The sequence below is a fragment of the Acetatifactor aquisgranensis genome, assembly GCF_943193215.1.
Classification (GTDB): Bacteria; Bacillota; Clostridia; order Lachnospirales; family Lachnospiraceae; genus Acetatifactor; species Acetatifactor aquisgranensis.
In genome coordinates, this window is sequence record NZ_CALPDH010000027.1 from 1 (window position 1) to 57671 (window position 57671).

Here is a 57671-nt window from a genome sequence, read left to right on the forward strand (position 1 = left end):
CAGCTATTCATCAGATATGACTTTGTAACTTATTAACTGTATAGCTCTTGTGGCTATATCATCATTATACTAGGAGGGAAAGGAAATGATTAAAACAAAGAAAGGGTTTTTGCTGAGAAGATTGGGGAAGGAATACATGGTGGTACCTGTCGGCGAGGCCAGTAAAGATTTTAATGGCATGATCAGGCTGAACGAAACAGGGGCATTTTATTGGCAGGAATTGGAGAAAGGCATTACGAAAAACGAATTGGTAAGAAATATGCTGGAGCGATTTGAGGGCTTGGACGAAGAAACAGCCTGCAGGGATTTAAAGGAATTTCTTGCGATAGTGGAAGTAGCTCTGGAGTTTGACGATGACATACAGCACGATTGAACAGGAATTGGACGAGCAGGGGCATAGTCTGTTTCAGACAGTTGGGGACAGCATGGAACCGCTCCTGCATAACAGAAAAAGCACGGTTGTGATTGAAAAGGTGTCAGGGACGCTCAAAAAATATGATGTAGCGTTATACCGCCGCCCGGGAGGAGAGTATGTATTGCATCGCGTGCTGAAAGTCAGAAGCAGTGATTATCTCATTTGCGGAGACAACCGGACGTATAGAGAGCCTGTTCCGAAAGAATGGATTCTCGGGGTTATGACAGGTTTTTATCCCGATGAGAGTAGTTTGCTGATATCCTGCGAAGACCAGGAATACCGGAGATATCTGCAGACCCTTGGCAGACGTTACTGTATCTGTTGGACGAAGACCCTGCCGAGACGGATTCGCAATAAAATCATGCGATAGTAGATGTGTAATTATGAAGGAGGTTACATATTTATTATAAATATTAAGGAAGGAGGACGAACCAATGAAATATGTAAAAGCAGAAGCAGAGGTTGTGCTGTTTGATAACAGTGATGTTATCACAACAAGCGGTAATTCGCTTTGCATGGATGGTGTCAGCAAGTATCAGAATGATTCCAGAGAATGCGCGAGTACTAGTCACGTAAGTGGTGTGCCGGGTTGCGGTTATAGTGCCCAGTGGTTATAAGCCTTTCTTTTGGAGAAAGGTGAGGCCTATGGAATCAGGGTTATTCTAGAGTGAAGAATCCTGTATTGCGCAATCCATGTGAGTGTGGCAGCGTTTCCGCGATAGTTGGCGTGAATGCTGCCACACAAGCACGATAGTTTTAACTGTTAAGCAGTATAAAATATAAAGGATGGCAGTGGGATGTTTTACAAGCTAAGAAAGGGTTATGTCCTGCGAGGCTGGGATAAGATGGCATGGGTGGTGGTACATCGCCCTGAAAATAAGTACAGGACTCTCAGCACAGAGGAATTTCATACGCTTCTTCTCTGTGATGGCAGCGAAGACCTTGAGGCTGATTATGTTACTGATGAAATGAGGACAGCCCGGAAAAAATTGGAGGAAGAGGGAATCATCGAACCCTGTGGGCATGGTATATCTTTGGAGGATGACCAGAATTATCGTTATTACGACAATCGTTTCGTACAGTCGGTGTTCTGGTCAATTACCGGACGGTGCAATTATCGGTGCCGCCATTGCTACATGGATGCACCGGAAGGGGCTTTGGGTGAACTTTCCCATGAACAGGCGATTGCTTTCATAGATGAGATGGCGGAATGCGGCGTCTTATGTGTGGATATTACCGGAGGCGAACCTTTTGTCCGGAAGGATTTCTGGTTACTGGTTGACCGGATTCAATCCCATAAAATGACAGTCAGGCAGATATATACCAATGGCTGGCTGCTCAATGATTCGATTCTGGATGAATTCGAGAAGAGAAACCTCAAGCCGGAGATCAGTATCAGCTTTGACGGAGTAGGGTGGCATGACTGGATGCGTGGCGTAAAAGGGGCGGAGGAAGCAGCCTTGAGGGCGTTGAAGTTATGTAAAAGGCGCGGTTTCCCGATGAATGTGGAACTGTGTGTTCATAAAGGCAATCAGGAGACGCTTCGTGAAACGATGAGGATTCTTTCAGATATTGGCGTACCTGCGTTGAAGGTTGCCAATGTATCGCCGACTGATCTTTGGAGCTGCAACAGTGAGGGGAATGATTTGGATACCCGTGCATATACTGAGGCGATGATTCGTTACATCCCGCATTTTTTCGAAGATGGAATGCCAATGGATGTGATGTTGACCGGTGTAGTCTCTTTGCATAAAGGATCAAAGAATTATGAGGTGATACCAGTCAGACTCAGTGGAACAGAAGAATGTCTGAACCGTCTTCTGTGCGGCGCGGTGCGTTATGCCTGTTATATTACCCCGGAGGGGCGCCTGCTTCCCTGTATGCCGATGACTGCATGCGAAGAACAGGCAGAATTTCCGTTGATTCAGGATATTGGTCTGAAAAAAGGGCTCGGTAACAGCTTTTATATGAATATAGTGGACAGCCGGGTGAAAGATTTGCTTGCAAAGAATACCAAATGCGCTGCCTGTGAATTCAAGTATCGGTGCGGAGGCGGCTGCCGGGCTTTTGCGTTGGCACAGACCGGTGACCTGATGGGCTGTGACGGCAATCAATGTCTTCTCTGGAAAGAAGGCTATACAGAGCGAATCCGTGAAACTGCTGATACGGCGATAGCAAGATATTGCACCAACCAAGAAAGGTCATCATGAAGAACAGAAAACATGCGCAAACCCTTACATGGCTCAGCCAGGTGACAGGGAAGAAAAAAATATATATTTTTTATCTGGTACTGTTACAGGCGCTATTGGGGACAATGAGCGTTTTTTCCGCAATTCTTTTCCGCAACCTGATTGATGAGGCTGTGGCAAAGGAAAAAGCGGGATTCTTTCATGCAGTGATATGGGCAGCCGTCCTGATGGCAGGCCGGATGATGATAGGTTCGCTTGTACGTTTCTTATACGAATGGAGCCGTGCTGTCCTGGAAAATCAGTTTAAGCAGCGGCTCTTTTCCTGTTTGCTGCACAAAGAGTATGCAGCTGTCACAGCGATTCATTCCGGCGAGTGGATGAATCGCCTGACGTCCGATACGGCGGTAGTGACTAATGGTATAGTGGATATTGTGCCGAGCCTGACCGGGATGCTGACGAGAATGGTTGGAGCGCTGATTGCTATATTTATGTTAGAGCCGATGTTTGTGTACATTCTTATTCCGGGCGGCGGTCTGATTCTGCTGCTCACTTATGGTTTCCGCAAGGTGCTGAAGCGTCTGCATAAACAGATTCAGGAAACTGACGGCGCGGTGCGGGTATTTATGCAGGAGCGGCTGGGAAATCTTATGATTGTCCGAACCTTTGCCATGGAGAATGAGACAAAGGAGGCAGCCTCAGCCAAAATGCAGCAGCATAAAGCTGCCCGTATGCGGCGCAATAATCTGTCTAATTTATGCAATATTGGATTTGGTGTGGCGGCAAATGGTATATATCTGTTTGGTGCTGCGTATTGTGGCTATGGAATATTAAAGGGGACGATATCCTATGGCACTATGACAGCCGTGCTGCAGTTGGTTGGACAGGTTCAATCTCCTTTTGCCAGCCTTACCGGTTTTCTGCCGATGTATTATGCTATGATTGCCAGTGCAGAACGATTGATGGAGGCGGAAAATTATGCGGAGGACTGCGAAGAAAAGCCCGTAAAGGAACAGGATATCCTGGAGTTTTATCAGAAGGGATTAAAAAGTATCGGGTTACGGAATGCTGCTTTCACGTACCGGTCTCCAACTCATAAGGATGCTTCCGAAGAAGATGTCTCTGTGCCGTTGGTTCTAAAAGGCATCAATCTGGAAATCCGCAAAGGGGACTATGTGGCCTTTACCGGTCATTCCGGCTGTGGGAAAAGCACTATATTAAAACTTCTGATGTGTCTGTATCCGCTGGATTCCGGGAAGCGGTATATTGAAAGAAATGGAGTCTCGGACACTGGAATGACTGAGCAGCCTTTGACTGCCGGTTGGCGTGGCCTGTTTGCCTATGTGCCCCAGGGAAACCAATTGATGAGCGGTACGATTCGGGAGATTGTGGCATTTGGGGATGCAGAGAGGATGCAGCAGGAACGGCAGTTGATGCGGGCGTTGCGGGTAGCCTGTGCGGATGAGTTTGTAAGTGCGCTGAAAGATGGTCTGGACACGGTGTTAGGAGAGCGGGGAAACGGACTCTCGGAAGGGCAGATGCAAAGAATTGCCATAGCAAGAGCTGTGTTTTCGGAGCATCCCATTCTGATGTTAGATGAATCTACAAGTGCTTTGGATGAGGTGACGGAGCAGGAACTGTTGGCAAATCTGAAAGCTATGACGGATAAAACTGTATTGATAGTCACTCATCGGCCTGCCGTACTCCGGATTTGTGATAAACAGATTATCATGACAAAAGAGGGGGTAAGTGTTGTGGCGCCATGACATTGAAAGATGGCGTGCTGACAGAAAATGACAGATTCTGTTCCATGAAAGGAAAAGGAAGTCTCTTGCACTTATGGGCATAGTACAGTAAAATAGAATCATGTCAGGCAGACATTTTGGCAGGAAGAATCTGCGCTATTTATGCGAGGAGCACATGAACGCCAGCCATATATGTTTGACCAGAGCAGTATGGTAAATTCTGGCGTTATGTAGTATAGACTGAAAGAAAGAGGTATGAAAATATGTGTGGAATAGTAGGATTTACCGGGAACAGGCAGGCGGCCCCCATTCTTCTGGACGGACTGTCCAAGCTTGAGTACCGGGGATACGATTCGGCGGGCCTGGCGGTCCGCGATGAAGCGAACCAGGTGGAAATCATAAAGGCGAAAGGCCGTCTGCGCGCCCTGGCAGAAAAAACCAATAACGGCGCTGCCCTGGCAGGGACTTGCGGCATAGGCCATACCCGCTGGGCGACACATGGCGAACCCAGCGAAATCAACGCCCATCCCCACTGCAGCGATGACTATAATGTAGTGGGCGTCCACAATGGCATCATAGAAAATTATCAGGAACTGAAGGATAAGCTCCTGCGTAAAGGCTATACTTTCTACTCCGGAACGGACACAGAAGTGGCGGTCAAGCTGGTGGATTATTATTACAAAAAGTACGAGCATACGCCGGTGGACGCAATCAACCATGCGATGGTGCGTATCCGGGGCTCTTATGCGCTGGCCCTGATGTTTCGGGACTATCCGGAGGAAATCTATGCCGCGCGCAAAGACAGTCCCATGATTATCGGTGTCGCTGAGGGCGGAGCCTTTCTCGCCTCGGATGTCCCGGCAATCCTGAAGTACACCCGAAATGTCTATTACATCGGAAATATGGAGCTTGTCCGCCTGCAGAAAGGGGAGGCATCTTTCTACAATCTGGACGGAGATGAGATTGAGAAAGAGCTGGTTGAAATCAAATGGAATGCCGAAGCGGCAGAAAAGTCCGGTTTCGAGCATTTCATGATGAAAGAAATCCATGAGCAGCCGCGCGCCGTCAGGGATACTCTGAATTCGGTGATCAAAGAGGGAAAAATCGATTTGGCAGATACAGGCCTTACCGGGCAGGACATGGCGGAAATCAGCCAGATTTATATTGTGGCCTGCGGTTCGGCCTACCATGTGGGGGTAGCAGCGCAGTATGTGATTGAGGATTTGACGCAGATTCCGGTTCGCGTGGAACTGGCATCGGAATTCCGCTATCGCAGATTGCTCCTGCCGGAGAATGCCCTTGTGATTATCATAAGCCAGTCCGGCGAAACGGCAGACAGCCTTGCGGCGCTGCGGGAAGCGAAAGTTCGCGGAGCGAAGACACTGGCAATCGTCAATGTGGTAGGATCTACCATCGCCCGGGAGGCGGACCATGTGTTCTATACGCTGGCCGGGCCGGAGATTGCAGTGGCGACTACCAAGGCATACAGCACCCAGCTGGCTGCATCCTATATGCTTGCAATCGAGTTCGGCAGGGTGCGGGGCGTGCTTGACGAGGAAAAGTATGCTGCGCTGATTGCGGAGCTTCAGACTCTTCCGGGTAAAATCGAGAGACTGCTGGAGGACAAAGAGCGCATCCAATGGTTCGCGTCAAAACAGGCAGGCGCTAAGAACGCATTCTTCATCGGCCGGGGCATCGACTATGCCATCAGCCTGGAGGGCAGCTTAAAGATGAAGGAAATCAGCTATATCCATACAGGGGCATACGCAGCTGGAGAACTGAAGCACGGTACAATCAGCCTGATTGAGAATGGAACGCTGCTGATAGGAATCCTGACCCAGCAGGAACTGTATGAAAAGACCCTCAGCAACATGCTGGAGTGCAAGAGCCGCGGCGCCTATCTGATGGCTCTGACTACATACGGCAACTATAACATAGAGGACAGCGCAGATTTTGTCTGCTATATTCCCAGAACGGACGCTCATTTTTCTGCGAGTCTGGCGGTCATCCCGCTCCAGCTGCTTGGCTACTATGTCAGCGTGGCGAAAGGCCTGGATGTAGATAAGCCGCGCAATCTGGCGAAAAGTGTGACGGTAGAGTGATATCGTCAATCTGCATTCAGATGGACTGGCAGTGTTTTGATTGCGACACATCGTTCCGCAGTGCTTGGGATTTGTGATAAGCAGATCGCTATGGTGAAAGGGAGCTGTGCGACAGTGCATTAAAGAATGGGCAGAGGCGGAAAGGATTGAGATGGACAGAAGAAAATTTGGTAGGATACTTAAAACTGCAGCCATTATGGTGACAGCGGTTTTGGCTGCTTTGCTTGCATTCTTCTTTTGGACAGAGAATGAAGAGAAGAAAGAAATACAGGCTGCATATGAAGCCATGCAGAATGAGATACGCCCGCTGGAACTGGAAATCTATGGCTTGCAGCAGGAATTGAATGGTATAAAGGAAGAAGATGACAGGGAGACGAGGGGAATGGGCAGTATTGTTCTGCTGTTTACAGATTTGAGTGAAGGAATATATACAGATGCATATCCCCAGATGACAAAGTACGGATTTAAGGGTGTGCTGGCATTGGGGGAAGAGCAGGCGCCGGGAGAGGCAGGATGCCTGAATGAACAGCAGTTTCAGGAACTGCTTGCGGCAGGATGGGAATGCTGCCTGAAATGGGAAATGGGGATGAATGAGAAAAAATGGCCGGCTTACAGCCGGCGTCTGGTGCGGAGAGCAAAAATCGAAAGTCCGAAATCCGTTTATTTCCAGAAAGAGGCATATGATGGCGGACAAGATGATTTCCTTGCGGAACAGCATTTTTCCGTTGCAATTCACCATGGGGAAGGGGATATTCCACTGATTATCGCGGAAGCGGAGGAGGAACTCTGGCACTTTGGTGCAATGGCATGGAATGGAAACGATTCCTTATCCATGCTTGAGGAAACTATGGAGCAGCGGGGAAATTTGATATTTACCATAGGTTCAGATTCCCCGGAAGAGGAATATCAGAAAGATGTGTGCGAGGCCATGCTGGAAAGGATTCATGAGTATTGTGAAACCAATGACATACAGGTGATGACACTTTCCGGGGCAGCAGAGTACAGAGAAATGCTGGAAGAGAAGCAAAATGGCACCATGGAGACGGAAACTGGCAGGAAAAGAGCGGAACTGGAAGAGCAGATAGAAGAACTGAATCATGAAATTGATGACATTACAGAGAAATACAGGAAAGGCAAGTAGCATGTATGCTGAAAATCTATAGGAAAATAAACACGAGAAAAGGAGTCGAAACGAAATGGAGTTAATGGAACTTTTACGGTATGTAGTATCACAGAACGCCTCAGATGTATTCGTCAGCGCGGGCCTGCCCCTTTCCTATCGCAAGAACGGGGTGCTCTATCAGGTAAATGAGGACAGGCTGTCTCCCGAGGACACGGAGAAGCTTTTGGAGGACGTCTATAAAAATGCGGGAGAACGTAAAAGCGATATCCTGCAGAAAACGGGCGATGACGATTTCTCGTTTGCCATTCCCGGACTTTCCCGGTTCAGGGTCAGCGCGTACAGACAAAGAGGAACCTATTCGGCAGTAATCCGTATCATTTCGTTCCAACTGCCGGAGTACACTGCTCTCCACATACCGGAATATGTGCTCCGCCTGGGGGACAGTGAGAAAGGCATGGTGCTGGTGACGGGGCCTGCAGGAAGCGGGAAATCTACCACCCTGGCCTGTATCATCAACCGTATCAATCAGAACCAGCAGAAACATATCATCACGCTGGAGGATCCGCTGGAGTATCTCCATCGTCATGCCCGGAGCATCGTGAGCCAGAGGGAAATCAAGGTGGATACGGAAGACTATGCCACCGCTCTGCGTGCGGCTCTTCGCCAGAGCCCGGACGTGATTCTGCTGGGAGAGATGAATGATAATGAGACTATCCATGTGGCGTTCGGCGCAGCCGGAACAGGCCGCCTGCTGTTTTCCACGATGCACACTGTAGGCGCGGTCAATACGATGCGCAGCATCATTGACGGTTTTCCGGAGAACCAGCAGAAACAAATCAGCGTACAGCTTTCAACGGTACTTACGGCCATAGTCTCCCAGCAGTTGGTTCCTGCCGTGAACGGAGAGATGGTGCCTGTCATGGAGGTCATGACGGTGACTCCGGCTGTCCGTGCCCTGATTCGGGAGAATAAAATAGATCAGATTGACGCAATCCTTTATTCTTCTCTGCGGGACGATATGGTCTCCATTGACGGAAATCTGCTGTCATTGTATAAGCAGGGCATCATTGCCGGAGATACAGCCGTAAAGTATGCCTTGAACCCGGAACTGTTGGAAAAGAAGCTGTAGGAAAGGATGGTCATGCTATGCGCAGCAATCTGACGACGCTCTGCTACATAGAAAAGGAAGACAGCTACCTGATGCTCCATCGGGTAAAAAAGGAAGAAGAGCATTCCAAGAAAGAGGACATCAACAAGGACAAGTGGATAGGCGTAGGCGGCCATTTCGAGGCAGGGGAGTCCCCGGAGGAATGCCTGCTGCGGGAAGTGAGGGAGGAGACAGGGCTCGTGCTCACCTCCTGGAAACTTCGCGGCGTCGTCACTTTCAGCACGGACACCTATGCCACGGAGTACATGTTCCTCTACACGGCGGACGGCTACGAGGGCACGCTGCAGGAGTGCGATGAGGGCATCCTGGAGTGGGTGAGGAAGACGGAAGTCTGCGGACTTCCCATCTGGGAGGGAGACAGGATTTTCTTCCGCCTTTTGACGGAAGGCGCGGATTTCTTTTCGTTAAAGCTGACCTATCAGGGCGACAGGCTCATAGAGGCCGTACTGAACGGGCAGGCTTTGAAAGTTGCCGGAATATAGACTATAGACCTATGAACTGCTATGGGCCGAAAAAAGGGCATGAGGGATTGACAATGCCCTTTTTATATGATATAAGTGTATTAAGAATATTAATACGCTTATTGTGTATGATACGGTTGCATCCCCGGAGATGCCGGAACTTGAATTTTGCCGCAACGCACAGGGCATGCTGCGTCTAGTGCGCGACGCGTTGCGCAGGAAAGGAAGAGTGGATGATTTTGTTAGACTATCGGGACAAGCGCCCCATCTATGAACAGGTGGTGGAGAAGCTGGAGCATTTAATCGTGAGCGGCGGCCTGGAGCCCCTGACCAAGATGCCCAGTGTGCGCAGCCTTGCCATGGAGCTTTCCGTGAATCCGAACACAGTCCAGCGGGCCTATGCCCAGCTGGAACAGGAAGGCTATCTGTACACTGTGTCCGGCAGAGGCAGCTTTGTGACATCGGAGAGCGAATGGCGGGAGGGCAAACAGGCCAAGATGCTGCAGGAATGGGAGAATGTCACCCGCAAGGCCAGGGAAACAGGAATCGGGAAAGAACGCCTTTTGGCCGCCCTGGAGCGGATATATGACCTTGCAGGGGCATGACGCGGCAGGGACGGGAGAGGCCCCCGGGCCGGAACCGGCTCCGGCAGACTGAACCGGAGCAGACCATATTGAACAAGGAGACTTTACATGATTGAATTTCGGAATGTGACAAAGTATTTCGATGCCATAAAGGCCGTGGACAGTGTCAGCGCAGTGATTGAGGAGGGCCATGTGTTCGGGCTCATAGGCACCAACGGCGCGGGAAAATCCACCCTGATGCGCCTGATGAGCGGCGTGCTCTCCGCAGACCAGGGCAGCGTCACCGTGGACGGGGAGAAAGTCTTCGACAATCCCGTGGTGAAAGCCAGGATTTTCTATATTTCCGACGACCAGTATTTCTTTAAGAACGGCACGCCCGGAGACATGCTGCGGCTGTACCAGACCTATTACCCTGACTTTGACAGCGCCAAATGGAATGAACTGATGGCGAAATTCGGTCTGGACAAGGGCCGCAAGGTGAACACTTTTTCCAAGGGCATGAAGAAGCAGCTTTCCGTCATCTGCGGGGTGTGCGCGGGCACAAAATATCTGCTCTGCGACGAGACCTTTGACGGGCTGGATCCTGTCATGCGCCAGGCGGTGAAGGCGGTGTTCGTCAGAGAGATAGAGGAGAGGAAGCTGACCCCGGTCATCGCCTCCCACAACCTGAGGGAGCTGGAGGATATCTGTGAGTCCGTGGGGCTCCTGCACAGGGGCGGCATCCTCTTTGAAAGGGATCTGGACGAGATGAAGCTGAACATTCACAAGATACAGTGCATCATAAAGGAAGAGGAGATGCTTCGCCGTATAAGGAACGGGCTGGAAATCCTGACCATGGACAACAGGGGAGCGCTCTATACCTTTACGGTCAGGGGACAAAGACAGCAGGTAGATGGCTTCATGGAGGAGCTTTCTCCCATTTTCTACGAGATGCTGCCCCTGTCCCTGGAGGAGATATTCATCAGTGAAACGGAGGTGAAAGGTTATGACGTCAAAGCACTTCTTCTTTAAGGTCATGAGAGAAGACCTGCGGCATAAAATCTGGATGATAGCGCTGTCCGCTCTGGGCAGCTTTCTGATGCTGATGGTGATATGGCTGGTCTGGAGGAGCAATCGGGACGAGCTGGTGGAACTGGCAGCCCGGGGGGCTTTGCTTTATGGAGTGGACGGCAGAAAATACGGAATCGAAGAGACGGTTGCCTTTTTCAGGGAGGCCGTGAGCCTGACAGGAGGGTTCCTGACCGTGGTGGGAGCAATGATAACAGGGCTGTTCGGCTTCCGCTATGTGTTCCATAAAAATATGGTAGACGCCTACCACAGCCTGCCCGTAAAGCGCGGCACTCTGTTCGCGGCCCTTTATGTGAATGGATTCCTGATCTGGCTGGTGCCCTTTGTGATATTTTATCTGCCTACGGTGGCTTTGGCCGGCGGATTCATCGTAGAACTGGGCGGGACGGGGCAGGATATAGGACTTCTGGTTCGGACGGCATTCCTTACCATGGCGGTGCTGATAACGGTCTTTTTGCTGTTGTACGGCCTGGTGCTGACGGCCGTGATGCTCAGCGGCAACATCCTGAATACACTGGTCAGCATGGTGATTCTGGGCATCGGATTCATAAGCCTGTTTGGGATTGTATATGCCTTTTTCGGCGTGTACATGGAACGGTTCTGCGATGTGAGGGACTGGAGCGCCATAGTCCATACATCGCCGCTCATAGCCGCGCCGGGGCTTCTCTACTGGAGGGCAGAGCTGGATGGGGGACTGAGTGCTTTCTGCGGAAAGGTGGCAGTGGATTTCATCCTGGCTGCCGCTCTGGGCTGCTGCGCATGGCTCCTGTACAGGAAGAGGGCCTCGGAGCTTGCGGAGCAGGGAGTCAGGAACAGAGCCGGGGCGGCCCTGATGAAGATTCCGGCGGCAATCGTGGCCGGGATGTGCGGATGGCTGCTGTTCATGCTGCTCACAGACAACCAGACATCGGCCTGGGGCATTTTCGGGCTGCTGTTCGCGGGGATACTGTGCTTTGGGGTGCTGAACATCGTTTTCAGCATGGATTTCAAGGCCTTTTTCACCCATAAGCGCCAGATGGCAGCTGTCCTGGGGGTGACGATGCTGGTGTGCCTTGCTTTTCGTTACGACTGGTTCGGCTATGAGGACTATCTGCCGGGAAAAGAAAAAATCGCGGAAATCGCGGTCTATACAGGGCAATTCAGCAATCGGTATATCTGGGAGGCAATGGAGGACTCGCCGCTTTGGAAGATGCATTATCAGGATGTGGATGCCATCTATTCCTACCTGGAGCGCGTTACAGGGGAAGAGCCGCAGAGGGACTATGTGGGCATGACTACCAAAGTGACGCTGGAGAATGGCAGAAATTATTATAGACTGTACCGCGTAGGCAGTGAGGACAAGAATCTGCTCTGGCCGCTGCTGTCCAGCGAGGAATATCTGAAATGGGCATTCTGCATCAGCAATGAGATGATACAGGACTGTGAGGAGTTCGAGCTGCAGCGGGAGGGCAGGAGAGAAAAGTTTTTGACAAAGGAATGCACGCAGGAAGCTTTTTCCGGAATCATTGAGGCCTATAACCAGGATGTGCTGGAGAATCCGGAGGGTGCGTTCCTGGGGGAGGGAAAGCGGCTGGTGTGCATGAATTTTGATATAAGGAACAGCGAGGGCACAAGCGCTATCGTCAGGATAAGCGTATATGACACCATGGAGCGCACTGTGGCGGCCATGCGGGAGGCCGGCTTTGAGGAATGGGTGTCGGAGACTGATCCGGCGTCCATCGTCAGCATGGCCCTGAATTTTAACGGCAGTTACGGAAAAGAACTGACAAAAGAGGAGAAAATCGCCATGGCAAGAGAAGTTTATGGCGTATATGGGGACGGAGGCGCCGTGGAGGATGACGGGGAGATGTCCGCCGAAAGCGCGGAAACGAGAGCGGATACATTGGCAGAATGGGTGCCGGCAGTGGAGATTACGGACCGGGCGGAGATAGAGGAATTGTGCGCGCTGATGGATTATGCGGATTCCTGCCGCAGCGATCAGATGTTCCAGGAAGGTCATGCGGAGCTTAGTTACACGGACAGGGAGGGGAATACGTGGAGCTGCTATCTTCCCAAAGGGGTGCTCCCGGAGAAATATATCCTGAGATTCGGGGATTGTTAATAAAATATTGATGAAATGTTCATATCTTCCGGCAGCTTTATGTTGAATCTGATGGACAAATCTGGTACAATATAAGTTAGGGGTTTGACAGACAGCCATAGAAAGGTATGAATAACCGTGAAGATAATCGATAAAGTATTTGGCACTCACAGTGAAAGGGAGCTGAAGCGGATCGCGCCGCTGGTGAATCAGATTGAAGCTCTGCGGCCGCAGATGATGGAACTTTCCGATGAAGAGCTGAAAGCGAAGACGCCGGAATTTAAAAAGAGGCTGGCGGAGGGGGCCACGCTGGACGATTTGCTCCCCGAGGCCTATGCTACGGTGCGGGAGGCTGCCAGACGTGTGCTGAACATGGAGCATTTCAAAGTACAGCTTATCGGAGGCATCATCCTCCATCAGGGGCGTATTGCGGAGATGCGTACCGGCGAGGGCAAGACGCTGGTCATGACGCTCCCCTCCTACCTGAATGCTCTGGAGGGCAAGGGCGTCCATGTGGTGACGGTCAATGACTACCTGGTAAAGCGTGACTCGGAGTGGATGGGGCAGGTTCATGAGTTCCTGGGCCTTTCCGTGGGCATGATCTTGAACAGCATGACCAGCGAGGAGAGGCAGAAAGCCTATCAGTGCGATATCACCTATGTGACCAACAATGAGCTGGGCTTCGACTATCTGCGCGACAATATGGTCATCTACAAGGAACAGCTGGTGCTGAGGGGACTGCACTTCTGCATTATCGACGAGGTGGACTCCGTTCTCATCGATGAGGCCAGGACGCCGCTTATCATTTCGGGACAGAGCGGGAAGTCCACAGCCCTTTACGAGATGTGCGACCTGCTGGCCCGCCGGATGCAGAGAGGCGCGGATGTGCAGGAATTGACCAAGATGGACGCCATCATGGGCGTGGTGCAGGAGGAGAGCGGGGACTTCATCGTCAATGAGAAGGACAAGGTCATCAACCTCACCGAGGCCGGCGTGAAGAAAGTGGAGGATTTCTTCCATATCCAGAACTACGCGGATCCGGAGAATCTGGAAATCCAGCACAATATCATTCTGGCTCTGCGGGCGCACAACCTGATGTTCCGGGATCAGGACTATGTGGTGAAGGACGATCAGGTGCTGATTGTGGATCAGTTCACAGGCCGCATCATGCCGGGCCGCCGTTATTCGGACGGACTGCATCAGGCCATAGAGGCAAAGGAGCATGTGAAGGTGAAGCGGGAGAGCAAGACCCTGGCCACCATCACGTTCCAGAACTTCTTTAATTTATTTGAAAAGAAATGCGGCGCTACGGGTACCGCGCTCACGGAGGAGAAAGAGTTCCGGGAAATCTACGGCATGGACGTGGTGGAGATTCCCACCAATGTGCCCGTCATCCGTGCAGACCGGCAGGACGCTGTATACAAGACCAGACAGGAGAAGCTGGGAGCCATAGTGGAGGCAGTGGAAGAGGCCCACTCAAAAGGCCAGCCAGTGCTGGTGGGCACCATCACCATCGAGGCCAGTGAGGAACTGAGCAAGATGCTGACCAGGCGGGGCATCCAGCATAAAGTACTGAACGCCAAGTTCCATGAGATGGAGGCGGAAATCGTGGCGGATGCCGGTATCCACGGCGCGGTCACCATCGCCACCAACATGGCGGGCCGTGGTACGGATATCAAGCTGGACGAGGAGTCCAGGGCAGCCGGGGGCTTAAAGATTATCGGTACAGAGCGCCATGAGTCACGGCGTATCGATAACCAGCTGCGGGGACGTTCCGGCCGTCAGGGGGATCCCGGGGAATCTAAATTCTATATTTCCTTGCAGGATGATCTGATGCGGCTGTTCGGCTCGGAACGGCTGATTGGTATGTTCAACAGGCTGGGCGTGCCGGAGGGGCAGGAGATTGAGCACAGCGCTCTGACCAATGCCATCGAGTCCGCCCAGAAGAAGATAGAGAACAATAACTTCGGTATCCGTAAGAATCTGCTGGAGTATGACAGGGTCATGAGCGAGCAGAGGGAAATCATCTATGATGAGCGTCTCAGGGTGCTGAACGGCGAGAGCATGCGGGATTTCATCTACAAGATGATTACCGATATTGTGGAGAACTGCGTGGATATCAGCATCAATGACGATGCCGGGGTGGAGGAGTGGAACTTCGGCGAGCTGAATACATTGCTGCTTCCCACCATTCCCCTGGAGCCGGTCGCTGCTCAGAGAGTGGCTGCGCCTAAGAAGAACAGCTTAAAGCAGCAGCTCAAGGAGGAGGCTGTGAAGCTCTATGAGAGCAAGGAAGCGGAGTTCCCCAATGCGGAGGCCATTAGAGAACTGGAACGCGTCATCCTGCTGAAAGTCATAGACAGGAAGTGGATGGATCATATCGACGACATGGAGCAGCTTCGTCAGGGCATCGGCCTGCAGGCCTACGGTCAGCGCGATCCCTTAGTGGAGTACAAGATGAGCGGCTACGATATGTTTGATGAGATGACCCAGAACATCAAGGAGGAGACCGTCCGGCTGCTGTTCCATATCAAGGTAGAGCAGAAAGTGGAGCGCGAGCAGGTGGCGAAAGTCACCGGCACCAACAAGGACGATACCGTGGCAAAGGCGCCCGCGAAACGCGCCAACGCCAAGGTCTATCCCAACGATCCCTGCCCCTGCGGCAGCGGCAAGAAGTACAAGCAGTGCTGCGGGCGGAAGGCGTGAGACAATTCTTTTATGGAAATGCCAAAGACAGAATTAATGTACTAAAAGTCCGAATAGACGAATTTATAGAAAGAAGGTGACGTTAAGTGGTAGAATTAGATCAGATGAAGACAGAATTACAGTCCTACGAAACTCCATTAGCGGAAGTGAGGGATTCACTTTGACCTCGCTAACAAGGAAAAGCGGATCGAAGAGTTAGAGCGGGAGATGGAGGCCCCGGGCTTCTGGGATGACCCCGACAGCTCTAACAGGAAAATGAAAGATTTAAAAGAACTGAAGAATACCGTGGACGGCTGCAACAAGCTGTCCGGCCAGTACGAAGATATCCTGACCCTGATTGAGATGGGTTATGAGGAGAACGATGCCTCTTTGATTCCCGACATCCGAAGCGAACTGGACGAGTTCATCGCCGAATTTGAGGAGCTGCGCATAAGCACCCTCCTGTCCGGCGAGTACGATGCTGACAATGCCATCCTGAAGCTCAACGCGGGGGCGGGCGGCACCGAGAGCTGCGACTGGTGCAGCATGCTATACCGCATGTACACCAGATGGGCGGAGCGCAAGGGCTTTGCCGTGGAAGTGCTGGACTTCCTGGACGGGGACGAGGCGGGCATCAAGTCGGTGACTTTCCAGGTCAACGGCACCAATGCCTACGGTTATCTGAAGTCCGAGAAAGGCGTGCACAGGCTTGTGCGGATTTCCCCTTTCAATGCCCAGGGCAAGCGCCAGACCTCTTTCGTGTCCCTGGACGTGATGCCGGATATCGAAGAAGACCTGGACGTGGAAATCGACGAAAAGGATCTGCGCATCGACACCTACCGAAGCAGCGGCGCGGGCGGACAGCACATCAACAAGACATCCTCCGCCATCCGCATCACCCATATCCCCACGGGGACGGTGGTGCAGTGCCAGAACGAGCGCAGCCAGTTCCAGAACAAGGACAAGGCCATGCAGATGCTGAAAGCCAAGCTGTTCCTGTTAAAGCAGGAGGCAAATGTGGAGAAGCTTTCCGACATCCGCGGAGAGGTGAAAGACATCGGCTGGGGGAACCAGATTCGCTCCTATGTGCTCCAGCCCTACAAGCTGGTGAAAGATCTGCGGACGGACGTGGAGACCGGCAATACCGACGCGGTGCTGGACGGCGCGCTGGACATCTTCATCAATGGGTATCTGAAGTGGATCAATGTGTCCCGGAAACAGCAATAGAAAAATCATAGTCATGAAGAGAAAATGCCCGCCTTTTATGGCGGGCATTCGTAGTTTTCATCACGCTTTTTCGATGGGATTCATCAAATCAAGAAAGAAATAGGCGTAAGTCATCTGCATATAAGGCTCCAGCCACAGGAAACCGATGCCGAAGCTTAAGATACACAGCAGCATTAAAGGCAGGAAGCCCAGTTCCAGCAAGAAAAGCCGTTTCCGGTTCCCTTTCATGAGCCGCCAGCAAAGCTGCAGGGTCTCTTTTCCGGATTTCCCGGGGAAATCCAGCATCAGGAAGAAAGACATGGCGATACCTAAGGAAATGGGGATATAAATACACAGTCCCACCGCTGTGGCGAGCAGCGCGGGCAGCGCCCATTTGCCATCCCTGGTGTTCAGGAATTGCTGGGACAGATACTGGCCCGGTCCCAGGCAGACAGTATTGCACAGGGTGACAGCGGCGGAAATCACCAGGGCCTTTTTCGAATCATTCCTGAAACCGTAGAACAGATTCCTGGTGAAAGGCTGCTGCCCGCAGGCGATGTTCAGGAAATAAAGGGCGATTCCCGCGTTCATGACGCCCAGGAGGATATTGGCTGCCAGGAGAATCGCGTCGAACAGAAAGGACACGGTCCGGGCAGCCGTCACGGAGCCGCTTATGGCATAGACGGAATTCATGGTGCTGCCGGCGATGGAATTGATGAACAGCCGGGCCATCCAGGATATCACGAAGTTCAGGAACAGAATCAGTATGGCGCCGCCGTACTTGCCTTCCAGCCTGTCCTTCGCCGTGTTCTTCAGTTCATAATTTTTCTTGTACTGTTTCATGTGTCGAGCCTCATCTCCATAGGGGAAATCATGATTTTATGCTGCTTAACAGTTCTGGCGTTAAGTGATGGTATACATTCATACCGCATAATCCAGGTTCATGCCTGCATATTTGACCCTGTCCGCGCTCTTTAAGTCCTGCTGATAAGGATTGTCTTCATTATAATACTTTATCTGGGTATGGGTGGTGCCGCCGGGCACATAGGTGCGGCCGCATTCCGGACAGACCCCGGTGTGGATGGAGACAGAGGCGGAGACCACCTTGCCATCGTTCATGGCCGCTTTCTTGTAGGCGTTGGACACATGCTCCTGCTCGTGGGCCCGCACCGCGGAGGCGGCGCTTTCCGGGGAGATATGCTGCGCGGTCTTGAAAGAGACCATTTCATCGGAGCCGTCCTGGTATTTGCGGTTCTTGCAGGTCTGGCAATCCTCCGTGGGATCTTCTATGCCGTATTTGCCTTTCTTCTCTTCTGTCTTATCATTCGGCAGGTTCCTGCCGTCAATTACCATTTTCCCATGGCCGCCTGCCGCGCCGTTTACGCCGCCGTCCGGGAATCCGCTGCCCTGTCCCGCCCGGCAGCCTGCCCCTGCGCTGCCGTAAAAAGAAAAACCTGCATCGTTTATAGGTGATATCATCATATCAACCTCCTCCTGTCAATCATCAAAGGAATAACCGTAAGTTTCTTCCATAAATACATCGAAGTCCATGCCGTACAGCTGCTGCGACACAGCGTTGACCTGATTCCGGAAGGCTTCGTTCTCCATAAGGCTGGGCAGCATGACGAAAGAATAGACAATCATCGACACCGCAGAGACCAGCCCCACACAGGAGAGGGCAATGCCGGTGACGCACGTGGTGTTCATCTTCTTTTTCGTGCGGTGGGCCAGGACGGCAAAGAGGATGCCCAGAGCCCCCAGCGGCAGGGACAAAATAATCGTACAGCTGGTAGTCATGGCCAGAAGGCCGCATATGGCGGACGCGATGGAGAAAGTCTGCCCATAGGGTCTGTGGGTAGGCTGGTTGTAGTAGCTGCTGTTGGAAGCATTGCTGTTCCATCTGTCCTGCTGTCCATTGTTTCCGTTCCAGTTGTTGTCCATGAATCAGATTCCTTTCCACGGCCTTTGCGAATGCCGCATCAATAGTTTTATTATAACACAATGCCTTTCTTTTTCCACCATTTTTTGCAAAAAAGGGAAGTTTAAAATCATAACCTCCAGGTTTGGTTTGATGATGGCGCCCGGGGCGGAGAAGATATAAAATCAGGTTGTGAGAATGACAGATTCTGTATTTACTGAGGAGAGATGAGATATGGCAAAGCTGAAAGTTGATTTTGGGAGGAAAAAGGGAAGCATAAAGCCGGTGCATGGTGTGGGGCAGCCGCCTTTTTACGGAACGGATTTCGGGATGTTACATTATCTGACAGAAGCGGGCATCCCGTTTTCGCGACTGCACGATGTGGACGGGTTCCTTGGCGGCGGCCGATACGTGGATATTCCGAATCTGTTCCGGGATTTCGACGCGGATCCGGAGAATCCGGAGTCTTATGATTTTGCGTTTACGGATTTGCTGATTTCCGAACTGGTGAAAAGCGGGACGGAGCCTTTCTTCCGTCTGGGCGTTTCCATTGAGAATGATTGTCTGCTGAGGGCTTATCGGATTCATCCGCCAAAGGATTATCTGAAGTGGGCGAAGATCTGCGAAGGGGTGATCCGCCACTATACCGAGGGCTGGGCGGATGGTTTCCATTATAAAATCCGCTACTGGGAAATCTGGAATGAGCCGGACAATTATGAAGATATCATGGAAAATCAGATGTGGCGGGGCACGAAAGAAGAATATTATGAGCTGTACGGAGTGGCATCCAGGTATCTCAAGGAGAGATTCCCTCATTTCAAGATTGGCGGATACGCCAGCTGCGGCTTTTATGCGGCAAAGGATAGCGGGAAAGCGGTGAAAGCGGCAAACTCTTCCGGCAGGACAGAATATTTTCTGGAGTTCTTCGAAGGTTTCCTTGCATATGTGAAGGCCAACCGGTGCCCCCTGGACTTCTTTTCCTGGCACACTTACGACGATGTTCCGGCCACGCTGTTCTATGCGGAATATGCCAGGAGACGGCTGGATGAAGCCGGTTTTCCGGAAACGGAACACATCTGCAATGAGTGGAACTGTGAAGTGAATCAGCGCGGCACGGCGCGCCATGCCGCTGTGACTGCGGCCATGCTGCTGGGGATGCAGGACTCTTCTCTGGACAGCGCCATGTTCTATGACGCGCGCTTCGGAGTCGGAACCTACAGCGGGCTCTTCAATCCGCTGACAGCACAGCCCTTTCCGGCCTACTATGCTTTCAAGGGTTTCCACCAGCTGTACCTTTTGGGCAGCCAGGTGGCCGTGGATTGTGACATGGAGAATGTCTATGGGGCGGCCGCGCTGGGAGAGGAAAGGGGCTGCATCATGGTTTCCAATATCTCCGGGGAGGATGTGCCCCTGGTGCTGGAGATGGGGGATTATGGGGTGACAGGATGCAAAGTGACAGACCAGGAGCGCACATGGGAGGAATGCCCTCTGCCCGGTGTGCTGTCGAAGGATATGGTTCTGTGCATTACAGTTGCGCCCTGGCGCAGGGCGTGAAAGGGAGAGGAAGATGAGGGGAGCTGCTGTTATTACGGTGATTTTGCTTTGCAAAATCGTTCAATGCATCTATACGAAGCGGATGAGCATCGACATTCACGGGAGGACGCAGTTGATGACCAGCACGGCATACCAATATTTGCTGTGCATGCTGCTGGCAGCCATGCTCCTGCCCGCCGGCCATGGGGGACTGCTGTCCCCGGAGGCGGCCGGAATTTCCTTTGTGGGAGGAATCGCCCTTTTTGGCAGCACTCTGTGCAGCCTGATGGCGGTGAAGAACGGCACGATGCTGCTGGCCACGCTGTTTGGCTCGGCGGGCCTGGTGATTCCTTCCGTGGCAGGCATTTTCCTTTTTGGCGAACCGCTGAGCATCTGGCAGTGCCTTGGAATGGCAGGCCTGATTTATGCCGCGTATCTGCTGGTGGGCTGTTCCAGACAGATTTACAATGGCTTTTCCGCAAAGAGCCTGCTGTATCTGCTGGGAGCGTTTTTGTCCAATGGAATCGTCATGCTGACGCAGAAGTTCTATGCGCTTTCTGTGCCTGAGGGCGAAGTGTCCGTATTCTCGTTTCTGGCATTTGGAACGGCATTTCTCCTGCTGGGCATGGCCGGCTTTGCCGATATCCGCAGGACAGGCAGCCGGCTGAAAGAAATCATGCCGAAGCAGCTGCTGATATACGGCGCCCTATTGTCCGCGGTGCTGTTCCTGATCAACTATCTGGCCACGGAGGCTTCCGCAATCGTTCCCTCCGTCATCCTGTTCTCTCTGGTGAACGGAGGCAGCACTGTCATCTCGGCGCTGGTGGCGGCGATTCTGTACCGGGAACCTGTCAGCAGGAAGAGCGCCCTTGGCATTGTGGTCAGCATCGCGGCATTGATTGTCATAAATACATTTTAAGGAGGAAAACATTATGGATTATGCAAAAAAGGAAAGACGGGAGGCGTGGCTGCGGCACCCGGTATTGGGGGATCCGTCCTTTGACAACTTTGAGAAAATCGGGGAAACGGTGCACGTATCCGAGGCGCCCTATGAATGGGCGGTGAACGGCTCCATATTCCGGGATCCCAAGACGGGATTCTGGTACTATTATGCCGGATTGTATCCCTATGGCTATATGTGGTCTCCGAAAGCGCCCGGAGTACAGTCCCATTTCGTCACCTACCGCTCCATGGACAAGGGAGAGAACTGGGAGTGCCTGGGGCCTGGCTTTCCGGACTTTGACTGCCATTTTCCGGGACTGGAGGGCACACAGATGTGCTTTCCGGATGTGGTGATGGATTATGACAGGGAAACAGACCGGTACTGGCTGACCTATGACTGGGGAGCCAGATATATCGACCGGGATGAAGGATGGCTGGGAAAGGACGGCGGGGCTGCTCTGGCATGGGCAAAGCGTCCGGAAGGGCCGTTCCATAAGCTGAAGAGGCCTTTCTGGAGCAATACGCTGGGGAAAGACAACCGCCATCTGGGCCGCTTCGACAGAGGATATGCCTCGTCCGTGTTTAAGCGGAAACATGATTGGATAGCCTTTGTACTGCAGGATTCGGGAGATTACTTTGGATGGGCGCTGGCCTGCAGGACTGCTTTGGATCCGGAGGGAGAATGGTCTGTGCCCAGGCTCATCCTCTCCGGGGACAGGCCGGGGTATTATCCGGCCCTTATGGAGTTCTGCTTCTGTATGGCGCCGGGGGACGGCAAGGTGTACGCGCCTGCCACTTCGGTAGCCGGGAACCGCAATTATCAGGTGGTATTCGCAGCCGACCTGGAGCAGGCGGAGTACCCTTCGGCCTGGAGCATGATACAGGAGGGCAGCATCTGGCATGCCAGACCCTTGTCGGATGAGCGGGCAGGCATCTGGGGACAGACCATACAGGGATTCATAGAAGATGACAAATTTGTAGTCATGTATGCCTCCAAGGATGAGCGGGACTATGGGACGCTGTCCGTAGCGGCCATGCCGCTGGACAAGCCTTTCCGAGACGGCTTTGCCATATCAGGCCATGTGGGAAAATCCATTGCCCCGATTCTTGCCGCTTATAGTGACTATCGGCTGAGAATGGAGATGACTTTCACAGGGACAGTGGAGATATTCCTGCGCTTTGGCGGAATCCTGGGGCCGGATGGGCATAAATCCATGGCGGTGGCCTCTGAGGAGACTTTTTTCTCCTCTCTCAGCGTGGAGCTGGAAGAAAGAGGCGGATACAGGATTCTTGCCCGGGACGAAAAGGGGAAAACAGAGACATTTTCCTGCGGCACGCTTCCGGAGACACCGAAAGCCCTGGAAGTCATGTCTTATGGGGAAAGGCTTTCTGTCAAAGTGAATGGAGAGCCTGTATGGGAAGGCGAAAGCGGAGCGGAATGCAGACCTTTAGCTGTGTGCGCACATGAATATTCTGTTCTGTCCTGTTCCCGGTTCGAGGTGGAGGGGATTCCCTGCCGCTATACTTTGCGGTACAGCGCGGAGGATGCGCTGCTGGCCGCTATGCAGCACGGCTCCTGGCAGCCTGCCGGGGGAGCCGGGTTCATATCCGGCCGCGGCTACATCGGTTCCGGGGCGCAATGCGCGAAGTGGAATATCCGGGGAGACGGTTTTCGGGTATTTGCACCTAAAACGCCGGAACTTGGCAATATGGAAATCTGGGTGGACGGATTCTTATATGGAACGGCAGACTTATGCGCAGAACAGGCTGAGCCTTCAGGAAAAGTATACGAAGTACAGGGACTGCCCGGGGATGACCGTCATCTTGTGATGCTGAAAGGGTACGAGGGACAGTCCTTTGCGGTGGATATGATTGAAGTGGAGGGAGAGCCTTTTGGGGAGAAAAGGTCATAGGGACAGGCAAAGGTTCAAAATCGTAAGCTTCAGGTTTGAATTCACAATGGCTTCTTTGGCCCGAAAACAATAAAATAAATTCGTAACAGGTAACCAGATTAGGAGGATACAGGATGAAAAAAAGAATCACAGCAGTACTGTTAGGAATGGCCCTTTTGGCATCCGTCTTCACCGGATGCGGGAACCAGAACGATGCACAGGAGGGAGCTTCCTCCGGCGGGAATTCCGGCGGGCAGGAGGAGACAGGCAGCAGCACGGACGAGGGAACAGACGATACGCCGGATGCCGGCGCGGCAGCTGACGGCGAATTGGTAGAGATTGTATGGCTGTGGCCAGGGGACGCGCCAGAGGGATTACAGGAAGTGGAAGACGCACTGAATGCGATGATGGAAAGCGACATAGGCGTCCATGTGACACTGTATCCCTGCGCGGACTGGGCGAATCAGGTCACGCTGGATGTGTCCACCGGAACCCAGGTAGACATCTGCCTGACAGTGGGCGGAGGCGTCGGCGGCAAGGTGAAGGACGGCATCATACAGCCCATGGACGATATCATTGAGCAGTACGGCCCGGACATCATTGAGGACTGCGGAGACAGCATAAAGGGCGGCTATTATAACGGACTGCTCTACGGTGTGCCGAACGCGTGGCTTTTGGGCGATGGATACGGCTTTTATGCCAACGCTGATTTGCTGGAAGAGTACGGATATGGCCCCGGAGAACCGGGAAAGAGCTATTCCCTGGAGGAGCTGGAAGAAATGATGGTCACGGTAAAGGCGGGAGAGGGGGACAGCTTCTACCCGGCATCAATCAATGGCCTGAAAGATCTGACCATGCGCTCTTTCTTTGAATTCGACCTTTTGAGCGGCGGCAGCCCTTCCACAGGCGTCCTCATATTGCGTGACGGATTTGACAATACGACGATAGAAAATCTCTATGAGACAGAAGCCTACGAGGAGTATGCCAGACGGATGTACGACTGGGCGCAGAAAGGATACATCTCCAAGGATGCGGCCACCGATACAAGCAGCGCCCTGGATCATATCCCGGCAGGCGACGGATTGGGCATCTTTTACTGGCTGGATGAACAAAATTCGACTTATGACGAAACCATGTCCGCAATCCAGGTGAATACGTATACTTATAATATGATTCCCAAATATATCACCAGCGATGTCCTGGGAAACATTCTCTGGAGCATTCCTGTCACATCTGTGAATCCCCGGAAAGCTCTGGAAGCGTTGAATTATATTTACAAGCATGACGAAGCGGCATGGCTGCTCCAGTTTGGTATCGAAGGGCGGGACTATGAAGTGATAGAGGAAACCGAAATCGATGGCAAGAAACTGCGCCGTATCAAATATCTTTCCGATAATCCAAGCGCGCTTCCATATTATCAGGGTATGGGGGTATACGGCGACAGATTCTCATGGCCGGTTGTAGGGGAGACGCTGGACATTGATTATAACCAGAAGTGCAGGGAAAGCGATGCTGGAATTCCGGACAGCAGAAGGTCTTCCGCAATGGGTTATGTCTTTGTGAAAGACAGCGTATCCTCGGAAATCGCGGCTGTGGACGCGGTCAGGGAGCAATATGAGAAGAGCGTTGCCTACGGAACCGTAGATCCGGATGTGATTCTGCCGGAATTCAGGCAGGCGCTGAAAGATGCCGGAATCGACAAGATCATCGAAGAGAACCAGCGTCAGTTCGATGAATGGCTTTCAACGCAGAATTAAAAGGCGGTACAGGAAATAGTATAATTCATGTTGCGGGGGGATGCTATGGACAAGAGGAATGTTTGGGCATCCCTCCCTCTGTAAGATGACAGGAGGTTGTGTGATTGTGCGAAATGTGATGGTCCCTGCTGCCGGAGGCAGAAAACGCCGCAGGAACAGATGGCGGAGAATCCTTCCCTTTTATATCATGGTCCTGCCGGGCCTGCTCTATTTGCTCCTGAATAACTATATCCCCATGTTCGGCATCCTGATCGCCTTTAAGGATATGAATTTCCAGAAAGGGATACTGGGAAGCCCCTGGTGCGGATTCGATAATTTCAAATTCCTTTTTTCTTCCAGCGTAGGATGGGAAATATTGCGGAATACCGTAGGATACAATATTCTTTTCCACATTGTGGGAACGGCGCTTGCGATTTTCGTCGCCATCCTGATCAATGAGATATGCAGCCAGCGCATGAAAAAGCTGTATCAGAGCCTGCTTCTGCTTCCGTATCTGATTAGCTGGGTCATTGTAAGCTATCTGGTCTATGCCTATTTTGCGGCGGATACCGGACTGGTCAATAATTCCATCTTAAAGCCTCTGGGCTTTGACGCTGTAATCTGGTATCAGAAACCGGAATACTGGCCTTTCCTGCTGGTGTTCTTCAACGTGTGGAAAGGTATCGGATACAGCATGATCGTCTATCTGTCCAGCATCGTGGGCATCAGCTCCGATTATTTTGAGGCAGCCCGGATTGACGGCGCCAGCAAATGGAAGCAGGTGCGCTATGTCACTTTGCCTTTGCTGAAGCCTACCATCATTACGCTGTCTATTCTGGCGGTCGGAGGCATCTTCCGCTCGGACTTCGGCCTCTTCTATCAGGTGCCGAGGAATAGCGGCATTCTTTACCCGGTGACCAGAACACTGGATGTATATGTGTACCAGGCGCTGCTGGAGAATGCTGATTACGGGATGTCCAGCGCGGCCAGCGTGTATCAGTCCGTGGTAGGCTTTGTCATGATTCTTTTGACCAATGCGGTCATCAGAAAGTACGAGGCGGATTCCGCGCTGTTCTAGAACCGCCAAAAGATTGATTCACCTGCGCGGAGCATATGCGCGGGCATGGAGGAGTGTGTAAGGATGAAAACAAAGGAATTTATCATAACGCAGACGCTGGCGCATTTCGTGTGCGGGCTGCTGTCGCTTCTGGCCGTTCTGCCCTTTATCCTGCTGTTCATCGCTTCCTTTACGGAGGAAGCGTGGGCCGTGACCAACGGCTATTCCTATTTTCCGGGGGAGTGGAGCCTGGAAGCCTATAAATATATTATCGTCAAATGGGGAATGATAGGACGTTCCTATCTGATGTCGCTGGCGGTTACGGCAGTGGGAGTGGCTCTGAGCCTTGTGATGACGACGCTTTTTGCTTATGCCACCAGTCAGACAGGGATTCCCGGAATGCGGATTATAAGCTTCATATTGCTGTTCACCATGCTTTTCAGCGGCGGACTGGTTTCGTATTATTATAGTTTTGTGAAATTCTATCATCTCAAGGATACATTCTGGGCCCAGGTAGTGCCGGGACTGATGGGGGCATTCAATGTCATTCTGGTGCGGAATTATTTTAAGAGCAGCATCCCTTACAGCCTGATAGAGGCTGCCAGATTGGACGGGGCCAGCGAGTTCGGCATTTACTTCCGAATCGTCATGCCCCTGAGCCAGCCTATCATCGCCACCATCGGCATGCTGGTGGGCCTGGGATACTGGAACAACTGGACCAATGGCTTCTACTTTCTGACCGGACGTAACGGCAGCAAATACTATACTCTGCAGAATGTCCTGAACAATCTGAATACCAATATTGAACTGTTGAAAAAATCCACTTCTGAGATTAATATGGGAAAGGTATTCTTTCCCGGCAACACAGTCCGCATGGCCATCGCAGTCATAGGTGTGGTGCCCGTCATGGCTCTGTACCCTTTTTTCCAGAAGTACTTCGTGAAAGGGATAACTCTGGGAGGCGTAAAGGAATAAACAGAATTGAAAGATAATATCGGAACCAAATTAAGCAAATTCTCAAGCAAAATAACCACAAAGCTGCTGTTTGTGATACTGTTTCTGGTGGTGCCGGTGAATGTGCTTGCAGTGATATTGAACAATTATGTCATCAAAAGCATGCGGGAGACCATAGATCAGTCGACAAACAGTGTGATTGAAAGCTATATCACGTTTCTGGACAATCGGATGGCCATAGCCAACTATCTGCTGCGGACCATGAAATACGAGAATGAGAGCGGCGTCGCCATGCTGAAAGAATCAGATGAGGAGTATTACAAATTATATCGGACCCGGTTCTACTGGGAGATTCAGAAGCTGATCGACTACACCGAGGGCATGGACACCTATTTCTACATTGTGAGGGACAGGGAAGATATCCTGATATGGAATGGGGAAGATGCGAAAGCGGAAAAGAGGCATCTCCAAAAGGAGTGGGAGAAAGGGTGGCATCTGAATCAGATTGGGGAGATGGAAGCTTTGTGCCTGTGGGCCGAGGTGAAAGAGGTCATCTATGGAGGCTGGATCGATTTGGATCAGATCCGCGGACAGATGGAGGAGGATATCCAGTATGAAAGCAGCTATATCACCTTTACCGAAGTCCCGGGAGAAGAAGACAAGGGCTGGATATGCGTGACCGGAAGAAGCAAAAACACGGACTTCTATGTGAATGTGTACCTGAAGGAAAGTGAAATCACGGGAAAAATCCTGGCTGCAAATGCCTATCTGATCGCGGGAACAGTCATCACTATGGCCGCGTTCTTTTTCGTACTATATCTGGCGGTATACCGTCTGCTCATAGATCCCCTGAATGTGCTGAATGCCGCGCTTGAAAAGGTGGAGGAGGGGGATCTGGATTACAGAATCGCGAAAGAAGCCTCTTCTGCGGAATACGAATATTCCTTTCTGCAGTTCAACCGCATGACAGAGCATATACGGACACTGAAAATCGAAAGTTACGAAAAAGAGCTGGAAAAGAAGCGGATGGAACTGGAGAATCTGCAGCTGCAGATACGCCCGCATTTCCTGCTGAATATCTTCCAGCTGCTGTATGCGCTGGCTAAGCGGCACGAGAACGGGGCGATTCAGGACATCATTCTCTATCTGTCGGAATATTTCCGCCATCTGTTCCGCAGCGGCAGAAACCTGGAACTGTTCGGGCGGGAACAGAAGCTGATAGAGAGTTATATCGATATGGCAAGGATCAATTTCCCTGACAGCATCGAAATCGAATATGACTATGACCCGGAGATCCGGTTTGTGCGGCTGCCGCCGCTGCTGCTCCACAATTTTGTGGAGAAGAGAAGCTCTACATTGAGTATGGGAAATATTCTCTGAAGGAAAAAGAGCAGAAAAACAGCGAAAGCACGGGAACAAGGCAGGATCCGGGCCGGATAGCGGAAGAGGTTGCGGGGTATGTCATCCGCAATCTTTCTGATTTTGAACTGAACGTGGAAAGCATCGCGAATCGTTTTCATTTCCATCCGGTGTATCTGAACCGGATTTTCCGGAAAGCCAAAAGCATCTCCATCAGCCAGTTTATCATCAATGAGCGCATGAAAATGGCGGCGATCCTGTTGAAAGAGGGGAAGTACACGGCCAATGAGGTGTCTGAAATGGTGGGCTATGCCCATTACACCAATTTTTACAATATGTTCCGGAAAACCTATAAGATATCGGTTCTGCAGTATATGGAAAAGTATCTGTAAGTTGCTGCGCCGCTCTTGCAGTTTCCCTTTATTTCCAGTATAATAAAGTGGCTGTTGGAAACGAGTGAAAGAAAGGCAAGGTTCGCAATGGATATTTTTCAGACAATCAAAGAAGAACTGAAGGTGGAGAAGTGGCAGGTGGAGGCCGCGGTGAAGCTCATAGACGAGGGCTGCACCATCCCCTTTATTTCCCGATACAGGAAAGAGGCCACAGGCTCCCTGAACGATGAGCAGCTCCGCAGCCTGGACGAGAGGCTTACCTATCTGCGCAATCTGGAGGAGAAGAAAGAGCAGGTCATAGGCAGCATCGAAGAGCAGGGGAAGCTGACGGAGGAGCTGCGGGAGAAGATTCTGGCGGCCCAGACTCTGGTAGTGGTGGAAGACCTCTACCGCCCCTACCGTCCCAAGAGGAAGACAAGAGCCAGCGTGGCCAAGGCCAAGGGACTGGACGGGCTGGCGGACTACATACTGGCCCAGCAGGCAGCGGAGCCTGTAGAGAAAGAAGCCGCAAAATATGTCACCGGGGAGGACGCGGAGGAAGAAAAGCGCGTAAAGACAGTCCAGGAGGCCATCCAGGGCGCAAAGGACATCATCGCGGAGGCCATTTCCGACAATGCGGACTACCGCAGCTATATCCGGGAGACCACCGTGGAGGAAGGCGTCGTCGTAAGTTCCGCCAAGGACGAGAAAGCCGCAAGCGTATACGAGATGTACTACGATTTCGAGGAGCCTGTGCGGAAAATGGCCGGTCACAGAGTGCTGGCGCTGAACCGCGGAGAGGCGGAAAAGGTATTGACTGTGAAAGTCAATGCGCCCGAAGAGCGCATTCTGCGGTATCTGGCAAAGCAGACCATCACTTCGGAGAATCCATACACCTCTCCGTTGCTCACGGAAGTCATTGAAGACAGCTATGAGCGGCTGATCGCTCCCGCCATCGAGCGGGAGATCCGTAATGACCTGACCGAAAAGGCAGAGGACGGCGCCATTGCTGTGTTCGGCAAGAATCTGGAGCAGCTGCTCCTGCAGCCACCTGTCGCAGGAAAGGTGGTGCTGGGCTGGGATCCCGCTTTCCGCACCGGCTGTAAGCTGGCGGTGGTGGATCCCACCGGCAAGGTGCTGGATACGAAAGTGATATATCCCACCGCTCCCCAGAATAAGGTGGAGGAGTCCAAGCGGGAGCTGAAGAAGCTGATTGCCAGGTACCATGTGGACCTGATATCCGTGGGCAACGGCACGGCTTCCAGGGAATCCGAGCAGATTATCGTGGATTTGCTGAAAGAGCTGGATCGGCCGGTGCAGTATGTCATCGTAAACGAAGCCGGCGCCAGCGTGTATTCCGCCAGCAAGCTGGCCACAGAGGAATTCCCGAACTTTGACGTGGGCCAGAGAAGCGCGGCATCCATCGCCCGCAGGCTCCAGGATCCTCTGGCGGAGCTGGTAAAAATCGATCCCAAATCCATCGGCGTGGGGCAATACCAGCATGATATGAATCAGAAAAAGCTCAGCGATGCCCTGAGCGGCGTGGTGGAGGACAGCGTGAATAAGGTAGGGGTGGACTTGAATACGGCTTCCGCCTCTCTGCTGGAATATATATCCGGAATCAACAAGACAATTGCGCGGAATATCGTAGACTATCGGGAATCCAACGGGCGTTTCACCAACAGGAGGCAGCTCCTGAAAGTGGCCAAGCTGGGGCCGAAAGCCTTTGAGCAGTGCGCGGGATTCATGCGCATCCTGGACGGCGACAATCCGCTGGATGCCACCAGCGTCCACCCGGAGTCCTATGAGGCCACGAAGAAGCTCCTGGACAAGCTGGGGCTGACCATGGAGGATGTCCGGCAGATGCAGAAGAAAGCGGCTGAGCGAGGGAACGCCGCTTCCCCGGACGGGAACAAGGCTGCGGCGGAGGGGAAGACCTCCGGAAAGGCTGCACAGACAGGGGCTGCCGGTCAGAAGAAGCAGAAAGGGAATATCCGCATCTCCAACACCAATACCGCCATGGGCAGGGCATTGGCGGCTGCCATGGGCGGTGCGGTTCCGCAGGCGGCAGGCTCCGACACGGAAGCGGGCAGGAAACAGGGCGCGGCACAGTCCGGACAGAAAGCGGCCGGTGCGGAAGCCGGTTCCAATCTGGCCAGGCGCATCCGCGACAAGAAGCAGATGGCCGAAGAACTGGGCATCGGCGAGATTACGCTGACGGATATCCTGAAAGAGCTGGAGAAGCCCGCCCGCGATCCCAGGGACGATATGCCCAAGCCTATCCTGCGCAGTGATGTGCTGGATATGAAGGACTTGAAGCCGGGCATGATTCTCAAAGGGACGGTGCGCAATGTCATCGACTTCGGCGTATTCGTGGACATAGGCGTCCATCAGGACGGACTGGTGCACATCTCCCAGATTACCAACCGCTTCATCAAGCATCCTTTAGAGGCGGTCAGCGTGGGCGATATCGTGGAGGTGCAGGTGCTGGAGGTGGACCAGGCCAGGAAACGCATCAGTTTGACTATGAAAGTCAATCAGGAGAAACAGGGATAGGTAGTTTTTTGACAGACATGACAGCGAAAAGCCCTTGGGCGGGATTGCCCGAGGGCTTTTTTTGACGAATGGAAAATGTCGCAGAGGACCCCGCTCCGCGACATTTTCATGTCTTTACGTTAGCATATTCATCTTCCCCTGTCAAGTGACGATTATGTTCTGAATTAGCCTCTCTTTTCTTTAAATATACTAGTCAAAACACTTGACCATTTTGTACACTTTAGACAGGGCTGAGCATGGCCCAATCGAAAGAGGAGGTGCCTGTATCATGGCAAGAGGAGAAAATGTGTTCCGCAGAAAGGACGGGCGGTATGAGGCCCGGTATATCAAGGGGAGACGGGCGGACGGAAAGCCGGTCTATGGCTTCTGCTACGGCAGGACATATGAGGAAGCCAAGGGAAAGGCAGACAGGGCAAGGGAAGAGATGGCATCGGCAAAAAGGCCGGACCACAGCCAGAGTCCGGATGTGGCCTGCTTCTGCGACAGCTGGCTGTCCGCCAACAGTGCCCGGCTGAAGCCCTCCAGCGCCGCGAAATACCGCATGGACATGGAGAATCACATCAAGCCCTATTTTGAAGGCAAGCTGCCCTGCGAAGTGCGGCCGGAAGAAATCGAAGGATTCACCAGGATGCTGTTGAACGGGAAAGGGCTGTCGCCCAAGACAGTCCGCAGCATATTGACCCTGCTCCGCTCTGTCCTTTCCTATATGAGAAAGCAGTCAGGGGAGAACCTGCCGGAGCTGGAAATCGCGTATCCGAAAGAAAGCAGAAAAAATGCGCGGGTGCTGGACAAAAAGGAGGAGGCCATGCTGGCGATGCTCCTGGCACAGGAAATGGACTCCTGCAAGTTCGGAGTCTATCTGGCGCTGCGCACAGGTATGCGGATCGGGGAGGTCTGTGCCCTGCGGTGGAGGGACATCTCCTTTGAATCCGCTGCCATCTCCGTCTGCCAGACTGTTCTGCGGCTCCCGCAGAAGCAGACGGATTCCGAGACTTTCCGGAAAGACGGATTCAGAACCGCGCTGGTGGTGGGCCCCCCGAAAAGCGAGAGCTCTCTGCGCGTCATCCCCCTGATGCCGGACATTGCCGCCCTGTGCGAACGGTTCCGGCCGGAGGATCCCGAGGCATTTCTCCTGACCGGGACGGCCAGGTGTATGGATCCCAGAAAGCTTCAGCGGCGTCTGAAGCGGTATCTGGAGGAATGCGGCATCCCGGAGGCCCATTTCCATACTCTGCGGCACACCTTTGCCACGCGCTGCGTGGAGGCGGGCTTCGATGTCAAGACCCTGAGCGATATTCTGGGACATTCCAACATCGGAATCACCATGAACCTCTACGTCCATCCCGATCTCGACCTGAAGCGCGAGAATATGAGCCGGCTCAAGCCCATGATTTCCCTGTAGACAGCATATACTGACTGATTTGGTCAATGAAAAAGCAATGCCAGACTGACTGACCGGCAGTCAGGGAGGCAGTCGTTTCCGCAGTCGATTCGGGGACAACAGTTTTCCCGGGCCAGGTCTGTAAGCTATTTCATCACTTTCCCTCCTACAATGTCGCAGAGCGGGGTCATTTGCGTCATTTTGGTGGGATTTTTTTGTCTCCAAAATGGGAAAAGGACGCTGTGTGATGTGGAGGATGCGAAAAGAGGGGATATTTTTTGAGTGCGATTCAGATAGGATACAGGGTGGGCAGGCTGACTGTGGAAGAGCCCACAGCGGAGAAAAAGGCCGGATATACCGTCTGGAAATGCCGCTGCGACTGCGGCGGGGAGATTGCGCTGGACACCCGCTGCCTGCAGCGGGGCACAGTGCGGGACTGCGGCTGCAGTACGGTGGTGCGTCCCGGGCAGCGTGACATATCGGGACTGCGATTCGGGAAGCTGGTGGCCCTGCGGCCCACCAAGAGGCGGGGCGGCAATGGGGACACTGTCTGGCTGTGCCGCTGCGACTGCGGCAACGAGGTGACTGCGGAGCTTGGCAGGCTGACCGGAGGCTGCCGGAAAAGCTGCGGCTGCCTGGCCCATCCGCCTCTGAAGGATTTTCAGGGAAAGCGCTTCGGGAAACTGACCGTGGTGGAATATGCAGGCAAGGAAAAAGGGATGCACAGATGGAGATGTGCCTGCGACTGCGGGAAAGAGACCGTAGTAGGGCAGAGCCTGCTCCAGACGGGCAAGACCAGAAGCTGTGGCTGTCTTCAGGCCGCTACCTACCGGGACAACCTGAAACTGATGGAGGGGACTTCCCTCACCATGCTGCAGGCCGTGAAGAGCGGACGGCTGCTCAAATCCAACACCAGCGGATACAACGGCGTGTACTATGACAAGAGGAGAAACCTGTGGGTGGCCCAGATTACGTTCCAGGGCAGGACGAAGTACCTGGGCTCTTTTGTGTGCCTGGAGGATGCAGTAAGGGCCAGGCGCGAGGGCGAACGAATATATGACGAATTTCTGGAACAAGTAGAAAAGAGCAGGACTGGAACGACTGTTTGAAAGGAGCATATTTGCACATGGATAAAGAAGACGAACATGTGATAAAATTTGAGCTGCTTGGGACGTTCTCCTGCGGCAGTACGGAAGAGGCGCGAGCCAAAAACAGCGCACTTATCGGCAGAACCGGCAGAAAAGTGCTGTCCTTTCTGCAGTATCTGATTGTGAACCACACAAGGCACATTTCCTCCGACGAGCTCATCCGGCAGTTCTGGACAGAAAACAGCAGCAATCCGGCTAATTCCCTGAAGAACATGATATTCAAAATCAGGAGCCTGTTGAAGGAGATATGTCCGGGACAGGAGAACCTTCTCGTGACGAGACAGGGCTGCTATACCTGGAACTCGGCTGCCGGTCTGCGGTTGGATGTGGAGGAGTTCTCGCAGCTTTGCCAAAAGGCAAGAGGGCTATCGGGAGAAGAGTATATGGAGACGCTCCTGAAAGCCATGTCCCTGTACAGGGGAGGATTTCTGTCTGGCAACGATGATGACTGGACAGTCCCTCTGCGGCGCTATTACCAGATACTGTATTTGGACGCCTGCAAGCTTTTGCTGCCGCTGCTCCAGAAAAAGCAGCGCTGGACGGAGATGATAGGCATTTGCGAGCAGGCCGCCGAGGAGGATTTCAGTGAGGACATCTTTATGGTCTGTCAGATGCAGGCCTTGATTTCCATGGGGCATCCGGAGAGGGCACTGGAGGTTTATGAGGATTTCCGCAAGACCCTGTGGGAGGAACTCGGAGTGGAGCCTGCGGAACAGGTGGAGCAGGCCTATCTGCTGGCCAAAGGCATGTGCCAGAACCGCATGCACGACCGCGATATCCTGGCTCTCGTGACGGAGGGCGGGGAGGAGGAAGGCAGCGCGTTCCTCTGCACATTCTCCGTATTCCGCAGCATCGTGGCCCTGGAACGGCGGCATTTGGCGCGTTCCGGAAGCGAGTCCTCCATTGTGATTGTCCGACTGGACAGTGGAGCGGTGCCTGCCACGGATGCCAGGCGCCTGGAGCGCGTCTTTCTGGAGGGGCTGCGGACGGCAGACCCGGTGGCCAGACTGGACGCGGCATCCTATATCCTCCTGCTGACCGGGGCCAGCGTGGAGAACGCTCAGGCTGCTGTCAGCAGGATGGATCGCATGTTCCATAAGACCTATACTCATTCCAGAGCGAACATCTCTTACAAGATATTCGCTCTGCGGTCCGTGTCTGCGAAATGGAGGAGCAAAAAGCAGTGATAAAAAAGGAGTCCCCTGGAAATCGCTGTCGGAGATTTGGAAGAAATAACCGGCAGATAACCTCAGGCTTTTATAGTGGCCATATGAGGGAAAGGAAGAGGTGGCTGCGATATGAAGCTTAGTAATAAGATGCTTCCCTGCCAGAGCCGGGAGGCGGTAGTGACAGTACTGTCCTACCACAATGGCATAATAGAGGGCTACCTGCAGCATCCAAGGCTGGATAAAAGAGAAAAGGTATGCAGCCTGTCGCAGATAGTGCTGCTCCTGAACAGCCTGCTGGATTTGGAGGACTCTCTGGGCAGCCCGCTGCCCCTGGTGCATCGGGACTGTGACTGCCTGGAGAGCATCGCTGTCTTCAGGGTACAGATACTCTTCCGGGAGCATTATACCTGGCAGGGGAGACTGGTCTGGCAGGATAAAGCGAAAGAAACCGTATTCCACAGCTGCATAGAGCTGATGCAGCTGATTGATGAGATTCTGGGAGAATGAAAGGGAGGATGAGGCATATGAAACTCCATAATCACATGAAAACAGGCAGGAAGATCCGGCGATGCCTGAGCGTGCTGCTCGTGCTGTGCATTTTGTTCACCAGCGGCTCGCCGAACCTGGCCTCTGCGGCGGACACAGAAGGGCACCGGCACGATGAGAGCTGTTATGAGGACAGATTGGTCTGCGAGAAAGAGGAGCATACAGCGGATTGCTATGAAGAAAGGCAGACGCTTATCTGCATGAATCAGGGAGAGGACGGCCATGTACATGATGACGGCTGCTATGAGACGGAGCGCGTGCTGCTCTGCGATTTGGAGGAGCATGTGTCGGAACGCTATGAAAGGGTGCTGGTGTGCGGCAAGGCCGATGGGAACATGGTAAGCGATACTGCCGCGCCTGTGGGCCGGCCTGATATGGAGACAGATGTCAGTATGGAATCTTCTGCCGGGGAAGCAGATTCGGCTCTGGAAGAGGACTCTGGCTCAGAGGGGGATTCCGGTGCGGAAGAGGGCTCCGGCCAGGCTCCGGAAGAGAATCCTGAGCCGGAGGAAAAGCCTGGCCAGGCTCCGGAAGAAGATTCCGGCATGGATTCCGATGACGGTAGTGAGCTGCCAGACCTTTCCGGGGCAGACGCGAATCAGCCGCCTGAAACGGACGAGTGGAAGCTGATTTGTGACAAGGAGCATGCCCACACTGAGGATTGTTACCAGAAGCTGTATTGCGGAATGATAGAACATACACATACCGGAGAATGCTATGACGAGAATGATGCTGCAATATGTGAAATGGAAGAGCATGAACACGCGGATTTATGTCTTCTTCCTATAGAAGACCAGCAGAAAATCGAGGCGCTCAATGAACAGATTGCCGCCCTGCCTGGCCTGGAAGCATTGGAAGAAATGCGGACGGGATATGAGGCCGGGGAAGTATCTGCGGACGAATATGCCGCTTTCCTTGCCGGGCTGAAGGCACAGGCGGATACTGCGTATGAAGCGTATATGGCTTTGGACGAAGAGCTGCGCCGGTACGTAGCAGGCACAGAAAGCCTGCTGGAATTGATGGCAGCTCTGGAGACGGCAGCGGACGGACAGGATAAAGAGGACGAAGCGGAAGCGTTCGAAGGAGAATACAGAGACGACAAAGTGATAGTCAATGTGACGGCAGAACCGGGTGTCATTCCGAAAGGAGCCGAATTGTCCGTCAGGGAAGTGGCGCAGCAGGATACAGAGGCAATCGGAAGGAATCTTGCGTCAGACCAGGCCGGAACGGCGGAAGCAGAGGAGCTGAATGGAAAATATGAAGAAGTCCGGAAAGAACTGGAGGCTTCTGTGGCAGAGGATGACACAAAAGAAATAGCAGGTTTCCTGGCATATGACATCAGTTTTCTGGCGACGGACGAAAACGGGGAGAAGAAAGAAATCGAACCTGAAGGAAACGTATCCGTGAGCATGGACTTCGTGGAGGCGTACCTTCCGGAAGGGCTTGCGGAAGGCGAAGAGGTACAGATAGACAGCATCGATGTAGTCCATATGAAAGAAGTCATCGATGTGGACACCGGCGAGGCTGTTCTAAAGGCTGAAGTGCTGGAAAGCGCGGAAGTCGTTGCCACCGATGACGCGGAACTGGAGAAAGCGGAGTTTGTCGTTGACAGCTTTTCGATTTTCACGATTTCCTGGACGGCCATGAGCGTCAGGGATGTGGCGGAAGCAGGCAATCCCATGTTTAAGATTACGTGGACGACCATGAGTGTATATAATTCATCGGAGCCTGCCAAGCCGTCAACCCCGGTGACATTGGAGCTGGGCGCATTCTGCGTAGACGCCGCCGGACGGCAGTTGGATCTGGGCGGGAAAGCGATCGGCGATATAACGATAACGGGAGCGGAAAGCAATAATAGTAATCGAGGACAATTGAGTTTAGCGGCATTGGCACCTTACTTTTCAGAGTATACCCTGGATAAGATTGTGCTGGGCGATTCCGGCACTCAGGAAATGAGCGGCAATCAGATAGGAACAATACTTGCCTTAAATAATAAGGACGCTGCCGGCAACTGGGAGAAAGTGTTACGCTGGAAGCCGGGAAACTGGGCTGGGGGAGTATGGAATGAGAATTCGGATGCAAAAAATAACAAGTGGGATTGGGGAATCAGGACCATATACTTCGTATATAAGCAAATCGAGCCGCCGTCGATTCCCACGGATCCGGAGACGGAGAAAGTGCCAGAACATGAAAAATACATCAAATATAATGGCAAGAACGACTATACCCTGACATTGAATGTCACCGGAGAGAAAGAGGTGCAGGATATAGACATCCTGCTGATAGTAGACACTTCGCACAGCATGATAAACTTAAGCGGCGTCAGTGATGAAGGACAGAGATACAATATTGTCAATAATGCTTTGCAGAAGCTGAACGAAGACCTAAAAGGCGTCGCGGCAGATAACGATCAGCTGAATATCAATGTGGGAATCGTGACCTTCGATGGCGGAGCAGGAGGAGGACGTGACAGGGAGACCAATGGGCTGGCGGATGTAAGAGACTGGTATTATCTGGGAAGTGACAACACGCCGGACGCACGGGTGGAAGCACAGTGGAAAACCATATCCGGAACAGACGGATTTGACTTTCAGCTGACGCGGAATATGATTGAAGAGAGAAAGGGGAGCACGAACTGGCAGGCAGCATTTCGGACCAGCCAGGAAATGCTGGCGAACCGTCCCGCATCGAGTCGGAAATATGTGATATTTTTGACAGACGGAGATCCTACGACCAGGTATGCCTCAGGCAGCAGTACGATTACGGTAGGCTCCGGATGCGCCACGCATAATTTAAATGAGGGGAAATACGGCGATCCCTATGATTACAACTTTGACGCTGCCGTAAATGAATGGCAGATGTCGCCGGCATTACAGTCGGCAGCTCAGGTTTTCGTCATAGCTGTGCTTGACGAAGGGAAAGTACAGTCAGATGAAGCCACCGGAGCGATTGACACAATATGCGGTAATCTGGCTGCGTCCATTGGGGCGACAAAGTACTCCGGACAGAATCCGGACAAATTGAATGAAATATTCGGTGATATCGTAAATCAGATTCAATACTCGTCTTTTAAGGATGTGGAAATTCATGACACGTTAAGCGAATACGTGGAATTTCTGGAAGAGACACCTACATTTACGGTGACTTATCATTCCGAAGCGGAGCCTGAACCGAAGCCTTTGGTGGATGAAAATGGCGCTCCATTATATAAAGTGGAATATGACACAGAGGCAAAGACCGTTGTGCTGAAAGTATTGAATGGCGGCGAACTGGAGGATGGGGTCACATACAGCATCAGCTTCCGCGTGAAACCTACGGAAAAAGCGGTGAGGGAGTATATCCAATCAGGATATCCGCATGAGGGAGAACCTTCCACCGATGCGCCGGACAACGACACGAGTTCAGAGAAACCGGGATTTCACTCCAACTGTGAAGAAAGGGCAAAGGTATATTATAACTACAATGAAAACGGCGTAAAGACGACGACTTATCTGCAGCCCGTCGTACAGGTAGATCATTCCGGGGATGACGAGATAGGAATCACGAAAGAAATGGGCGCCGCAGATCAGAACGGATACCCGATTACCATTCAGATAAAGTGCGGGAAGATTGAGAACAACATACTTGCAGGCTCCACAGGGGCCGGCTGGACAGTGACCGATGACATGGCGCCGTATACACATTTCATTTCTTTTAAAGAGTGTACGCTGAATGGCCATCAGCTGACCCTGGCACAGGACGGAAGCCTTGTGACAGAGGATGAAAAGGGAACATTGACTACAGTAGCGACTTACTGGCCGGGAAGAGATGTGGATGTGTCGGAAGAGGATACGCCGGAAATGCTGTCAATGGCATCAAGAGGAATCATAGGCTCGGGAATGGAGCCTTCCCCGGAAGGGGATGCCACAGGGAGGATAATCTGGTATCTGAACCCTGAACTGGCGGATGTGGTGATTGACGGGGATGGAAATGGCTACTGCAGCTATTCGCTGACTTACTATGTGCACTTTTCGGACAGCGGGGAGACAGAAGTCAGGAACACCAATTCCACGACTTATATCGAGATACCGGGTGACAACGATAGCAGCAAGTATCTGTATCCTGAGAAGATGCCGTTTTTCGTGAATATCGTCGGCAATAAGAAGAGCGCGGTCAATGATGGAGATTCCATGCAGGGAGCTGTATTCAGCGTATATCGGGACGCGGAAAAGACGAGGCCCATTGCTCAGAATGTAAGAGCAGAGGCGGATGGACACTTTGCGTTCCAGCTGGGCCAGAGCGATTTCGTCAGCACGGATCTTCAGGATGGCCGGATAACGGTATACCTGGAAGAGACAGAGGCTCCGGCGGGATACGAACGGGACGAAGCGCTGCATCCTCTTACAGTGCAGGTGGCGGATATCACATATTTACCAGCAGACGGGCAGGAGAAAGCGAATCCCGGAATATGGGATATGCTGGGTGACCAAAAGTGGGGTTCTGTCGCCGCGGACAGCGTGGCCATGGATGTGCTGCATGACCCTCACGGAATCAGCCCGGATTTTCTGGATATCACTTCCGATTCCGGGAAAATCCGACTGGAATACTACAACACGAAGCCCTGGAAACTGCTGAAGACGAGTGCATCGAACCATGACAACGTTTTGGCGGGAGCGGAATTCGCCCTGTACAGGATATCGGAAGACGGCGGCGAACCAGTGCTGGCCTACACAGGAATCTCTGATGCCGGCGGATATATAGACAGCTGGAAATCATTGGAAAGCGGAGAGCAGGTGTCGTCAGCGCTCCTGGCCGCAGGTGATTATGAGCTGCGGGAGACGAAGGCTCCCGGCGGGTATGCGGTAAGCGAAGAAATCTGGCTTGTTAAGGTTTCGCAGCAGGGAAAGGTCAGCATTTCCGTGAAAGGCGGGGCATCGGTACCCGGAGAGGACGGAAGCTATCCTTTTAGAGATGAAGTCCTGTACAGCCTTCCATCCACAGGAGGCATTGGAATCTATTGGTATCTGGTCAGCGGTACGCTGCTGATGCTGGCATCGGTGCTGACCTTATATAGATGCAAAAGAAAGAGCGAGGGGGAGGTGTTGCGGAATTGAGAGAATGAGGTTCTTCTGTACCATCATTTCTTTTGAGGAACGGACGGACAGGAGCGGCACAGCTGCAGCGAAACGTGCCTCTCCTGAGCCGGAGGCCTGATTCGTCAGGCAGAGCAAGGGTAACCGAAACAAAACGCAAAATGCAAAGCAGAAAGGAAAAAGTATGAAAAAGATGAAGAAGTTTTTAGCCATGCTGCTGGCTGCAGTCATGGTCATGGGGATGTCGGTGACGGCATTGGCGACGGAAGAGGGGGAAGAGGCTCCGGATGCGAACTCAAGTCCCGCGGCAGCAAGCACCCAAACCAATGTAGTGAACGGGTATCCTTCAGAGGATGACCATACTACAGTGACGATTACAGGGCTGGAAGGCCTTCAGGACGGTACTGTAGTGACCTTGTATAAGATTGCCGAGGCCCTCTATGCTGGCAACGGCTTTGACCGTTATGAGTTTGCGGAGGGTACAGGTGTAACAGTGGAAAATGCACAAGCTGGCCTTACGGCTACACAGATTACTGCAATCGTGAACGGCTTGAAAGCAGCCCCTGCGACTGTGACGCCATACAAAACATATACCACGGCTGGTGGGACAACGCAAGGAACGATAAATACTGCTGAGAAGACTTATACATGTGATGTAGAAGCCGGCGTTTATATCGCCATTGTCACAGGCGCTAAGAATGCAATCTATAATCCGATTCTTTTGACCGCCACATATGATGCAGAGGGAAAACTGGCAGGCGGCACCATAGATGCGGGAAGCAAGTATCTGTTTGGCTCTACGGCAGTTGCGAAGAGCATGACGCCCGACATTGACAAGACGGTAACAGGCGGAGAGGCTGATAAGATGAAAAACGGCTCTGAGGAAGAGGACGTCATCACAGCGTCTTTAGGCACCAGGCTGACATATACCCTGACTCCGACTATGCCGGAATACCCGGTCAATTCCGTAAATAAAGCGCTTTTCATATCAGATAGCATGAGCAAAGGATTAACTTTCCTGCCGGATACGCTGAAAGTCACAGTGAACGGAACGGAATATAAGGCGGATGCTGCCGGATGGTTGAAAAAGGCGGATACCGACAGCCAGGATGCTTCCATCGGAAAAATCAAGATTACACCAGCGACAGAGAACAGTGGCGCCAAGTTCGTCATCAACCTGAAATACGAAAAGCTGAGAACTGGAAATGAGGATGGCTCGGTTTATACGCCTGTAGTGACCTATGATGCGGTAATCAATGAAAACGCGGTTTATAAAAATGATAATGAGGCTTCCCTGGTATATTCCACAGATCCCAGTACCACACCTGAGTGGGATGAGAATACCGTGACTCCTCCTACAGGGGAAGGATATGACCATCAGGAAGATACGGAAACAGTTTACACCTATGAGCTGGCATTCCATAAGATTGGTGTGGATACGGATGCTGACAAGCTGAAAGATGCGGTTTTTGGAATCTATTCCGATGCAGAATGTACAGAACTTGTCGATGTGGTAAAGACAAATGCGGAAGGATACGCGGTATCCAGCCAGGTTGGAAAGGGAGATTACTATATCAAAGAGATTCAGGCGCCTGCAGGATATAGCCTCAATGACAGGGTATATAAGGTGACAGCGCAGTGGAGCACTTCAGAGACGACATTTATTGTAACGGATGTAAAAAGAGTATATACGGCTAATGTTTCCGAGGCAATCAGCTCGGTTCAGGTCGGCTGGCTGAGCGCTGAAAATGTATTCTATGGAATGGATATAACGGATACGACAGGCTTGACCGCAGCCTATATTAAGAGCGAGACAATGACGACAGACACGAATAAGGGAACAGTGGAGAACGAAGGGAAAGGGACAGTGACCGAGATAGTCGAAATCGGTGAAGATGGTACAGAAAAGCCAGTGACCGATATCCCCAATACTAAACTTGCCTCCCTTCCTTCCACCGGCGGCATCGGTACCACGATTTTCACCATCGGCGGATGTGCCGTCATGATCATCGCTGCAGCCCTTTTCTTCGCTACACGCAGAAAGGCTGAGAAATAAGCGATAGTTAGCATGTCTGTGCCATAGGCGGATCACAGCCGCCTGAAAGCATCAATTTTGCCAGAAAATCTGTAATGCCGGGGCGGCATGCCCGTCCCGGCACAATGAAACTTTCCGCGGGAGAGCTGCGCAGGAGCAGAACCGGAGAGGTCAACCATAGTCCCGGTACAACCGGGAAAATACAACAACAAGGAGAGCCCGGATGAAGAACATGCTGACTAAGTTCATATTTTCACTGCTGTTCCTGGCCGGTCTGTCCCTGTTGCTGTATCCTTTTGTCTCCAATAAATGGAACGACTACCGCCAGGGAGAACTGATTTCCGTTTATGAAGAGACGGTATCCCGGCAAAGCATGACGGGAGCTATCGACTACGAGAAAGAATGGGAGAGGGCGGAGCAGTACAATGATTCGCTGAAGCCATATATCCTCCCGGATTCTTTCGCCGCTGCGGCAGACACAGAGGAGCCGGACGGGGAATATATGGCCTGCCTGAACCTGACAGGAGATGGCATGATGGGATATGTGGAGGTGCCGAAAATAGGTGTAAAGCTTCCTGTCTATCACACGACAGATGCCTCCGTGCTTCAGGTGGCGGCAGGCCATCTGGCGGGGAGCTCTCTTCCGGTGGGAGGGGCTGGGAATCATGCGGTCATCTCCGCTCACAGAGGACTGCCCAGTGCGGCATTGTTCACGGATTTGGATCAGCTGCAGGAGGGAGATGTATTTTTTCTGTATATTCTGGATGAGGCGCTCTGTTATCAGGTGGATCGGATATCTGTGGTAGAGCCTGAGGACACGGCTGATCTGATGGCTGTGGACGACATGGATTTGGTGACGCTGCTGACATGTACGCCTTATGGCGTGAACAGCCATCGGCTGTTGGTCAGGGGGGAGCGTGTTGACTACGAAGAGCTGGAGGATCAGGTGATGAACCTGGCACATTTTTCCGGGCCCAGCCTGCGCACGAACTATGGGCTCTGGGCGGTGATAGGGCTGGCAGTGACAGGTATGTTCATTTTTGCTATGTATCTCTATGACGAGAGACGGAAAAAGGTTCCCGGGAAAGGCGCTATGAAATCAAGAAAGGCTTCTAAGCCGGAGACAGCGAAAGAATCCGGGCATATGCAGGACCGGGAGAGCCAGGCGGGGAATGGGGCAGCAAAGAGTATTGACACCGAAGCACCGGAAAATCCGGCGGTGAAGGAATGGCGTGACGATTGGCCGGAAGGGGAACCGGAGGGCTGGCGCGATGACTGGCCGGAGGAGAGAAATGAAACGGAAACTGATTAACCTACTGTTCGCACTGATATTCCTGATAGGCTTCGGCATTTTCGCATACCCGGCTGTGTCTGACCAATGGAATGCCTATAGACAGAGCAAACTGATATCCACCTACGAAGAGGTGATGTCAGAACTGGAGCCGGAGGACTACAGCAGAGAATGGGGAACGGCCCGCGCGTTCAACGACGCCATCGCTCAGAACGATTTCACCGGCGATGCTTTCGGCAGCGGAGATACAGACATAGAGGACACGGAATATTGGAAAGTCCTGAACGCTGCAGAAAACGGAGTCATGGGCTATCTGTCCATCCCCAAGATAGATGTCCGCCTGTCCGTTTACCATGGCACCGCAGACGATATCCTCCAGACCGGCATCGGACATGTGAGCGGCACGAAGCTGCCCATAGGCGGGGATGGCACCCACAGTGTGCTGGCGGCCCACAGAGGCCTGCCCAGCGCGAAGCTGTTCACGGATTTAGATCAGATGGAGCCGGGAGACCGGTTCTACATCCACATATTAGATGAAGTGTTCGCCTATGAGGTGGATCAGATTCTACCTATGATAGACAAGGATGACCTGGACACTCTCACCGGCGCCATGCAGGTAGTACCGGGAGAGGATTATGTGACGCTGCTGACCTGTACGCCCTATGGCGTCAACTCCCACAGACTGCTGGTCAGAGGGAGCCGCACGGCATACAACGGCGAGGAAGAAGCGGAGGAGAAGACCCCGGTGGGGAATATGGTAGAGTCCGTCCAGAGCTACTATATGCTCTATCTGGTACTGATACTGGCCATGATTCTATTGATGGGCATCTTCATCATGGCAGGAAAAGGAGCAGGAAAGAAGAAAGACTCGAAACGAGGGAGGGATGAACATGCGCGTGATAAAAAGGAAGGGAAATAGGATTCTGACGGCCATCGGCGCGGCGTGTCTGGCTCTGACAGCCATCCTGTGCAATGTGCCCCGGGCGCAGGCTGCCGTACAGGTGGACATGGCGCAGACAGGCACTTTGGCCCTGAAGCTGCCGGAGGACGAAGGTTCCGCGGACATGGTCATGGACATGGCGCGAATCAAAGGGGCTGACGGCACAGCCAACGGAGAACTGGACGTACATGCATGGAAAGTGGCGGATATGCTGGAGACCGGCAGATATGAGCTTTCGGGCGAGTTCGAAGGGCTGGGCATAGAGGGCGACGCATGGAGGGAGATGTCCCTATCGGAGGAGGGCTGGAAGAATCTGGCCGCAGCCGCGATGGACCTGGTCTATGAGCCGGACGAGGACGGGAAGCCTGTAGGCGAGCCTAAGATACCTGCCGCATATGACAAGGCGGTTCATGTGGCTGAGGACGGGACCATAGCGGAACCGGAGACGTTGGCCGGGATGGAACTGGGACTGTATCTTGTGACGGTGGATACAGCCAAGAGCCCTAAATATACGTATACGTTCACGCCCATGATAGTGTCACTGCCCTGGTCCTTGTACCAATACGAGGGTGCTTCCGGGGATGATGCCTGGCAGTATGCGAGGGAGGCGTTTTTAAAGCCTGCGCAGGAGCCCCGCTACGGCAGTATAAGGATTATCAAGGAACTGACAGACTACAATGCCTCTCAGGGCGATGTGACATTCGTATTCGATGTGGTTGCCAGGGAAAGCGGAGAGGAAGACACAGAAATCGTCTACAGCAATGTAGTCTCCCTGACTTTCTCGGAAGTGGGCGTCAAAGAAGCCGTCCTGGAGCACATTCCGGCGGAGTCAGTGGTGACTGTCACGGAGGTATACAGCGGCGCAAACTGTGAACTGACAGTGTCCGACGATGAGAGCAAAACGGTGATAGCGGACGGTGAAGACGGAAATCCGGTGACATTCTATTTTGAAAATCGTTATGACGAGGATGCCAGGAGCGGTTACGGCATAGAGAACCGGTTCCGCTATGACACAGAGCGGAATACTTACCAATGGACCACGGACCGGCCCGGTATCGGGGGCGGGACAGCGGACGGAGACAAAGCAGAGGCCGGAGAGTAGGAGGTGGCAGGAATGAAACGGACTAGGAAGACAATAGGTACGGCTGCCATTGCGCTGGCGCTTGTGGCAGGGGCTTCCGCCGGCAGCGCGAAAGCCTATTTCACCACATTCGCTGCGGCGAAGGGCGGCCATCAGATTACGGTGGACACAAAGTCCCAGATTACGGAGCAGTTCTCCGACTGGACGAAGCATATCCGGCTGGCCAACACGGGAACGGCAGAGTGCTATGTCCGGGTGAAAGTATTTGCCGGCAGCACCTATCAGGTGGAATATGCCGGAAGCGCAGGATGGCATGACGGCGGTGACGGATACTGGTATTATGATGAAATCCTCCCGGTGGGAGGAAGCACGGGACAGCTGGATGTGAAGATTACGCTGCCCACTGTGACGGTGGAGAATCCGGCCATGGAGACTCCGCCGCCATATACAGAGGATTTCAATGTAGTAGTGATTCAGGAATGTACGGCGGTATTGTATACAGAGGACGGCGCTCCCTATGCGGACTGGGATGCCAGGCTGGTTACCAATGGAGACAGCTATGGATGGGAAGGAGACGAGGCAGATGAGTGACAAGAGGAAGAAAAGAAAACCCGGCTTCGTTTCCGGGACAGCAGTCCTGTTTGCGCTGGCCATAGCGCTGCTGTCTTTCAGCGCCATAGGCAGTACCCGCGCGGCGCTGACCTTCTACTCGGAGACTTACACTGCCCAGATTGACGTCCAGAGCATCGGCGTGTCCCTGCTGGAAAATGGCAAGATAGTGGGCTACCGGGACTATACCCATGCGGATAATATATGGAACCAGGCATCCGGCGAGCTGCTGGTCCTTCCTGAGGGCGAGGAGTGGCAGATAGGGAAGACCTACCCGGAAGCTTTAAGCGTCAGGAACAGCGGCTCCATTGACGAGTATGTGCGGGTGAAGGTGTACAAATACTGGGTGGATAAGGATGGGAACAAGCTCACGCATCTGTCGCCTGCCATGATAGACCTGCATCTGACGAACGACCATTGGATTGTGGACGACAGGGCGACTACCGCCAGGATGGGGGAAGGCGACCCCAGGGACGGCGAGACGATTGTGCTGTACTATGACAGCCCGCTGCCGGCAGCCGGTGAGGGCGGGGTCTTCCATGAGACGGAAGCCTTCATAGATTCCGTGACCATAAAGAGCGATGTGGTGACGAAGGTGACGGAGACGCGCTCCACGGATGCCGACGGATGGACGACGGTCCGCACGGTCTATGACTATGACGGAGCCTCTTTTGTGGTGGAGGCCGAGGTGGACGCGGTACAGACCCACAATGCCCGGGATGCCATCAAGAGCGCATGGGGCGTGGATGTGGAAGTGGCCGGGGACGGGACATTGCGGCTGAGATGAGAAAGATTGGCTGCCGCCCGGACGAAGCCCGGAACTGAATAGGCGGCCGGGATAGAAGATAGATGCCTGCGCGGCAGGCGGATGGGAGTTGACAGGATGAAGAAGAAATGGATGGGACTGTTGCTTGCCTGTTCCATGGTACTGGGGGACAGCGCGATGGTTCGCGCGGAGGATTATAAGGGAGAAGCGGGCTGGGCGGTAGATTTCACAGGCAGCAGGATGGAGAGCAATTTCAATACCTCCGACATCAATGACGCCATATATGACCTGCAGCCGGGAGACAGCATCGACATTACGGTGGCCTTGAAGAACACGGCGGGGAAGGAAGCCGACTGGTGGATGGCCAACAAGGTGCTGCAGTCCCTGGAGGACAGCCAGAAGGTGGCGTCCAGCGGCGGCTATACCTATGTCCTGACCTACCAGCCTCCCCGGGGGAATCTGGAGACGCTCTACAGCAGCGACACGGTAGGAGGCGAGCGGACGGAAGACATCGACGTGGGCGAAGGCCTGCACGAGGCGACGGAGTCTCTGAGCGAATATTTCTATCTGGACACCCTGGGGGTCGGGGAGCAGGGAATCATCTCCCTGAAGGTGGTTCTGGATGGGGAGACCCAGGGGAACACGTATCAGGACACGCTGGCCAATCTGACGCTGAACTTCGCGGTGGAGGAGCGCAGGACCCCGGTGCCTGTAAATGATGAAAATGACCCGGAGGAGCCGACATCTGTAAGACGGCCTCCGAAGACCAGCGATGACAGCAGCCTGATGCTGTATGTGGGGATTTCGCTAAGCTCCGGCCTGGCGCTTCTGATTCTTGCGTTATACAGCCTGTATCAGTCCAAAAAGAAAGAGAGGGGGGAGCGGAAAGATGAAGAAAGCAATTAGATTTTTTTCTGTTCTGTCGGCCGTTTTCCTGATGCTCTCTGCCTCGATGGCCTGTCTGGCAGCGGAGATGAGCGGCTATACCTATACCGTGACCATCAGCGCGGGGAATCAGGGAAGCTTAAGTACGGCGGACGGCATATCCATATCCGTGGAAGGCGGAGGGGACTATGCCATCAATCTGGAGGACGGCGGGAAGCTGGTGAGGATTACGGGGCTGACGGCAGCCAACCATGTCCGTTTCCTGAACAGCGCCGCGTCCGTGGCGGAGGACAGCAAGTATTATGTCAAGGGCATCCGCATGGGAGGCCGTGACGACAGTCTGAATCTGGCCTACTTCCAGGTGGAGCGGGATCAGGACTATGTGGTGGCATACGGAATCCGGGGCAATATGGTACAGTATACCGTCAATTATGAGGATGCGGCAGGGAACCGGCTGTATCCGCCGCAGATTTATTACGGAAATGTTGGCGACAGGCCTGTAATCGCCTATCTGTATGTGGAGGGATACCAGCCCCAGGCTTATAACCTGACCAGGACTCTGCAGAGCGATGCTGGCAAGAATGTGTTCACGTTCGTATATACGCCTATTGCGACGACTGCTCCGGGGCCTGCAGGCGGAGGCGCTGCAGGAGGCGCACCGGGCGGTGAGGCGCCTGGAGACGCAGCAGTGCCTGGAGCCGGGGCAGCTCCCGCAGGAGGCGGTGCGGCGGCACCTGGCGGCGATGCCGGGATAGCGCCTGTGGAGGATGAGGTTCCCCCGGAGGATTTGGACGATGACGATATGCCTTTGGCAGGAAATGAGACCGAGCCCGGTGAGCCGGAAGATGTCATCGATTTGGATGAGGAGGATATGCCTCTGGCAAATTTCGAGTCCGGGAACGACGGCACGGTGGCCCGGGCCAATGGCAGGCTGCTGAAGTATATGTGGTTTGCCGTGGGAATCGGGCTGGTGGCTGTCATCGCGCTGGTGGCAGGCGCATATACGTATCGGAAAATGAAGAAAGCTGAAAGCGTAAAATCCGAGAAGAAAGACTGAGGTGCGCAGATTTGGGACACAGGCGGGATGCACGGAAAGGGACGGGGAGTTGGGACATAAGATATGCAGGCTTTTGGCCGTGTTGATACTGACAGCTGTGGTGGCAGTCTGCATCCCGATGACTGTGCCGCGGCTGATGGGGTATGAAGTGTATGTGGTAGTAAGCGGGAGCATGGAGCCTGCGATTCCCATTGGCAGCGCCCTCTATGTGGAGGCGGCAGCGCCGGAGGAAGTCGCGCCCGGGGACGTGATAGCCTTTTATGACGGGGGCGCTGTCATCACCCACCGGGTAGTGGAGAATCATATAGTGGAAGGGGAGTTTATCACCAAAGGGGATGCCAATGCAAAGAACGATATGACGCCGGTGCCCTATGGAGCCCTGATCGGACGGATGTCCCGGTCGGTTCCCTGCCTCGGAAATGTCATGGCTGTCTGTTCCGGGACGAATGGGAAGATATACCTGGCCTGCGGAGTAGCAGGCGCTGTAATGCTGCTGTGGGTGGGGAATTTGCTGGGAAACGTCAGGAACGGAAAGTTGAGAGGTTGATTGGCCTGTGGCCGGTCAGCCTCTTTGCAGTATATTGAGGAAGAGACATGAAAAAGTCGCAGATGATTGTGCTCTGCGACAAAAGTCAAAAAAATAGAATAGATTACTCAAATTATACAGGAGTTTCTCTTTTTTTGCAACTCAAAATTGGCCTTGACTGAAACGAGACTGCTGCGCCGGCAGTCACTTCCAGCAGTCAGCAGGTTTATCTGTTTCGCTTTCAGCTTATTATAAATGTATTCCATCGGCCGGGAACAGCCCAAAAACGCAGAGCACAATCATCTGCGTTTTTTGACTGCTTTCTTTATATGGAAACCGGGCACAAAGCGGAAAGTTCTCTGCGGGATGGGAAGAGGTGAATACAGATGGAAACGATTCGGACAGGATATAAAACAGGCCGGCTCACCGTGGAAGAGCCTACTGAGCAGCGCAAAGGAGGCTATGTGGTCTGGAGATGCCGCTGTGACTGCGGCGGAGAGATTCTTCTGGACACACGCTGCCTGAAGCGGGGTACCGTGACGGACTGCGGATGTGCAGCGAAAGTCCGTCCGGGCCAGTGCGACATATCAGGAAGACGGTTCGGGAAGCTGACTGCCATACAGCCTACAGAAGAACGGAGCGCCAGGGGCAGCGCTGTATGGCTGTGCCGTTGTGACTGCGGAAAGGAAGTACATGCGGAAGCAGGACAGCTTCTTTCCGGGAACCGGAAAAGCTGCGGGTGCTTAAGCCGTCCGCCTTTAAAGGATTTCGCGGGGAAACGGTTTGGGAAGCTGACCGTAACAGAATATGCCGGGAAAGAGGGCGGCATGCACAGATGGAAATGTGCCTGCGACTGCGGGGGAGAGACCGTTGTGGGACAGAGCCTGCTCCAGTCCGGCAAGACGAAAAGCTGCGGCTGTCTGCAGGCCGCCACGTACAAGGATAACAGGAAACTCGTCGAGGGGACGTCCGTTGCGGCACTTCTGGCCTCAAAGGACGGCAGGCTGATCAAGTCCAACAAGAGCGGCCACAACGGCGTCTATCTGGACAAAAGGCGCAATCTCTGGGTGGCACAGATTACGTTCCAGGGCAAGACGAAGTACCTGGGCGCTTATAAAAAACTGGAGCAGGCCGTGAAAGCCAGACAGACAGGCGAGGAAATCTACGACAGATTCCTGGAGCGGATAGAGGCGGACAGCGGAAATGACGGACGTTAAAAGAACCATACACTTCGGGATGCTTGGGGCATTTTCCTGCGGGAGCACAGAGGAAGAGAAGACGGGGAACAGCGCGCTGCTGGGGAAGATGGGGAAGAAAGCCCTTTCTTTCCTGCAGTATCTGATTGTGAACCACAGGAGGCATATCTCTTCGGAGGAACTAATCGAACAATTCTGGGCGGACAAAGGCAGCAATCCTTACAATGCACTGCGGAACATGCTGTTCAAAGTCAGGAACCTCCTAAAAGCCATGTTTCCGGATCAGGAGGCCATGCTCCTGACCCTTTCGGACTGCTATGCCTGGAACCCGGAAATCAGCCTGGAGCTGGATGCGGAACAGATGGAAACTTTCTGCCTGAAAGCGAAGCGGGCTGCCGGAGAAGAACAGTGCAGGCTGCTGGGGCAGGCCGTCTCCCTCTATAAAGGGGACTTCCTCTCCGGAAACGATGCCGACTGGGCGAGGAACCAGAGACAGTATTACCAGACCCTTTATCTGGATGCATGCAAGACGGTGCTCCCGCTTTACTATAAGAAAGAACAGTGGATGGAGGCCGTCAACGTCTGCAGCCAGGCCTACACGGTGGACTTCAGCATAGAAGACTTCACAGCCTACCAGATGCAGGCCCTCATCGCGCTGGGACAGCCGGAGCAGGCCGTTGAGAAATATGAGGCTTTCCGGGACAAAATGCTCCAGGAATATGACATGCCGCCCACAGAGCGCATCGAACAGCTCCATACATTGGCGGTGGGGCTCCATAAGACCGGCATGGACGATGAGGATATCTTCCGGCTGGTGTGTGAGGATGAGCAGGATTCCCACGCGTTCTTCTGCACCTTTTCCACATTCCAGAGCATCGTGGCTCTGGAACGGCGGCATATGGCCCGATCCGGACAGCCCTCTTCCCTGGTCATCATCAGCCTGGGCCGGGAGGCGGTGCCGACTACGGACGGCAGGAGGCTGGAAAAGATTCTGCTGGATAAACTCCGGACAGGGGACCCGATAGCCAGACTGGAGGCCGGTTCCTATATACTGATGCTGACAGGGGCCGACACAGAGAACGCCAGGCTGGTCATCAGCCGGATTGACAGCGCGTTCCACAGAACCTACCGGAATTCCGGGGCAAAACTCACCTACCGGGTAGCCGGTCTGGGCGGGAAAGAATCGTAGCCGAAAATGAAAGTTGTGTCAGTCCTTCCGCTAAAAATAACAGCCAGCTAACAGGGAACCGATAAAGTATGAACCGTAAACGACAAAAAAGGTGGGCGAAAGCATGATGCTTCAAGGGAGAATGATTCCCTGCCAGAGCCGCGAGGCGCTGGTCACGGTAATGTCTTACCGCAACGGTATCATGGATGGCTGTCTGCAGCATCCGCGGTTGGACAGAAAAGTAAATATTCAGAGCCTGTCGCAGCTGATGATGACTTTGAACAGCCTGCTGGATTTGGAGGATTGTCCCGGATGTCCGCTTCCGCTGGTCATGGCCGGGGGAGACAGCGGGGCCTGCATGGCGGTCTTCCGGATACAGATACTCTTCCGGGAACATTACACATGGCAGGGCAGGCTGATATGGCAGAATGAGGCACAGGAAGCCGTATTCCACAGTGCTCTTGAACTGATGCAGCTGATAGACGAGATTCTGGAGGATTGATTTTCCGGAAAAAGATTTATGTTGCGGAAAAGAGGGAATGGAAGCATATGAGACAGAGTGAGCTTCCGGAGCTCAGCCTGCTGGAGGCGGAGCTGGAGAGGGAACGATACAGGAAAAGATATGGGAATGTCCTCAAAAGCACGACTTTTTCCCTGGTGGTAGTAGCGGCCGTGGCGGTGCTGATTGCGGTGCTGCTGCTCCCGGTACTGCAGATCAGCGGTACATCCATGACAGATTCGCTGCAGGATGAAGACATTGTCGTGGCATTGAACAGTTCAGGATATGAGACGGGCGACATCATAGCTTTTTACTATAATAACAATATCCTCGTAAAAAGGGTCATAGCCGTGGCAGGCGACTGGGTGGACATCGATGGGGACGGAAACGTATATGTGAACGACGAACTGCTGGATGAACCTTATGTCACGGAGAAAGCCCTGGGGGACTGCAACATCACATTGCCCTATCAGGTGCCGGACGGGAGATGTTTCGTCATGGGGGATCACAGGGCCACCAGCATAGACAGCCGCAACACGGCGGTGGGATGTGTCAGCAATGAAATGGTGATCGGGAAAATATTGGTTCGGGTCTGGCCTGTGTCAGGATTCGGGCTGGTGAACTGATAGATATCGGCAGAAGGAAGGAGACGGCATTATGAAAGATTTTTTGTCACAGGCAGGAGAGCTCTTGAAAAAACGTAAACATTATAAGCGTCAGACGGCAGTTTTCCTGTGTCTGGCTGTGATAGTCGCTTTCGGTACAGTTACGACGCTGAAGCTGTATGGCCAGGCGATGACCCATAAGGCTGATGTGCTTGCGTGCAGCCATGAGGTGCATGAGCATACGGAAGACTGTTATGAGGAGAACGCGGAGGGCGGCCGGGAGATCATCTGCGGCTATGCGGACTACGTGATTCATACGCACAACGACAGCTGCTATGACGCGAAGGGCAGCCTGGCCTGCGTTCTGGGAGAGCATAAAGAGCATAAGCATACAGCGGAGTGCTATACGACAGAGAAAGTCCTGGTCTGCGGGGAAGAGAGGGAAAGCGGCAGCTCTGAATCCGTGGCGGATGCGGCGGTACAGGGCGGGGAGGGCATGGAAGAACCGGATGTGCCTGCAGAGCCGGAAGCATCTGAAGAACAGGATGCGTCCCGGCAGCAGAATGAAATTATCTGCGGAGAAGAAGTCCATAAGCATGTCGAAAGCTGTTATGAGAACGTACTGAGCTGCGGCCATGAGGAGCATGCCCATGATGAAAGCTGCATGCGCCATGAGCTTAACTGCGAAATGGCAGAGCATACCCACGAAGCAGGATGCTACGATGAGGCGGGAAATTTAGTGTGTGAATTGGGAGAGCATGCCCACGAAATCGGCTGTTATGATGCGGAAGGGAATCTTATCTGCGCGCAGGAGCATGAACATTTTTCCGGATGCTGCATCAATACTTACGAGTGCGGAAAAGAAAACCATATACACCAGGACGGATGCTGCGAAACAAACCTGGTCTGCGGAATGGAGGAGCATGAGCATGCGGAAGCCTGTATCGCACAGGCCGGGAAAGAGGCTGCAGCATCTGTGGAAGCAATTGCTGAACCGACAAATGCCGGAGAAGAGAACAGTGCGGCATCGGAAAGCCATGTCCATACAGATGCCTGCTATGAAGAAGTGACGACGCTGGCATGCGGGGAATGGGAGCTCCATACCCATGAGGACGGCTGCTATTATGAGGAATGTTTCGACAAAGACGGCAACCTGATTGAGGGCAGCAGGGTATCATGCGGACTGCTCCAGCTGGAGGAGCATACCCACACAGGCGACTGCTTCAAGACGGTGGAACTGACGCCGGAGGAAGTGGCTGCCCTGAACAATGGCGCGAAGCTGCATGTTCACGAGGACAGCTGTTACGATGCGGAAAGGAACCTGATCTGCGGCTATGATGTCACACATATCCATTCCGCGGAGTGCTATGGCGATGCGGGGAAACTAATCTGCAGCTATGCGGAAGAGGCGGAGAATGAGAAAACCTGTGAAGGCAGCGGATATTCGGTTAAAGTCACCTATCCGGATTCTGCCGGAATTCCGGAAAACGCGGAGCTGATTGTCCGGCAGATTACAAAGGAAAGCGACCCGGAGCGCTTTGAGCAGCGCCAGGCGGAAGCCAGGGAAGCGCTGGGAAATGAAAACAGCAGTATTCACGCGCTGTTTGATATCGGGTTCTATGTGGACGGCGAGGAGATTGAACCGGAGGATACGGTAAATGTTACCATCCAGCTTCTGGATGACAACGGACTTCCCGAAGGAACGCCCATGCAAATCGTACATTTTGCGGAAAGCGGAAACGAAGTGCTGGAAAGCGGCGATATAGACAGCGAGGGGAACGCAAACTTTGAGACGGACAGCTTTTCAGAATTTATGCTGGTAAGCGCCGCCGGAAATATCGCGGTAATTACGACGGATGGGACGGAAAGTGATGACGCGGACGGAAAACCGATCTGCGGAATGGAAGAGCACATCCACGGTGAGGAATGCAATGACGCGGATGGGGGACTGATTTGCGGAATGGAAGAGCATGCCCATGACGTGAACTGCCTGGAGGAGAAGGCGAGGGAAGAGGTAGAGAAAGTGAATCAGCTGATTGCCGGTCTGCCCTCCGAGGAAGAGATTGTGCAGAAGACGGCAGAGTATGAGGAGGCCGGGAAAGAAGCTTTCACGGAGTATACCATGGCTCTTCTGGTACAGATACAGGAGGCATACGGCGCCTATCTTGGATTGGATGAGACATTGCGGGAGTATGTGACAGGATCGGATTGTCTGTTGGCGCTTTGGGAAATGATGGAGGCAGCCTTATTGGACGAAGGCGATGGATTGAAAATGTTGCCGGCCTATGCAGCTTTTCTGCCTATAGGTATCCAGGGAGATAAGCCCGGCGGAATGGCTCTGGAACTCTTATATGGGGATGGGAAGAACCATGATGAGAAGCCTGCGCGTGAGGAAGATGAGAACGGAAAAAAGATTCATTACCTGGAGGGAGAAAAACCGAATTATACCAAAGATGGAATGCAGGGTTCATTGAAACTGAGTACCACAGGGATACTGGGGAATACCACCATTGACGAGATGACGATGTCCCTCTATGTCCCGAAAGCGTATATGGATATAGGGGAAACCTATATTCCTGAATTTCCCCAGGAACTGGCGCAGCATGACCCCTGCACAGTCGAAGAGGTGAACAGGGATGGGAAGGAGTATTATAGGATTTCCATTCAGTTTAAGAACTATACTCCTACGGGCGCCCTTACGATTCCCTTTAAAATGAAATTTAAAGTCGCTGAGGTTCCTGCGGATTATGAGCTGAAAATCTTCGCCACCCTTGAGCGCGGGGAAGGAGATGAGAAAAAGGAAGGCAAAACGGCGGAAAATACATACCGCCCGAAATACGACAAACCTGTCATAACGAAGTATGTCAATACGAATAAATTTGATAATATGCAGGAGAATTATACAAGAGTAACAGGTACGGTAAGTGAAGCCGGCGAAGTAGAAGCCGGCAAGTACGTCAGCTTCTGGTATAAGCTGGGCAATGCCCACTGGGGACTCAGGGCATACGATACGATTACCCTGACGGATACATTGCCGACATATGAAGATACAAGCGGCAATTTGCAATATGCGGTATTTGATCCGGATGCGAACCCGGAATGGACATATGACGCTGAGAAGCACACGGTAAGCCGCGTGTTCAAAGTGGATTTGGGATGGAATCCGGCGGAGTACGACAATAGGCTGATGCTGCAGATTGCGGATGCGGAGCTGAAACTGCGATTCCCAGGATGTAAGATTGACGAAGAGGATGACGAGGGGTTCCTGACGAAGAATTTGACGAACCATGTAGAGGCAGTGTGCGATCCGGTACGTCCGTCAGAGGGAGAGAGTTCGGATACATGTAATGATGACATTATTTTTACCCTGACCAGCCAAAAAGGAGCGGACGGATGGTTTGCGAAAGGTAATTCCGCGGATACCCTTATGGATACTCGCATTACCCGGTCAGCCGCATACAGGTGGTCATTGGGCTTTAAGAACCAATCATCATCGGAATTGGTCAATTTAGTCATAGGAGACGAGGAAATAGATGAGAGGCTGAAGTTCCACAGTATTATATTTAATAAAACTTTCATAGGGAATCTGGCTTATGTGGAAGCGGTTACCTATGAAAAGGAGACAGAAGAAAGTCAGACGGATATCTATGACCTGACAGAACCGGAGACAAAGGAGTATTTCAAAGATACAGGTTACAAATACAGTCCTTATGATGCTTTTACATGGACATTGACGCTGGATCCCGAAAAGGAATACAAAAGTATTAAAATTCATTTTGCAGAGGGCTTTAGCGTGCCGGTTGGCGGAGAGATACCAACTATATGGCCTTTCTCAACTTTCCGGAATCCTGACGAAGAACACTTTATAGAAAGTGAGGAAAACAATACTGAGAATACAAATGTTTACCGTAACAAAGCTTATATAGCTTATCAGGACAGCAGATATCAAAATCCGGGTGATACGTATTATTTCCTGTTCAGTGAAAATAAATTTAAGCTGATTGATAACAGGGAAAATCTCTGGATTGAAAAGGGTATGCTCACTAAAGATATGAACTATCCCTCTGTGAAAAAGGATGCGGACGGCAATCCGATAGTGGATGCGGACGGTAATCCGGTCTATGATTACAACAAGGATGGGACTTATAACTTTTGCATGCTCTATGTGAAAGGGGCCCTTGATGCAGACAAGGAATATAAGGATCTGCGCGTCATCGACCTTCTCCCGGAGGCCTTGGAGCCTTATCAGTATCCTATAGCTTATGGAACAGGATCGGAGTATATAAGGGAGACCGAGGTCATCGAGAATTACCATAACAGCGGAAGAACGGCGTTGATTTTTTATCTGAACGTGGATAAGGTGAGAGAGACGCTGGACGCATCGGACGGAGAAGGAAGCGCTTGGGTGGTCTTTACTCCTAAGGTGAGAGTGAAACCGGATGCTTCTCCCGGGACGTATTACAACGATGCCTATCTGCTGAGCGCCGATCTGGAAGATCCGCCAACAGGTCATGGTCAGACGGATGATATCTATAATCTGCAGGGGAAGGGAACGG

Annotated in this window: 45 protein-coding genes (1 of these 45 running past the window's edge); 42 read left to right on the forward strand and 3 right to left on the reverse strand. The window is 52.8% G+C overall.

Features of this window, described 5'->3' with window-relative positions; genetic code table 11:
• The first annotated feature begins 85 nt into the window (after nucleotides 1-85).
• From NFS35_RS20460 to prfB, 14 genes are all read left to right on the forward strand, one after another.
• The gene (locus NFS35_RS20460; RefSeq protein WP_251208935.1) at nucleotides 86-373 is read left to right on the forward strand and encodes a PqqD family protein; all 288 of its coding nucleotides are present in this window, start codon (nucleotides 86-88) and stop codon (nucleotides 371-373) included.
• Nucleotides 354-785, forward strand: coding sequence for a S24/S26 family peptidase (locus NFS35_RS20465; protein WP_251208936.1), 432 nt, complete (start codon nucleotides 354-356; stop codon nucleotides 783-785). The genes NFS35_RS20460 and NFS35_RS20465 overlap by 20 nt, the downstream gene beginning before the upstream one ends.
• A gap of 64 nt (nucleotides 786-849) precedes the next feature.
• A complete protein-coding gene (locus NFS35_RS20470; RefSeq protein ID WP_251208937.1) occupies nucleotides 850-1032 on the forward strand; it encodes a hypothetical protein in 183 nt (60 codons plus the stop codon).
• A 372-nt stretch (nucleotides 1033-1404) separates the two neighbouring features.
• On the forward strand, nucleotides 1405-2625 hold the full coding sequence (locus NFS35_RS20475; protein ID WP_251208938.1) for a radical SAM/SPASM domain-containing protein: 1221 nt from the start codon (nucleotides 1405-1407) through the stop codon (nucleotides 2623-2625).
• On the forward strand, nucleotides 2622-4367 hold the full coding sequence (locus tag NFS35_RS20480) for an ABC transporter ATP-binding protein (RefSeq protein ID WP_251208939.1): 1746 nt from the start codon (nucleotides 2622-2624) through the stop codon (nucleotides 4365-4367). The genes NFS35_RS20475 and NFS35_RS20480 overlap by 4 nt, the downstream gene beginning before the upstream one ends.
• A 242-nt stretch (nucleotides 4368-4609) precedes the next feature.
• Complete coding sequence (gene glmS / locus NFS35_RS20485; protein ID WP_251208940.1) at nucleotides 4610-6448, forward strand: glutamine--fructose-6-phosphate transaminase (isomerizing); 1839 nt, start codon at nucleotides 4610-4612, stop codon at nucleotides 6446-6448.
• A gap of 151 nt (nucleotides 6449-6599) precedes the next feature.
• Nucleotides 6600-7589 carry a polysaccharide deacetylase family protein gene (locus NFS35_RS20490; RefSeq protein WP_251208941.1) on the forward strand — a complete coding sequence of 330 codons (990 nt, stop codon included), beginning with the start codon at nucleotides 6600-6602 and terminating at the stop codon, nucleotides 7587-7589.
• A gap of 55 nt (nucleotides 7590-7644) precedes the next feature.
• Nucleotides 7645-8700 carry a type IV pilus twitching motility protein PilT gene (locus NFS35_RS20495; RefSeq protein WP_251208942.1) on the forward strand — a complete coding sequence of 352 codons (1056 nt, stop codon included), beginning with the start codon at nucleotides 7645-7647 and terminating at the stop codon, nucleotides 8698-8700.
• 17 nt (nucleotides 8701-8717) lie between these two features.
• The gene (locus tag NFS35_RS20500) at nucleotides 8718-9221 is read left to right on the forward strand and encodes an NUDIX hydrolase (protein ID WP_251208943.1); all 504 of its coding nucleotides are present in this window, start codon (nucleotides 8718-8720) and stop codon (nucleotides 9219-9221) included.
• A gap of 212 nt (nucleotides 9222-9433) precedes the next feature.
• A complete protein-coding gene (locus NFS35_RS20505; protein WP_251208944.1) occupies nucleotides 9434-9805 on the forward strand; it encodes a GntR family transcriptional regulator in 372 nt (123 codons plus the stop codon).
• 87 nt (nucleotides 9806-9892) lie between these two features.
• Nucleotides 9893-10795, forward strand: a complete 903-nt coding sequence (locus NFS35_RS20510) for an ABC transporter ATP-binding protein (protein WP_251208945.1) — start codon at nucleotides 9893-9895, stop codon at nucleotides 10793-10795.
• The gene (locus tag NFS35_RS20515; RefSeq protein WP_251208946.1) at nucleotides 10770-12953 is read left to right on the forward strand and encodes a hypothetical protein; all 2184 of its coding nucleotides are present in this window, start codon (nucleotides 10770-10772) and stop codon (nucleotides 12951-12953) included. The genes NFS35_RS20510 and NFS35_RS20515 overlap by 26 nt, the downstream gene beginning before the upstream one ends.
• Before the next feature lie 117 nt (nucleotides 12954-13070).
• A complete protein-coding gene (secA, locus tag NFS35_RS20520; RefSeq protein WP_251208947.1) occupies nucleotides 13071-15638 on the forward strand; it encodes a preprotein translocase subunit SecA in 2568 nt (855 codons plus the stop codon).
• Between the two features lie 86 nt (nucleotides 15639-15724).
• Nucleotides 15725-16844 (forward strand): peptide chain release factor 2 gene (gene prfB, locus NFS35_RS20525; protein ID WP_251208948.1). Its coding sequence is split into 2 segments (ribosomal slippage): nucleotides 15725-15799 and nucleotides 15801-16844, totalling 1119 coding nucleotides; the frame shifts between segments, so codons are not numbered across the junction.
• 60 nt (nucleotides 16845-16904) lie between these two features.
• Here the strand turns inward: prfB and NFS35_RS20530 are convergent.
• The 3 genes from NFS35_RS20530 to NFS35_RS20540 form a co-directional block, all read right to left on the reverse strand.
• A complete protein-coding gene (locus tag NFS35_RS20530) occupies nucleotides 16905-17666 on the reverse strand; it encodes a DUF975 family protein (protein ID WP_251208949.1) in 762 nt (253 codons plus the stop codon).
• Between the two features lie 78 nt (nucleotides 17667-17744).
• Nucleotides 17745-18305 carry a hypothetical protein gene (locus tag NFS35_RS20535; protein ID WP_251208950.1) on the reverse strand — a complete coding sequence of 187 codons (561 nt, stop codon included), beginning with the start codon at nucleotides 18303-18305 and terminating at the stop codon, nucleotides 17745-17747.
• 15 nt (nucleotides 18306-18320) lie between these two features.
• Nucleotides 18321-18764, reverse strand: coding sequence for a hypothetical protein (locus NFS35_RS20540; protein ID WP_251208951.1), 444 nt, complete (start codon nucleotides 18762-18764; stop codon nucleotides 18321-18323).
• A 211-nt stretch (nucleotides 18765-18975) separates the two neighbouring features.
• Here NFS35_RS20540 and NFS35_RS20545 point away from each other — a divergent pair, with 211 nt between their 5' ends.
• From NFS35_RS20545 to NFS35_RS20680, 28 genes are all read left to right on the forward strand, one after another.
• Nucleotides 18976-20295 (forward strand): GH39 family glycosyl hydrolase, encoded by a 1320-nt coding sequence (locus NFS35_RS20545; RefSeq protein ID WP_251208952.1) that lies wholly within the window; start codon nucleotides 18976-18978, stop codon nucleotides 20293-20295.
• 13 nt (nucleotides 20296-20308) lie between these two features.
• Nucleotides 20309-21193: a hypothetical protein gene (locus tag NFS35_RS20550; RefSeq protein WP_251208953.1), complete on the forward strand. Its 885-nt coding sequence runs from the start codon at nucleotides 20309-20311 to the stop codon at nucleotides 21191-21193.
• A 13-nt stretch (nucleotides 21194-21206) separates the two neighbouring features.
• The gene (locus NFS35_RS20555) at nucleotides 21207-23129 is read left to right on the forward strand and encodes a hypothetical protein (protein WP_251208954.1); all 1923 of its coding nucleotides are present in this window, start codon (nucleotides 21207-21209) and stop codon (nucleotides 23127-23129) included.
• 113 nt (nucleotides 23130-23242) lie between these two features.
• Nucleotides 23243-24865, forward strand: a complete 1623-nt coding sequence (locus tag NFS35_RS20560; RefSeq protein ID WP_251208955.1) for an ABC transporter substrate-binding protein — start codon at nucleotides 23243-23245, stop codon at nucleotides 24863-24865.
• A gap of 100 nt (nucleotides 24866-24965) precedes the next feature.
• A complete protein-coding gene (locus tag NFS35_RS20565; RefSeq protein ID WP_251208956.1) occupies nucleotides 24966-25922 on the forward strand; it encodes an ABC transporter permease in 957 nt (318 codons plus the stop codon).
• 63 nt (nucleotides 25923-25985) lie between these two features.
• Nucleotides 25986-26876, forward strand: coding sequence for a carbohydrate ABC transporter permease (locus tag NFS35_RS20570; RefSeq protein WP_251208957.1), 891 nt, complete (start codon nucleotides 25986-25988; stop codon nucleotides 26874-26876).
• Between the two features lie 6 nt (nucleotides 26877-26882).
• Nucleotides 26883-28235 carry a sensor histidine kinase gene (locus NFS35_RS20575; RefSeq protein WP_251208958.1) on the forward strand — a complete coding sequence of 451 codons (1353 nt, stop codon included), beginning with the start codon at nucleotides 26883-26885 and terminating at the stop codon, nucleotides 28233-28235.
• Nucleotides 28236-28348: 113 nt separating this feature from the next.
• Nucleotides 28349-28606, forward strand: a complete 258-nt coding sequence (locus tag NFS35_RS20580; RefSeq protein WP_251208959.1) for a helix-turn-helix transcriptional regulator — start codon at nucleotides 28349-28351, stop codon at nucleotides 28604-28606.
• An 87-nt stretch (nucleotides 28607-28693) separates the two neighbouring features.
• Nucleotides 28694-31141, forward strand: coding sequence for a Tex family protein (locus tag NFS35_RS20585; RefSeq protein WP_251208960.1), 2448 nt, complete (start codon nucleotides 28694-28696; stop codon nucleotides 31139-31141).
• 268 nt (nucleotides 31142-31409) lie between these two features.
• Complete coding sequence (locus NFS35_RS20590) at nucleotides 31410-32543, forward strand: tyrosine-type recombinase/integrase (RefSeq protein WP_251208961.1); 1134 nt, start codon at nucleotides 31410-31412, stop codon at nucleotides 32541-32543.
• Between the two features lie 257 nt (nucleotides 32544-32800).
• Nucleotides 32801-33631, forward strand: a complete 831-nt coding sequence (locus NFS35_RS20595; protein ID WP_251208962.1) for an AP2 domain-containing protein — start codon at nucleotides 32801-32803, stop codon at nucleotides 33629-33631.
• A 17-nt stretch (nucleotides 33632-33648) separates the two neighbouring features.
• The gene (locus NFS35_RS20600) at nucleotides 33649-34857 is read left to right on the forward strand and encodes an AfsR/SARP family transcriptional regulator (RefSeq protein WP_251208963.1); all 1209 of its coding nucleotides are present in this window, start codon (nucleotides 33649-33651) and stop codon (nucleotides 34855-34857) included.
• Nucleotides 34858-34968: 111 nt separating this feature from the next.
• Entirely contained in the window at nucleotides 34969-35346 is a 378-nt protein-coding gene (locus NFS35_RS20605) for a hypothetical protein (protein WP_251208964.1), read from the forward strand.
• A gap of 17 nt (nucleotides 35347-35363) precedes the next feature.
• A complete protein-coding gene (locus tag NFS35_RS20610) occupies nucleotides 35364-40478 on the forward strand; it encodes a DUF7604 domain-containing protein (protein WP_251208965.1) in 5115 nt (1704 codons plus the stop codon).
• Between the two features lie 163 nt (nucleotides 40479-40641).
• Nucleotides 40642-42513, forward strand: coding sequence for a SpaA isopeptide-forming pilin-related protein (locus NFS35_RS20615; protein ID WP_251208966.1), 1872 nt, complete (start codon nucleotides 40642-40644; stop codon nucleotides 42511-42513).
• Between the two features lie 202 nt (nucleotides 42514-42715).
• On the forward strand, nucleotides 42716-43804 hold the full coding sequence (locus NFS35_RS20620) for a class C sortase (protein ID WP_251208967.1): 1089 nt from the start codon (nucleotides 42716-42718) through the stop codon (nucleotides 43802-43804).
• Nucleotides 43785-44702, forward strand: a complete 918-nt coding sequence (locus tag NFS35_RS20625) for a class C sortase (RefSeq protein ID WP_251208968.1) — start codon at nucleotides 43785-43787, stop codon at nucleotides 44700-44702. The genes NFS35_RS20620 and NFS35_RS20625 overlap by 20 nt, the downstream gene beginning before the upstream one ends.
• Nucleotides 44674-45825: a DUF5979 domain-containing protein gene (locus tag NFS35_RS20630; RefSeq protein WP_251208969.1), complete on the forward strand. Its 1152-nt coding sequence runs from the start codon at nucleotides 44674-44676 to the stop codon at nucleotides 45823-45825. The genes NFS35_RS20625 and NFS35_RS20630 overlap by 29 nt, the downstream gene beginning before the upstream one ends.
• A gap of 12 nt (nucleotides 45826-45837) precedes the next feature.
• On the forward strand, nucleotides 45838-46395 hold the full coding sequence (locus NFS35_RS20635; protein ID WP_251208970.1) for a hypothetical protein: 558 nt from the start codon (nucleotides 45838-45840) through the stop codon (nucleotides 46393-46395).
• Nucleotides 46388-47200 (forward strand): hypothetical protein, encoded by an 813-nt coding sequence (locus NFS35_RS20640; RefSeq protein ID WP_251208971.1) that lies wholly within the window; start codon nucleotides 46388-46390, stop codon nucleotides 47198-47200. The genes NFS35_RS20635 and NFS35_RS20640 overlap by 8 nt, the downstream gene beginning before the upstream one ends.
• Nucleotides 47201-47296: 96 nt before the next feature.
• Nucleotides 47297-48085: a hypothetical protein gene (locus NFS35_RS20645; RefSeq protein ID WP_251208972.1), complete on the forward strand. Its 789-nt coding sequence runs from the start codon at nucleotides 47297-47299 to the stop codon at nucleotides 48083-48085.
• Nucleotides 48069-49121 (forward strand): hypothetical protein, encoded by a 1053-nt coding sequence (locus tag NFS35_RS20650; protein WP_251208973.1) that lies wholly within the window; start codon nucleotides 48069-48071, stop codon nucleotides 49119-49121. Before NFS35_RS20645 ends, NFS35_RS20650 begins: the two co-directional genes overlap by 17 nt.
• 1 nt (nucleotide 49122) lies before the next feature.
• On the forward strand, nucleotides 49123-49668 hold the full coding sequence (locus NFS35_RS20655; protein ID WP_251208974.1) for a signal peptidase I: 546 nt from the start codon (nucleotides 49123-49125) through the stop codon (nucleotides 49666-49668).
• Between the two features lie 365 nt (nucleotides 49669-50033).
• Nucleotides 50034-50864, forward strand: coding sequence for an AP2 domain-containing protein (locus NFS35_RS20660; protein WP_251208975.1), 831 nt, complete (start codon nucleotides 50034-50036; stop codon nucleotides 50862-50864).
• Complete coding sequence (locus NFS35_RS20665; protein ID WP_251208976.1) at nucleotides 50851-52032, forward strand: AfsR/SARP family transcriptional regulator; 1182 nt, start codon at nucleotides 50851-50853, stop codon at nucleotides 52030-52032. Before NFS35_RS20660 ends, NFS35_RS20665 begins: the two co-directional genes overlap by 14 nt.
• A gap of 103 nt (nucleotides 52033-52135) precedes the next feature.
• Nucleotides 52136-52513, forward strand: a complete 378-nt coding sequence (locus NFS35_RS20670; protein ID WP_251208977.1) for a hypothetical protein — start codon at nucleotides 52136-52138, stop codon at nucleotides 52511-52513.
• A gap of 47 nt (nucleotides 52514-52560) precedes the next feature.
• Complete coding sequence (gene lepB / locus NFS35_RS20675) at nucleotides 52561-53136, forward strand: signal peptidase I (RefSeq protein ID WP_251208978.1); 576 nt, start codon at nucleotides 52561-52563, stop codon at nucleotides 53134-53136.
• Between the two features lie 31 nt (nucleotides 53137-53167).
• A protein-coding gene (locus NFS35_RS20680) for a SpaA isopeptide-forming pilin-related protein (RefSeq protein WP_251208979.1) crosses the window boundary here: on the forward strand, nucleotides 53168-57671 show its 5' portion. It continues 1181 nt past the right edge of the window; the window shows 4504 of its 5685 coding nt (coding positions 1-4504); it begins with the start codon at nucleotides 53168-53170; its stop codon lies beyond the right edge, outside the window.

Bases quoted from the DNA above. Each gene is read 5' to 3' on its own strand.
- NFS35_RS20460 (WP_251208935.1), top strand. From the start codon at position 86: ATGATTAAAACAAAGAAAGGGTTTTTGCTGAGAAGATTGGGGAAGGAA.
- NFS35_RS20465 (WP_251208936.1), top strand. From the start codon at position 354: ATGACATACAGCACGATTGAACAGGAATTGGACGAGCAGGGGCATAGT.
- NFS35_RS20470 (WP_251208937.1), top strand. From the start codon at position 850: ATGAAATATGTAAAAGCAGAAGCAGAGGTTGTGCTGTTTGATAACAGT.
- NFS35_RS20480 (WP_251208939.1), top strand. From the start codon at position 2,622: ATGAAGAACAGAAAACATGCGCAAACCCTTACATGGCTCAGCCAGGTG.
- glmS (WP_251208940.1), top strand. From the start codon at position 4,610: ATGTGTGGAATAGTAGGATTTACCGGGAACAGGCAGGCGGCCCCCATT.
- NFS35_RS20490 (WP_251208941.1), top strand. From the start codon at position 6,600: ATGGACAGAAGAAAATTTGGTAGGATACTTAAAACTGCAGCCATTATG.
- NFS35_RS20495 (WP_251208942.1), top strand. From the start codon at position 7,645: ATGGAGTTAATGGAACTTTTACGGTATGTAGTATCACAGAACGCCTCA.
- NFS35_RS20500 (WP_251208943.1), top strand. From the start codon at position 8,718: ATGCGCAGCAATCTGACGACGCTCTGCTACATAGAAAAGGAAGACAGC.
- NFS35_RS20505 (WP_251208944.1), top strand. From the start codon at position 9,434: ATGATTTTGTTAGACTATCGGGACAAGCGCCCCATCTATGAACAGGTG.
- NFS35_RS20510 (WP_251208945.1), top strand. From the start codon at position 9,893: ATGATTGAATTTCGGAATGTGACAAAGTATTTCGATGCCATAAAGGCC.
- NFS35_RS20515 (WP_251208946.1), top strand. From the start codon at position 10,770: ATGACGTCAAAGCACTTCTTCTTTAAGGTCATGAGAGAAGACCTGCGG.
- NFS35_RS20530 (WP_251208949.1), bottom strand. From the start codon at position 17,666: ATGAAACAGTACAAGAAAAATTATGAACTGAAGAACACGGCGAAGGAC.
- NFS35_RS20535 (WP_251208950.1), bottom strand. From the start codon at position 18,305: ATGATGATATCACCTATAAACGATGCAGGTTTTTCTTTTTACGGCAGC.
- NFS35_RS20540 (WP_251208951.1), bottom strand. From the start codon at position 18,764: ATGGACAACAACTGGAACGGAAACAATGGACAGCAGGACAGATGGAAC.
- NFS35_RS20545 (WP_251208952.1), top strand. From the start codon at position 18,976: ATGGCAAAGCTGAAAGTTGATTTTGGGAGGAAAAAGGGAAGCATAAAG.
- NFS35_RS20550 (WP_251208953.1), top strand. From the start codon at position 20,309: ATGAGGGGAGCTGCTGTTATTACGGTGATTTTGCTTTGCAAAATCGTT.
- NFS35_RS20555 (WP_251208954.1), top strand. From the start codon at position 21,207: ATGGATTATGCAAAAAAGGAAAGACGGGAGGCGTGGCTGCGGCACCCG.
- NFS35_RS20560 (WP_251208955.1), top strand. From the start codon at position 23,243: ATGAAAAAAAGAATCACAGCAGTACTGTTAGGAATGGCCCTTTTGGCA.
- NFS35_RS20570 (WP_251208957.1), top strand. From the start codon at position 25,986: ATGAAAACAAAGGAATTTATCATAACGCAGACGCTGGCGCATTTCGTG.
- NFS35_RS20585 (WP_251208960.1), top strand. From the start codon at position 28,694: ATGGATATTTTTCAGACAATCAAAGAAGAACTGAAGGTGGAGAAGTGG.
- NFS35_RS20590 (WP_251208961.1), top strand. From the start codon at position 31,410: ATGGCAAGAGGAGAAAATGTGTTCCGCAGAAAGGACGGGCGGTATGAG.
- NFS35_RS20600 (WP_251208963.1), top strand. From the start codon at position 33,649: ATGGATAAAGAAGACGAACATGTGATAAAATTTGAGCTGCTTGGGACG.
- NFS35_RS20605 (WP_251208964.1), top strand. From the start codon at position 34,969: ATGAAGCTTAGTAATAAGATGCTTCCCTGCCAGAGCCGGGAGGCGGTA.
- NFS35_RS20610 (WP_251208965.1), top strand. From the start codon at position 35,364: ATGAAACTCCATAATCACATGAAAACAGGCAGGAAGATCCGGCGATGC.
- NFS35_RS20615 (WP_251208966.1), top strand. From the start codon at position 40,642: ATGAAAAAGATGAAGAAGTTTTTAGCCATGCTGCTGGCTGCAGTCATG.
- NFS35_RS20620 (WP_251208967.1), top strand. From the start codon at position 42,716: ATGAAGAACATGCTGACTAAGTTCATATTTTCACTGCTGTTCCTGGCC.
- NFS35_RS20625 (WP_251208968.1), top strand. From the start codon at position 43,785: ATGAAACGGAAACTGATTAACCTACTGTTCGCACTGATATTCCTGATA.
- NFS35_RS20630 (WP_251208969.1), top strand. From the start codon at position 44,674: ATGCGCGTGATAAAAAGGAAGGGAAATAGGATTCTGACGGCCATCGGC.
- NFS35_RS20635 (WP_251208970.1), top strand. From the start codon at position 45,838: ATGAAACGGACTAGGAAGACAATAGGTACGGCTGCCATTGCGCTGGCG.
- NFS35_RS20640 (WP_251208971.1), top strand. From the start codon at position 46,388: ATGAGTGACAAGAGGAAGAAAAGAAAACCCGGCTTCGTTTCCGGGACA.
- NFS35_RS20645 (WP_251208972.1), top strand. From the start codon at position 47,297: ATGAAGAAGAAATGGATGGGACTGTTGCTTGCCTGTTCCATGGTACTG.
- NFS35_RS20650 (WP_251208973.1), top strand. From the start codon at position 48,069: ATGAAGAAAGCAATTAGATTTTTTTCTGTTCTGTCGGCCGTTTTCCTG.
- NFS35_RS20660 (WP_251208975.1), top strand. From the start codon at position 50,034: ATGGAAACGATTCGGACAGGATATAAAACAGGCCGGCTCACCGTGGAA.
- NFS35_RS20665 (WP_251208976.1), top strand. From the start codon at position 50,851: ATGACGGACGTTAAAAGAACCATACACTTCGGGATGCTTGGGGCATTT.
- NFS35_RS20670 (WP_251208977.1), top strand. From the start codon at position 52,136: ATGATGCTTCAAGGGAGAATGATTCCCTGCCAGAGCCGCGAGGCGCTG.
- lepB (WP_251208978.1), top strand. From the start codon at position 52,561: ATGAGACAGAGTGAGCTTCCGGAGCTCAGCCTGCTGGAGGCGGAGCTG.